63 protein-coding genes and 4 pseudogenes (1 of these 67 cut by a window edge) are annotated in these 53,236 nt (G+C 61.1%); 29 read left to right on the forward strand and 38 right to left on the reverse strand.

Annotation, left to right across the window (positions count from 1 at the left end):
- Positions 1 to 352 precede the first annotated feature (352 nt).
- The 4 genes from AAFG16_RS09330 to AAFG16_RS09345 all read left to right on the forward strand — a co-directional run bounded on the left by AAFG16_RS09330 (position 353) and on the right by AAFG16_RS09345 (position 3,732).
- On the forward strand, positions 353 to 1,069 hold the full coding sequence (locus AAFG16_RS09330; protein ID WP_342738914.1) for a hypothetical protein: 717 nt from the start codon (positions 353 to 355) through the stop codon (positions 1,067 to 1,069).
- 182 nt (positions 1,070 to 1,251) lie between these two features.
- Complete coding sequence (locus AAFG16_RS09335) at positions 1,252 to 1,485, forward strand: hypothetical protein (protein WP_342738915.1); 234 nt, start codon at positions 1,252 to 1,254, stop codon at positions 1,483 to 1,485.
- A 244-nt stretch (positions 1,486 to 1,729) separates the two neighbouring features.
- The gene (locus AAFG16_RS09340) at positions 1,730 to 2,758 is read left to right on the forward strand and encodes an IS110 family transposase (protein WP_342738916.1); all 1,029 of its coding nucleotides are present in this window, start codon (positions 1,730 to 1,732) and stop codon (positions 2,756 to 2,758) included.
- Between the two features lie 239 nt (positions 2,759 to 2,997).
- Positions 2,998 to 3,732, forward strand: a complete 735-nt coding sequence (locus tag AAFG16_RS09345; RefSeq protein WP_342740879.1) for an SOS response-associated peptidase family protein — start codon at positions 2,998 to 3,000, stop codon at positions 3,730 to 3,732.
- A 56-nt stretch (positions 3,733 to 3,788) separates the two neighbouring features.
- Here AAFG16_RS09345 and AAFG16_RS09350 read toward each other — a convergent pair whose 3' ends face one another.
- Together AAFG16_RS09350 and AAFG16_RS09355 are read right to left on the reverse strand one after the other, a co-directional pair.
- Positions 3,789 to 4,559, reverse strand: coding sequence for an isochorismatase family protein (locus AAFG16_RS09350; RefSeq protein WP_342738917.1), 771 nt, complete (start codon positions 4,557 to 4,559; stop codon positions 3,789 to 3,791).
- 203 nt (positions 4,560 to 4,762) lie between these two features.
- The gene (locus tag AAFG16_RS09355) at positions 4,763 to 5,671 is read right to left on the reverse strand and encodes a LysR family transcriptional regulator (protein WP_342738918.1); all 909 of its coding nucleotides are present in this window, start codon (positions 5,669 to 5,671) and stop codon (positions 4,763 to 4,765) included.
- Between the two features lie 378 nt (positions 5,672 to 6,049).
- On the opposite strand from AAFG16_RS09355, the gene AAFG16_RS09360 reads away from it, so the two are divergent.
- The 3 genes from AAFG16_RS09360 (at position 6,050) to AAFG16_RS09370 (ending at position 8,403) form a co-directional block, all read left to right on the forward strand.
- Positions 6,050 to 6,319 carry a hypothetical protein gene (locus AAFG16_RS09360; RefSeq protein ID WP_342738919.1) on the forward strand — a complete coding sequence of 90 codons (270 nt, stop codon included), beginning with the start codon at positions 6,050 to 6,052 and terminating at the stop codon, positions 6,317 to 6,319.
- Positions 6,320 to 6,806: 487 nt separating this feature from the next.
- Positions 6,807 to 7,226, forward strand: a complete 420-nt coding sequence (locus tag AAFG16_RS09365; RefSeq protein WP_342738920.1) for a CopG family transcriptional regulator — start codon at positions 6,807 to 6,809, stop codon at positions 7,224 to 7,226.
- Positions 7,227 to 7,230: 4 nt separating this feature from the next.
- Positions 7,231 to 8,403 (forward strand): PHB depolymerase family esterase, encoded by a 1,173-nt coding sequence (locus AAFG16_RS09370; protein WP_342738921.1) that lies wholly within the window; start codon positions 7,231 to 7,233, stop codon positions 8,401 to 8,403.
- 62 nt (positions 8,404 to 8,465) lie between these two features.
- Here AAFG16_RS09370 and AAFG16_RS09375 read toward each other — a convergent pair whose 3' ends face one another.
- The 5 genes and pseudogenes from AAFG16_RS09375 to AAFG16_RS09395 all read right to left on the reverse strand — a co-directional run bounded on the left by AAFG16_RS09375 (position 8,466) and on the right by AAFG16_RS09395 (position 10,155).
- Positions 8,466 to 8,663, reverse strand: a complete 198-nt coding sequence (locus AAFG16_RS09375; protein WP_342738922.1) for a hypothetical protein — start codon at positions 8,661 to 8,663, stop codon at positions 8,466 to 8,468.
- 158 nt (positions 8,664 to 8,821) lie between these two features.
- Positions 8,822 to 9,099: pseudogene (locus AAFG16_RS09380) on the reverse strand (Ku protein); the annotation flags it as partial.
- Between the two features lie 233 nt (positions 9,100 to 9,332).
- The gene (locus tag AAFG16_RS09385; protein WP_342738923.1) at positions 9,333 to 9,548 is read right to left on the reverse strand and encodes a hypothetical protein; all 216 of its coding nucleotides are present in this window, start codon (positions 9,546 to 9,548) and stop codon (positions 9,333 to 9,335) included.
- A 58-nt stretch (positions 9,549 to 9,606) separates the two neighbouring features.
- Complete coding sequence (locus tag AAFG16_RS09390) at positions 9,607 to 9,849, reverse strand: transcriptional regulator (protein WP_342738924.1); 243 nt, start codon at positions 9,847 to 9,849, stop codon at positions 9,607 to 9,609.
- 96 nt (positions 9,850 to 9,945) lie between these two features.
- Positions 9,946 to 10,155, reverse strand: a complete 210-nt coding sequence (locus AAFG16_RS09395) for a cold-shock protein (RefSeq protein WP_342738926.1) — start codon at positions 10,153 to 10,155, stop codon at positions 9,946 to 9,948.
- A gap of 391 nt (positions 10,156 to 10,546) precedes the next feature.
- Between AAFG16_RS09395 and rpsU the strand changes: the two genes are divergently transcribed.
- Positions 10,547 to 10,822 (forward strand): 30S ribosomal protein S21, encoded by a 276-nt coding sequence (rpsU, locus tag AAFG16_RS09400; RefSeq protein WP_342738927.1) that lies wholly within the window; start codon positions 10,547 to 10,549, stop codon positions 10,820 to 10,822.
- A gap of 121 nt (positions 10,823 to 10,943) precedes the next feature.
- On the opposite strand, the gene AAFG16_RS09405 is transcribed toward rpsU, so the two are convergent.
- Entirely contained in the window at positions 10,944 to 11,222 is a 279-nt protein-coding gene (locus AAFG16_RS09405; protein ID WP_342738928.1) for a DUF1488 domain-containing protein, read from the reverse strand.
- Between the two features lie 100 nt (positions 11,223 to 11,322).
- On the reverse strand, positions 11,323 to 11,619 hold the full coding sequence (locus AAFG16_RS09410; RefSeq protein WP_342738929.1) for a hypothetical protein: 297 nt from the start codon (positions 11,617 to 11,619) through the stop codon (positions 11,323 to 11,325).
- A gap of 596 nt (positions 11,620 to 12,215) precedes the next feature.
- Here AAFG16_RS09410 and AAFG16_RS09415 point away from each other — a divergent pair.
- Together AAFG16_RS09415 and AAFG16_RS09420 are read left to right on the forward strand one after the other, a co-directional pair.
- Positions 12,216 to 12,527, forward strand: coding sequence for a hypothetical protein (locus AAFG16_RS09415; RefSeq protein WP_342738930.1), 312 nt, complete (start codon positions 12,216 to 12,218; stop codon positions 12,525 to 12,527).
- 255 nt (positions 12,528 to 12,782) lie between these two features.
- Positions 12,783 to 13,025 (forward strand): hypothetical protein, encoded by a 243-nt coding sequence (locus AAFG16_RS09420; protein WP_342738931.1) that lies wholly within the window; start codon positions 12,783 to 12,785, stop codon positions 13,023 to 13,025.
- A 1,297-nt stretch (positions 13,026 to 14,322) separates the two neighbouring features.
- Here AAFG16_RS09420 and AAFG16_RS09425 read toward each other — a convergent pair.
- Positions 14,323 to 14,634, reverse strand: coding sequence for a response regulator (locus AAFG16_RS09425; protein WP_342738932.1), 312 nt, complete (start codon positions 14,632 to 14,634; stop codon positions 14,323 to 14,325).
- 52 nt (positions 14,635 to 14,686) lie between these two features.
- Positions 14,687 to 16,864 carry a PAS domain S-box protein gene (locus tag AAFG16_RS09430; RefSeq protein ID WP_342738933.1) on the reverse strand — a complete coding sequence of 726 codons (2,178 nt, stop codon included), beginning with the start codon at positions 16,862 to 16,864 and terminating at the stop codon, positions 14,687 to 14,689.
- A gap of 192 nt (positions 16,865 to 17,056) precedes the next feature.
- Between AAFG16_RS09430 and AAFG16_RS09435 the strand changes: the two genes are divergently transcribed.
- From AAFG16_RS09435 to AAFG16_RS09445, 3 genes are all read left to right on the forward strand, one after another.
- A complete protein-coding gene (locus AAFG16_RS09435; RefSeq protein WP_342741120.1) occupies positions 17,057 to 17,188 on the forward strand; it encodes a hypothetical protein in 132 nt (43 codons plus the stop codon).
- Between the two features lie 517 nt (positions 17,189 to 17,705).
- Positions 17,706 to 18,509 (forward strand): ATP-binding protein, encoded by an 804-nt coding sequence (locus AAFG16_RS09440; RefSeq protein ID WP_342738934.1) that lies wholly within the window; start codon positions 17,706 to 17,708, stop codon positions 18,507 to 18,509.
- Between the two features lie 123 nt (positions 18,510 to 18,632).
- The gene (locus tag AAFG16_RS09445) at positions 18,633 to 18,995 is read left to right on the forward strand and encodes a hypothetical protein (protein ID WP_342738935.1); all 363 of its coding nucleotides are present in this window, start codon (positions 18,633 to 18,635) and stop codon (positions 18,993 to 18,995) included.
- A gap of 99 nt (positions 18,996 to 19,094) precedes the next feature.
- Here the strand turns inward: AAFG16_RS09445 and AAFG16_RS09450 are convergent.
- From AAFG16_RS09450 to AAFG16_RS09470, 5 genes and pseudogenes are all read right to left on the reverse strand, one after another.
- Positions 19,095 to 19,407, reverse strand: a pseudogene (locus tag AAFG16_RS09450) (Ku protein); the annotation flags it as partial.
- 190 nt (positions 19,408 to 19,597) lie between these two features.
- The gene (locus AAFG16_RS09455; RefSeq protein WP_342740880.1) at positions 19,598 to 20,050 is read right to left on the reverse strand and encodes an Hsp20 family protein; all 453 of its coding nucleotides are present in this window, start codon (positions 20,048 to 20,050) and stop codon (positions 19,598 to 19,600) included.
- Positions 20,051 to 20,370: 320 nt separating this feature from the next.
- Entirely contained in the window at positions 20,371 to 21,252 is an 882-nt protein-coding gene (locus AAFG16_RS09460) for a sensor histidine kinase (protein ID WP_342738936.1), read from the reverse strand.
- A 115-nt stretch (positions 21,253 to 21,367) separates the two neighbouring features.
- A complete protein-coding gene (locus tag AAFG16_RS09465; protein WP_342738937.1) occupies positions 21,368 to 22,291 on the reverse strand; it encodes a Ku protein in 924 nt (307 codons plus the stop codon).
- Positions 22,292 to 22,726: 435 nt separating this feature from the next.
- A complete protein-coding gene (locus AAFG16_RS09470; protein WP_018321672.1) occupies positions 22,727 to 22,891 on the reverse strand; it encodes a hypothetical protein in 165 nt (54 codons plus the stop codon).
- 408 nt (positions 22,892 to 23,299) lie between these two features.
- On the opposite strand from AAFG16_RS09470, the gene AAFG16_RS09475 reads away from it, so the two are divergent.
- Together AAFG16_RS09475 and AAFG16_RS09480 are read left to right on the forward strand one after the other, a co-directional pair.
- On the forward strand, positions 23,300 to 23,497 hold the full coding sequence (locus tag AAFG16_RS09475) for a hypothetical protein (RefSeq protein WP_342738938.1): 198 nt from the start codon (positions 23,300 to 23,302) through the stop codon (positions 23,495 to 23,497).
- Between the two features lie 304 nt (positions 23,498 to 23,801).
- A complete protein-coding gene (locus AAFG16_RS09480) occupies positions 23,802 to 24,026 on the forward strand; it encodes a hypothetical protein (protein ID WP_342738939.1) in 225 nt (74 codons plus the stop codon).
- Positions 24,027 to 24,074: 48 nt separating this feature from the next.
- On the opposite strand, the gene AAFG16_RS09485 is transcribed toward AAFG16_RS09480, so the two are convergent.
- Both AAFG16_RS09485 and AAFG16_RS09490 read right to left on the reverse strand, forming a co-directional pair.
- A complete protein-coding gene (locus AAFG16_RS09485) occupies positions 24,075 to 24,461 on the reverse strand; it encodes a response regulator (protein ID WP_342738940.1) in 387 nt (128 codons plus the stop codon).
- 117 nt (positions 24,462 to 24,578) lie between these two features.
- Positions 24,579 to 24,944 carry a PRC-barrel domain-containing protein gene (locus AAFG16_RS09490; protein ID WP_342738941.1) on the reverse strand — a complete coding sequence of 122 codons (366 nt, stop codon included), beginning with the start codon at positions 24,942 to 24,944 and terminating at the stop codon, positions 24,579 to 24,581.
- A 157-nt stretch (positions 24,945 to 25,101) separates the two neighbouring features.
- On the opposite strand from AAFG16_RS09490, the gene AAFG16_RS09495 reads away from it, so the two are divergent.
- Entirely contained in the window at positions 25,102 to 25,293 is a 192-nt protein-coding gene (locus tag AAFG16_RS09495; protein WP_018643618.1) for a hypothetical protein, read from the forward strand.
- A 797-nt stretch (positions 25,294 to 26,090) separates the two neighbouring features.
- Here the strand turns inward: AAFG16_RS09495 and AAFG16_RS09500 are convergent.
- Positions 26,091 to 27,557, reverse strand: coding sequence for a DUF5939 domain-containing protein (locus AAFG16_RS09500; protein ID WP_342738942.1), 1,467 nt, complete (start codon positions 27,555 to 27,557; stop codon positions 26,091 to 26,093).
- A gap of 481 nt (positions 27,558 to 28,038) precedes the next feature.
- On the opposite strand from AAFG16_RS09500, the gene AAFG16_RS09505 reads away from it, so the two are divergent.
- The gene (locus AAFG16_RS09505; RefSeq protein ID WP_027565162.1) at positions 28,039 to 28,446 is read left to right on the forward strand and encodes a hypothetical protein; all 408 of its coding nucleotides are present in this window, start codon (positions 28,039 to 28,041) and stop codon (positions 28,444 to 28,446) included.
- Between the two features lie 195 nt (positions 28,447 to 28,641).
- Here the strand turns inward: AAFG16_RS09505 and AAFG16_RS09510 are convergent, their stop codons facing one another.
- The 4 genes from AAFG16_RS09510 to AAFG16_RS09525 form a co-directional block, all read right to left on the reverse strand.
- Positions 28,642 to 28,815, reverse strand: a complete 174-nt coding sequence (locus AAFG16_RS09510; protein WP_156950911.1) for a hypothetical protein — start codon at positions 28,813 to 28,815, stop codon at positions 28,642 to 28,644.
- A 56-nt stretch (positions 28,816 to 28,871) separates the two neighbouring features.
- A complete protein-coding gene (locus tag AAFG16_RS09515; protein WP_342738943.1) occupies positions 28,872 to 29,207 on the reverse strand; it encodes a hypothetical protein in 336 nt (111 codons plus the stop codon).
- Between the two features lie 139 nt (positions 29,208 to 29,346).
- Positions 29,347 to 29,532 carry a hypothetical protein gene (locus AAFG16_RS09520; RefSeq protein WP_342738944.1) on the reverse strand — a complete coding sequence of 62 codons (186 nt, stop codon included), beginning with the start codon at positions 29,530 to 29,532 and terminating at the stop codon, positions 29,347 to 29,349.
- Between the two features lie 427 nt (positions 29,533 to 29,959).
- Positions 29,960 to 30,415, reverse strand: coding sequence for a cupin domain-containing protein (locus tag AAFG16_RS09525; protein WP_342738945.1), 456 nt, complete (start codon positions 30,413 to 30,415; stop codon positions 29,960 to 29,962).
- A gap of 266 nt (positions 30,416 to 30,681) precedes the next feature.
- Between AAFG16_RS09525 and AAFG16_RS09530 the strand changes: the two genes are divergently transcribed.
- From AAFG16_RS09530 to AAFG16_RS09545, 4 genes are all read left to right on the forward strand, one after another.
- On the forward strand, positions 30,682 to 32,472 hold the full coding sequence (locus tag AAFG16_RS09530; protein ID WP_342740881.1) for an adenylate/guanylate cyclase domain-containing protein: 1,791 nt from the start codon (positions 30,682 to 30,684) through the stop codon (positions 32,470 to 32,472).
- A gap of 529 nt (positions 32,473 to 33,001) precedes the next feature.
- Positions 33,002 to 33,496 carry a DUF4142 domain-containing protein gene (locus AAFG16_RS09535; protein WP_342738947.1) on the forward strand — a complete coding sequence of 165 codons (495 nt, stop codon included), beginning with the start codon at positions 33,002 to 33,004 and terminating at the stop codon, positions 33,494 to 33,496.
- A 455-nt stretch (positions 33,497 to 33,951) separates the two neighbouring features.
- Positions 33,952 to 34,149, forward strand: coding sequence for a hypothetical protein (locus AAFG16_RS09540; RefSeq protein WP_342738948.1), 198 nt, complete (start codon positions 33,952 to 33,954; stop codon positions 34,147 to 34,149).
- Between the two features lie 634 nt (positions 34,150 to 34,783).
- Positions 34,784 to 35,110: a nuclear transport factor 2 family protein gene (locus tag AAFG16_RS09545; RefSeq protein ID WP_342740882.1), complete on the forward strand. Its 327-nt coding sequence runs from the start codon at positions 34,784 to 34,786 to the stop codon at positions 35,108 to 35,110.
- Positions 35,111 to 35,285: 175 nt separating this feature from the next.
- Here the strand turns inward: AAFG16_RS09545 and AAFG16_RS09550 are convergent, their stop codons facing one another.
- From AAFG16_RS09550 to AAFG16_RS09560, 3 genes are read right to left on the reverse strand one after another with little or no spacing between them, the layout of a single operon-like run.
- Positions 35,286 to 35,594 carry a DUF1330 domain-containing protein gene (locus AAFG16_RS09550; RefSeq protein ID WP_342738949.1) on the reverse strand — a complete coding sequence of 103 codons (309 nt, stop codon included), beginning with the start codon at positions 35,592 to 35,594 and terminating at the stop codon, positions 35,286 to 35,288.
- Between the two features lie 10 nt (positions 35,595 to 35,604).
- Entirely contained in the window at positions 35,605 to 35,772 is a 168-nt protein-coding gene (locus tag AAFG16_RS09555) for a hypothetical protein (protein WP_342738950.1), read from the reverse strand.
- A 35-nt stretch (positions 35,773 to 35,807) separates the two neighbouring features.
- The gene (locus AAFG16_RS09560; RefSeq protein ID WP_342738951.1) at positions 35,808 to 36,101 is read right to left on the reverse strand and encodes a hypothetical protein; all 294 of its coding nucleotides are present in this window, start codon (positions 36,099 to 36,101) and stop codon (positions 35,808 to 35,810) included.
- 2,798 nt (positions 36,102 to 38,899) lie between these two features.
- On the opposite strand from AAFG16_RS09560, the gene AAFG16_RS09565 reads away from it, so the two are divergent.
- Together AAFG16_RS09565 and AAFG16_RS09570 are read left to right on the forward strand one after the other, a co-directional pair.
- Positions 38,900 to 39,337: a nuclear transport factor 2 family protein gene (locus tag AAFG16_RS09565; protein WP_027564687.1), complete on the forward strand. Its 438-nt coding sequence runs from the start codon at positions 38,900 to 38,902 to the stop codon at positions 39,335 to 39,337.
- Between the two features lie 271 nt (positions 39,338 to 39,608).
- Positions 39,609 to 39,827, forward strand: a pseudogene (locus AAFG16_RS09570) (3'-5' exonuclease); the annotation flags it as partial.
- A 15-nt stretch (positions 39,828 to 39,842) separates the two neighbouring features.
- Here the strand turns inward: AAFG16_RS09570 and AAFG16_RS09575 are convergent.
- Complete coding sequence (locus AAFG16_RS09575; protein ID WP_212257770.1) at positions 39,843 to 40,028, reverse strand: DUF3606 domain-containing protein; 186 nt, start codon at positions 40,026 to 40,028, stop codon at positions 39,843 to 39,845.
- Between the two features lie 116 nt (positions 40,029 to 40,144).
- On the opposite strand from AAFG16_RS09575, the gene ligD reads away from it, so the two are divergent.
- Positions 40,145 to 41,065, forward strand: a complete 921-nt coding sequence (gene ligD / locus AAFG16_RS09580) for a non-homologous end-joining DNA ligase (RefSeq protein ID WP_342738952.1) — start codon at positions 40,145 to 40,147, stop codon at positions 41,063 to 41,065.
- Positions 41,066 to 41,138: 73 nt separating this feature from the next.
- Here ligD and AAFG16_RS09585 read toward each other — a convergent pair whose 3' ends face one another.
- The 4 genes from AAFG16_RS09585 to AAFG16_RS09600 form a co-directional block, all read right to left on the reverse strand.
- A complete protein-coding gene (locus AAFG16_RS09585; RefSeq protein WP_342738953.1) occupies positions 41,139 to 41,402 on the reverse strand; it encodes a GlsB/YeaQ/YmgE family stress response membrane protein in 264 nt (87 codons plus the stop codon).
- Positions 41,403 to 41,426: 24 nt separating this feature from the next.
- On the reverse strand, positions 41,427 to 41,888 hold the full coding sequence (locus tag AAFG16_RS09590; protein ID WP_342738954.1) for a YidB family protein: 462 nt from the start codon (positions 41,886 to 41,888) through the stop codon (positions 41,427 to 41,429).
- A 73-nt stretch (positions 41,889 to 41,961) separates the two neighbouring features.
- Complete coding sequence (locus AAFG16_RS09595) at positions 41,962 to 42,582, reverse strand: hypothetical protein (RefSeq protein WP_342738955.1); 621 nt, start codon at positions 42,580 to 42,582, stop codon at positions 41,962 to 41,964.
- 35 nt (positions 42,583 to 42,617) lie between these two features.
- Entirely contained in the window at positions 42,618 to 42,938 is a 321-nt protein-coding gene (locus tag AAFG16_RS09600; protein ID WP_342738956.1) for a hypothetical protein, read from the reverse strand.
- A 254-nt stretch (positions 42,939 to 43,192) separates the two neighbouring features.
- Between AAFG16_RS09600 and AAFG16_RS09605 the strand changes: the two genes are divergently transcribed.
- From AAFG16_RS09605 to AAFG16_RS09615, 3 genes are all read left to right on the forward strand, one after another.
- A complete protein-coding gene (locus AAFG16_RS09605) occupies positions 43,193 to 43,408 on the forward strand; it encodes a hypothetical protein (protein WP_342738957.1) in 216 nt (71 codons plus the stop codon).
- Complete coding sequence (locus tag AAFG16_RS09610; protein WP_342738958.1) at positions 43,409 to 45,085, forward strand: PHP domain-containing protein; 1,677 nt, start codon at positions 43,409 to 43,411, stop codon at positions 45,083 to 45,085.
- Positions 45,086 to 45,155: 70 nt separating this feature from the next.
- A complete protein-coding gene (locus tag AAFG16_RS09615) occupies positions 45,156 to 45,395 on the forward strand; it encodes a DUF2171 domain-containing protein (RefSeq protein WP_342738959.1) in 240 nt (79 codons plus the stop codon).
- A gap of 212 nt (positions 45,396 to 45,607) precedes the next feature.
- Here the strand turns inward: AAFG16_RS09615 and AAFG16_RS09620 are convergent, their stop codons facing one another.
- The 5 genes and pseudogenes from AAFG16_RS09620 to AAFG16_RS09640 all read right to left on the reverse strand — a co-directional run bounded on the left by AAFG16_RS09620 (position 45,608) and on the right by AAFG16_RS09640 (position 48,734).
- On the reverse strand, positions 45,608 to 45,760 hold the full coding sequence (locus tag AAFG16_RS09620) for a hypothetical protein (RefSeq protein ID WP_342738960.1): 153 nt from the start codon (positions 45,758 to 45,760) through the stop codon (positions 45,608 to 45,610).
- Between the two features lie 286 nt (positions 45,761 to 46,046).
- Complete coding sequence (locus AAFG16_RS09625) at positions 46,047 to 46,550, reverse strand: ferritin-like domain-containing protein (RefSeq protein WP_342738961.1); 504 nt, start codon at positions 46,548 to 46,550, stop codon at positions 46,047 to 46,049.
- 60 nt (positions 46,551 to 46,610) lie between these two features.
- A complete protein-coding gene (locus AAFG16_RS09630; RefSeq protein ID WP_342738962.1) occupies positions 46,611 to 46,925 on the reverse strand; it encodes a hypothetical protein in 315 nt (104 codons plus the stop codon).
- A gap of 26 nt (positions 46,926 to 46,951) precedes the next feature.
- Positions 46,952 to 48,093, reverse strand: a pseudogene (locus AAFG16_RS09635) (YihY/virulence factor BrkB family protein).
- An 86-nt stretch (positions 48,094 to 48,179) separates the two neighbouring features.
- Positions 48,180 to 48,734 carry a response regulator gene (locus AAFG16_RS09640; protein ID WP_342738963.1) on the reverse strand — a complete coding sequence of 185 codons (555 nt, stop codon included), beginning with the start codon at positions 48,732 to 48,734 and terminating at the stop codon, positions 48,180 to 48,182.
- Positions 48,735 to 49,063: 329 nt separating this feature from the next.
- Here AAFG16_RS09640 and AAFG16_RS09645 point away from each other — a divergent pair, with 329 nt between their 5' ends.
- Positions 49,064 to 51,061 (forward strand): AI-2E family transporter, encoded by a 1,998-nt coding sequence (locus tag AAFG16_RS09645; protein WP_342738964.1) that lies wholly within the window; start codon positions 49,064 to 49,066, stop codon positions 51,059 to 51,061.
- Between the two features lie 799 nt (positions 51,062 to 51,860).
- A complete protein-coding gene (locus AAFG16_RS09650) occupies positions 51,861 to 52,316 on the forward strand; it encodes a hypothetical protein (RefSeq protein WP_342738965.1) in 456 nt (151 codons plus the stop codon).
- A gap of 465 nt (positions 52,317 to 52,781) precedes the next feature.
- Here AAFG16_RS09650 and AAFG16_RS09655 read toward each other — a convergent pair whose 3' ends face one another.
- Positions 52,782 to 52,970, reverse strand: a complete 189-nt coding sequence (locus AAFG16_RS09655) for a hypothetical protein (RefSeq protein WP_342738966.1) — start codon at positions 52,968 to 52,970, stop codon at positions 52,782 to 52,784.
- A gap of 132 nt (positions 52,971 to 53,102) precedes the next feature.
- Positions 53,103 to 53,236, reverse strand: the 3' portion of a protein-coding gene (locus tag AAFG16_RS09660) for a hypothetical protein (RefSeq protein ID WP_342738967.1). It continues 595 nt past the right edge of the window; 134 of the gene's 729 nt are visible here — the last part of the coding sequence; the start codon falls outside the window, past its right edge — the gene reads right to left on this strand; its stop codon occupies positions 53,103 to 53,105.

Here is a 53,236-nt window from a genome sequence, read left to right on the forward strand (position 1 = left end):
AACGTACTCGCACCGCTCCGCCACATTCGCGACCGCTCGAACACTCTCCGATCGAGTTACCGTGTCCCACCCTCCGGCGCGGGCCTGCGAGACTCGCGCGGCAACCTCGTTCGCGGGTCATATGGGCGGTGACGCAGCTCGGAAGAAGGCCGCGTCCTTGACAAGCATCCGCAATTTTCCCTGGGGACAAATTCCTGAACGACGCATCTTGAGAGCTTAGCTTCCCACTGCGATTTGCCCGCCACTTTTGATCCGGTCATGCTGATGTGTCGGCCGCCGACCAGACTAACCCGGCGGTCCCGAAGCCGGATGTGCTCGCGGGCAAAGTGCTCGGCGAAGGAAGGGGCAAGCTATGATCCAGCGTGAGGAATTGCGGGAGCAGTCAGTCTTCAACAGCATCAAAGGGATCTTGATCGATCCCAAGATGAAATCGGTCGTCAGAATCGACATCAGCAAGCATGCGCGGCTGAGCGCCTATTTCGGAGAAAAGCCGAGGGTTGCCATGAAACTTCCGAAGGGCGATGTCTTGTTTGCGGGAGTCGAACAGCGTGCGGAGGCGTTCATCATCGGAGGATCTCGGCCGATCGCCGGACCTGGTCTGATCGTCGGCCGGCGCACCGGACCGGGAGAGCGGGGTCCGGCGCGCGTTCGCCTCGCCGATGTGGTCACGATGGTTCGGTGGACGACCGTCGATCTGCCTCCCAAGCCGCCCGTCACCGTACGAGCGATTGTGATCGATCCGGAGCATGGTCTCATCGAGGAAGTTGTGATCGTCCCAAACAAGCTTGCATTGGTGGGCCTGTTGGGCGGCGAGATCGGCTCGTACATGCGCGTTCCGGGGAACGACCATGTCCTTTCGCCTGCGATCGGCCCGGAAACGTCGTGGTGCTGGCGAAAGGACGATCTGACTTTCCGCTCCAGGAGCCTGATAGTCGGTCACGATTCAGAGACCGACTATTTTGCCGACGTGGTGACGTCCGTCGAGAACCTGCGGACCAGCGTCGAATTCCGGGCGCCCGACGAAAGTTGCTGGATGAGCTATGCCGACCGGAACGCCAGGCCAATCTGACGCCCGCAGCTTAGGCCGTGCGGCCGGACTCAAAGCACTCCGAACTTGGGGCCGTTGGCGATGTAAACACATGGTAACCAGGAAGACCGCGGCGCGCTGCATGCTGAGGTCGCCGCTTCGCAAGGCGGCCGACGAAGTGAGCGAGATGGCGGAGATGATTGCTGAGCTCAGAGGAGTGATAGATGGGTAAGCCGCGCACCTATTCGTGCTGGGACACATCAGTAAAGATCCAGGACGCTGGTCACGGGCTAGGCGTCTACGGGAACACCTACGAAGTCTTCCCGGGCGGCGGTTACAAGCGCACCGGCCACGCGATCATGATCCATATGACGCCGGGCGTTCGGTTCCTGATCAAAGAGGTCGATGCAGCGATTGCCGAGGCTGATCGCCGCGTGGCGAGCGGGTCTGACATGTAAATCGGCGCCGGACATTGGTCCCTCAAACTCGCCGGTAAGTAGAGCTCCCCACGCGGCGAGTGTCTCCGCTGCGGGACCAAAGACAACACCAGCTACCGGTCGCCGCCGCGGGATCAGACTGCTAAATCTCTAGCAACGCAGCCGCCACCCGGATCCGAAAACCCGATGTGCTGGTGTGGACGGCCTCTCATCCCCACGGTCCTATGGCGCTGTCAGCGTCACAGCTAGATGAGAGGAAAGTCTGATGAATCTTCCTGTTCGCATCGGTATGGACACTTCCAAGTCGGTTTTCCAGCTTCATGGTGTTGATGATAATGAGGTGGTGGTGGTCCGCCGCCAGTTCCGGCGAGCCGAGATGATCCGCTACTTCGAGCGGCTTCCACCGGTTCTCGTCGCCATCGAGTCCTGCGGCAGCTCGCATCATTGGGCGCGCCTGCTGCAGTCGTTCGGTCACGAGGTGAAGCTGATCCCCCCTCAGTACGTGAAGGCTTACGTGAAGCGCGGCAAGAACGACGCGGCCGATGCCGAAGCGCTGTGCGAGGCGGTCACCCGGCCGAGTATGCGGTTTGTACCGGTCAAATCGAAGGAACGGCAAGCGGCCTGCATGTTAATGACTGTGCGGGAACGCCTGGTCAGCGTGAAGTCGCAGCTTTCCAATGCCTTCAGGAGCTATGCGGCTGAATTTGGCATCGTCGGCCCCGCCGGTCGGCAGAATGTCGCGCAACTTATCAAACGGGTACTCGAGGATGACAGCTTGCCGGAAATGGCAAAGGATCTCTTCCGACTCCAAGCAGAGGAATATGCTGCGGTCGAAGCCCGCCTGGCAAAGATCGAAGCCAAGCTGATGAGGTGGCACCGCGACGATGATGTCAGCAGGCGGATCGCGACGATTCCCGGCGTCGGTCCGATTGGGTCGTCCATGCTAAGCATGAAAGCGCCGCCGCCCGAGACCTTCAGATCGGGTCGCGACTTTGCGGCGTGGCTCGGGCTGACACCTAAGGATCATTCAACTGGCGGCCGGCAAAGGCTCGGCGGCATTACAAAGGCTGGAGATTCTATACTGCGATCGACGTTGATCGTCGGTGCGACCGCACTGCTGAGGCATATTCGAAAGGGCCGTCATAGGCCCACACCATGGCTCGCTTCGCTGCTGGAGCGAAAGCCGCCAAAGTTGGTCGCGGTGGCCTTGGCCAACAAGTTTGCCCGCATCGCTTGGCGCTTGATGATATCGGGCGGCGTGTACAAGCAGCCGGTAGCCGTCATGCCGACTTGATCTGAAATCGGCCCGCGAGCAGGTTGCTAGGCGGATTGCCCACGAACTTGCAGGACACAGTAGATGGAAGGACCGATCGGTCGATACGCGCGAGCTTCCGAAGATTACACTGGCAACAAGAATGTCGCCCATGTGCTTGGAGCGCGCGTAGCGAACACCATCTCGGCCAGCGGGCTTTGTCCGCGCAAACAGGCCGGACATCTGATAGCAAGCGATCTGGCCAAAAGTCTGCTACAATCCTGACAAGTGGGGGCAACCTCTACAGCATCACGACCAACCAGGCCGCCATCAGCTCGCTTTTCCGCGTCGTCAACCGGTACGTGGGCAACCTCGCGCCGATGACCGGCCTCTTTCCCGACTACATGGCGCCGATCGTCCGGAACGGCGCCGACGGCCGCGAACTCGCGACCGCGCGCTGGGGCATGCCGTCCTCGAGCCAAGCCCTCCTCCAGGCAACCAAGAAGCGCGCCGAGAAACTGCAGGCGAAAGGCAAGACCGTCGATTTCAAGGAATTGCTCCGGATGGAGCCGGACGGAGGCACGACCAACATCCGCAACGTGAAGAGCAAACACTGGACGCGCTGGCTCGGCGTCGAGAATAGATGCTTGGTGCCGTTCAATTCATTCAGCGAGTTCAACAAGACCGAGGGCGGGGACATCTGGTTCGCCCTCGACGAAAGCCGTCCGCTCGCATGCTTCGCCGGCATCTGGGCCAACTGGACATCCGTCCGGAAGGTCAAGGAAGGCGAGACCACCAACGACCTCTACGCCTTCCTGACGACGGAGGCGAACGCCGAAGTCTTCCCCATCCATCCGAAGGCAATGCCGGTGATCCTCACGACGCCGGAAGAGGTCGAGACCTGGTTGACCGCGCCGGCCGACGAGGCGCTGCGGCTGCAGCGGCCGCTTCCGAACGGGACGTTGAAGATCGTCGCACGGGGCGTGAAAGAGGATCCGGACAGCCAGGCTGCTTGAAGCGGAAGCGCAGCCCGGCATCCGGACCAGAGACTGGATAACTGTGCGTCTCGGCTCTACTTCACCATCCCGAACGGGTCCGCGACCGCTTGGCCGCCAACGCGGTTCCAGAAGTTGTTCACCGCAAAACCGTACTCGGGCAGGTTTTTGACGAACGGTTCGAACATCGCCTGGCCGGATGGCAGCTTCCAATCCGCCTGGAGTTCACACGCGAGGGCGAACGTCGAACAAAGCTCCGCGCCGGCCGCGGCCATGCGAGCGCTCGCCGCGTCCACCTCGTACTTGCTCCAGGCCCCACAAGCATCGATGACGGGGTAGACGCTATACCCGTCGTTGAGCATCGAGAGCGTCGGCATGAGGCAGCACGTCCCGATCGTCACCGCAGCGATGATGACGTGACGGCGAGCAGTACGTTCCGAAATGGCCTCGATCGCCTTGCGGAAGGTGGGGTCCTCGTAGCAGTTGATGATGCCCGTGCGCCGGTAGATCGGATGATCCGGGAAGATCTCCTTCAGTTCGGGCAGGGTGTCCTCGTTCTGCCATTGGGCGTTCGAGGTCGTGAGGAGAGTGGGGATGCCCAAGGCCTTCGCTGTACGGGCGAGACCGATGACGTTGCCGACGAGTTGTCCCAACGATTGCGTGTCGCGCATGCCGAGCATCAGACCCATCTGGTGATCGACCAGCAGGACGATGCTGTTCTGGGGCGTCGGCTTGTCGTAGCCCCGCCTGCCGGCTGCTCTCGCGTCCTCAAACTTCACCTTAGTCGGCAACACCGCGTCCGTGGTCGGACTGAAGATGTCGGCTGGGCGGCGGATCGTGTCGGTCATCTTTCGGCTCCTCGTCTATTGAAGCATGCATCGCTGCAGGATTGCCGCGGCTCTCATGGCAGGAATTCATGACTTTTGAGGGCTTAGCGCAATCTGCGATTACGCAGCATCGTCGTGCGTTATCTCGGCGGTGCGTGCCGAACGGCCTTGTGCAAGCATTGCCTATCTTCAAGAGCGAGGGTGGATGGCCGTCGGAGCGATCGTCATCGTCGCCGCATCGGGGCCGGCATGAGTCTCGCCGAGCTTCCCTTCATTTCCTTGACCAGATGGTCGAGCACAAGACGGATCCGACGGACGTCTCGCGTGTCCCGATGCACGCCGAGCCAAAGTCCGCGCACCACTCTTCCGCCCGGAGCGCTCAATTCGACCAACTCGTCGCCTTCCATGGCGAGATAGCAAGGCAGGAAGGCGATCCCGTAGCCGGTTTGCACCGCGTGCACATGGACATCGCGACTGTTGCTTCGCAACGCCACCGCCGCGCGCGGAGCAACCTGCGCAAGTCGCTTGGCTTCGGGCATGAGCCCCAGATCCTGCTGTAGCGCGATCACTACGTGGCCGGCACAGCCATCCTTGAAATCCGGCATCCCATGCCTTTGCAGATAGCTTTTGCTTGCGTACAGGCCAAACGCCATGTCGGCGACATGCCTCACCACAACCTCGTGCTGCTCGAACTCGGCCAGCCTGATCGCTATGTCAGCCTCCCGCCTCGACAGTGAAAGTGATCTGTTATCGGCGATGAGTTCGATCTGAAGTTCGGGCTGGCGCTGGGCGAGCTTCTGCAGCATCGGGATGACCATCTTCGCACCGAAGGAGTCGACTGTCGTTATCCTGACCTCGCCGGCGATGCGCTCGTCTTCCCCCGTGATGGCCCGTTGCACCGACAGCGCCTCGATCTCGATGCGTTCGACACTCGCGAGCACCCGCTTCCCGGCTTGAGTCAGAACGAAGCCTTCGGGCGTTTTCTGAAGCAGACGCACACCGGCCTGCGCGTGCAAGGCTTCGATCCGCCTACCCATAGTCGTTTGTGTGACGCGGAGCGCGCGAGCGGCTGCCGATAGGTTGCCGTGGCGGGCAACCATGAGAAAGCTTTGCAGGTGATCCCAATCCAACATCAGGTTATGCTCCGCGGTATCCGATTTTCTTGGGCACGGTAAGCAGAACGGCCGTGCAACGGAAGTTCGCCCAAATGGTCGTCGTTGTCCGATGGCCTCCAGCCGGTATCAACGGTGGTCGGGGGGCCCTTGAGCAATCGGCGAACGAGTCACGCCCTACAAAGTCGCCGTGGGCCACTTCCAGACGGCGCCTCTTCGAATCGTCGCCCGCGGCGCAAAGGAAGACCCCGCGTCGACGACATAGTGTTCTGCACAGGCTCTGCGGAACAGGTGGACAAGCCGAAGCTCTGCCGATTGCGAATCCCTGACCCGTGCTAACCGCCCGGAACGAGCGAGAGGGCCGAAGGATTCGTCCCGGCAGGAGCGGTCGCGATATCGATGCTGATGACGAAGGAACGACGACCCGCGATCCGGACGCCGCGCGGCTGGGCCATCTCGGTCCTCAACGAGGCCGGCGCCATCCGCGAGTGCGAGGAGCACGGCTGGGCGCAGGACCGCGCCGACCCCCATGCCCGAGAGCGCGCATTCGAAATCGCCAGGCAGGATCCGCCGCCCGGGGTCTCTCCGGACGAAGCCGTCGCGGAGCTCCGCGGTTTACTGAATTCGATCGGCGATACCTGTCCGGAGTGTCAGGCCGAGACGGACTAAATCGCCTCTTCCGTCACCCGTACTCGCGGCGAGGCGGCACCGGCACGCGGGTGAGTTCGATCCACGCCAGTACGGCGTCGATCCATCTCTGCCGTTCGGCTCCATCGGCTTCGGCGGCGAGCTTCATGAGCCGCAAACGCCTCGCGCTCGGGATCGTACTCGACGTCCATGGCTGAAATATAATCGCGGATCGTAAAACGATCACGCAGCGAGGCGACCGTAGGGCTCCGGGGGCCGCCACGACCGCGATCGCGGGCCTAACCCTCCGGAGCGTCACGCCTCTGCTCCCCTAATCCGTCGATGAGCTGCTCCTGAGTCTCGGAATCAACCGCAACCGCTGGCTGCCGCTATTGCAGAAGCGATGCGGGTAGCGCTGGGCGCCCCCGCACGATCGCACTTTCGCAAACGCGGCAAGGGGGTGGTCTTGCGGGCGGACTAATTCCATCCATATACCATCTGTTCAGATGGCAATAGGATGGTAGTAACAATGGCCGGCAACGTGCACGAAATCCGACCCAAGCCCTCCGACTCGGAAAAAATCACGATCAATCTTGGTTTTGTCGATCTCGGTCAGGTCGACCTGATGGTCCAGGAAGGCTTCTACTCGAACCGGACCGATTTCATCCGGACCGCCATCCGCAACCAGCTCGAACGCCATGCCGACGTGGTCAAGCAGTCCACGGCGCGAAAAAGCCTAGACCTGGGCTTGCGAAACTACAGCCGCGAGGATCTCGAGGCGGCGCGGCTGGCGGGCGAGATGCTGCACATCAATGTTCTGGGTCTCGCCACCATCGCGCAGGACGTCACGCCCGAGCTGGCCCGCGCGACGATTGCATCGGTCTCTGTGCTGGGGGCCCTGCATGCCAGTCCGGCGGTCAAGTCCGCTCTCGCCGACAGAACGAGGTAAGGTCATGTTGAACCAGGACATCATTCGCGAAGCCACACGCCTCACACGCTCGGGCCAACTCGTTGAGGCCACCGCGCTGCTTCAGCGCATGCTTCGGGGCGAGAAAGAGCGCGGCGCTACCGCACCGACGGCCGACCACGCCGCCCTTGCGTCAGGACGAGAGCCGCCAACCATCGACGCCAAGGCGAACGCCGCCGAGACGAGGCGTCCGCGTCGGGCGGCCCAGCCGGCAGTGGATATCGCCAAAAACCTCCGCGGGCTCGGACTGGGAGGAGCCCTGAGGCGCGCTCCGCCCTCTCTGGCGGACATCGTGCCGCACGGCGCCAGGTTCATCGAAGGCACCTACGCAAACGCCGCGGGAAGCCGCTCCTACCGGCTCTTCATCCCCAGCGGGTATCACGGCCAGGCCATTCCGCTGGTGGTCATGCTCCACGGTTGCACGCAGTCGCCGGAGGATTTCGCCGCTGGCACGCGGATGAACTTCATCGCCGAAGAACAGACCTGCTTCGTTGTCTATCCCGCGCAGCGGGCGGAAGCGAACCAGGCGAAATGCTGGAATTGGTTTCGGCCGGCCGATCAGCACCGCGGTGGCGGCGAGCCCTCGCTCATCGCCGGCATCACCCGCCAGATCATGTGCGATTATTCGGTCGATTCGGAACGCGTTTACGTCGCCGGACTGTCCGCCGGGGCCGCGGCCGCGGCCGTCATGGGATCGACGTACGGCGATCTGTACGCGGCGATCGGCGTTCATTCCGGACTGGCCTGCGGAGCAGCCAGCGACCTTCCCTCCGCGCTGATGGCCATGAAGCAGGGTGGCGGACTTGAGGCAGCGCCGAGCGACGGCCCGCACGTGCCGACAATCGTCTTTCACGGTGATCGCGACACCACCGTGCATTCCAAAAACGGCGATCGGATCGTCCGACAGTCGATCGGCGGATCCCGCACGAAGGCCAAGGTGCATCGCGGGCGGGTACCTGGAGGACATGCGTACACTCGCACGGTCCACACCGACGCCGGCGGACGCGGAATCCTCGAGCATTGGGAAATCCACGGAGCCGGACACGCATGGTCGGGGGGCAGCCCCGCCGGCTCCTACACCGATCCGGACGGGCCGGATGCAACGAGGGAAATGCTGCGCTTCTTCCTCGAGCACTCGCTCCCGCAGGGGCGGAATTGAGGTGGCATCCGCTTTTCATCCCGGTGATGGGAAGCGGACGTCGCGTCTGACCTTTACGCCAATCAGGTCTTCGGCTTCTGTTCCGCTGCCGCCTCTCGAGCCATCCGCTCGGCCTTCAGACGCTCCCGGTTTGCATGGAATGCCTGCTGAACGCGTTCATGCTCGGAGACCGGCACCTTCGCGCTCGTGTCGCAAAACACCTTTCGGGCTTCCCGCTCGGCCGCGGTCGGCGTCCTCCGGTCTGATGTGCGATTGTTCATTGCTCCCTCCTAGGGGTGCAAACGGTCCTTGCGCTATGTTGCGCATTCGGACCGCCAACCTAGGGGGTAGGTTTTCCCCCGGCGGGGCTTTTGGGGCCGGGGGCATGGATTCGACTCTTCGCGACCCCATTCGTTCCAATCCCCTGGTGTCTCGAAGATTACGCCGACTTCCGCTCCGCCTTGGCTGGTCTTTTCGCCGCCGCTTCCTTCGCCGGCTCCTTGCCCTCGATCGACATCAGCATTTCCTTCTGGCCGGCTGCCGCCTTGCGCGGCTTCTTGGCCGGGTTGGCAGCCTTCGCCGGCGCGGCCTTCTTGCCGCCGGATCGGCCCAGCGCCTCCATCCGGTCGACGACGTTGGTCGCCGCGGGCTTCGACTGGGCGTGATCGGTTTGCCGACGCGCTTCTGGTTGATGAGGTCGATCAGCGCGGCGTCGTACCGGCTCGAAGCGGCCAAGTCAGAGTGGTCGAACTCCTATCTCAGGCGAATGTCGCTCGAACCATTTTGATTTCTGGGATGGCGGTTAGCTCGCTGTAGACGAAGAAGCCCTGGAGATGGGCCGCTTCGCGAGCTTCGACAGCCAAGCTATCGATGCTCGCGAAGTTTCAAGCCCTTTAGCGATATGCGCAAGAGGCAGCACCGCTCATGCAAGCTTGGGTCCGGTCCGACCACTAGAGCATCGAAAGCACAACAACTCCATGTTCGAGCTCGCCTGAAGCAAGGCGTGCGCGTGCCATACGTTCGAACTCCGTTCGATGCTTGTGTAAATAGCTGAACGCCTGCTTCTCAGTACTGAATGTCGTCGCAAGCCGGCACATCTGCCGATCTGCGCCGAACGCGAGAAAGAAGGTGATCGTCCCGCCGCGCTCCGATCTAGCTCTACGCAAGACGCCCGGCCTGTCGCATGATCGGCTCCCTAGATTTCGGCGTTTGCCTTACAGGCCACTAAACCCGCGGCTTTCTCGGGCGCTTCTTCGGCGGAGGCGCTGGCAACGGCGCCTGAAGGACTGCGTCAGCTGCTTCCTTGGCCTCACGAACTTCTCGAAGCCGCGCCATGTTCTTACGAACATCGATGGCCTGCTTTTCGACATCGGCCAATGCCCGCGCTCCCTCTTCAGCAGCCAAGCGCTTGCGATCGGAACGCGCGATGGCTTCAGATGATGGCTCTGCCGGCTTCTTGGCGGTCATCGCTCGCCTGGCTCCACAATGACAAAACCCGCTCAATCCAACGATTGAGCGGGCAGAGGGGCCGTTCCAGTACATCCGTGAAACGGCGCCACGATATCAAGCCAGCGAGAGGTTCTCAGCGCTGACTTTGCCTCGCATCTTGTCGGTCTTGGCCTCGAAGTTGACCTTTTGGCCCTCTCCGAGCCCGGAAAGACCAGCTCGTTCAACAGCGCTGATATGAACGAATACATCGTTGCCGCCGTCGTTCGGCTGAATGAAACCGAAGCCCTTTTGGCCGTTGAACCACTTAACAGTACCTGTCGTCATTTTCTTCTCCAAAGCGCAAAAGCGCATACCGCGCGATGATCGCGCAGTTATCTTCAACTTCGTCGATGTCTTTGGAAAAGGAGCCCGCGGGCGCATTCAACAAGGCACAGCGGCTAATCGAACAACGCTAATATACGTCAGTTTTCGGATTTTGCAAGGAGGGAACCAATTAGTGTCGTCCTGTCACTTCTGTCGAGATGTGAGAAAGAGTTTATCGATTGACAGTCGTCAACGCGAATGATCACGTTGATGCACCAAGCTGCATTGCTGTTGCAGGCAGACTAGCACTTCGCGAACATCGCCGCCGTTGCCCTGAAGACCGAAATGAAGCTCCTGCGCATTTGGCTGCCTGCAGGACGTATCGCGTTTGCAGCCCAGCGAGGAGACTCAATTGCAGGTACTTGTCAGAGACAACAATGTTGAGCAGGCGCTCCGTGTTCTCAAGAAGAAGATGCAACGAGAGGGCGTCTTCCGGGAAATGAAGCAGCGCCGCTCCTACGAAAAGCCCTCGGAGAGAAAGACCCGCGAGAAATCCGAAGCTATCCGACGAGCCCGGAAGCTTGCCCGCAAGCAGGCGATCAGGGAGGGATTGCTGCCCGCGCCGCCAAAAAAGAAGCCGTTTGAGCGGAAGCCGCCTTTGCCGGAGGTCAAAGCACGAGCGGAGTAGAAGGAGGCCCGCGTTCCGGAGAACGCCGCACGTCAACTGACGTTGCTTGTCGGACCTCGTGCTATCAGGGCTACGTCACCTGTGAAGCAGCGAAGATTCAGCCGTGGCGGTCCCATCATCCCTATTGCCTGAAATCGATGCCTCGCAGCACAATGCCTGGCGGCGTGCCTTCGAACTCGGTCGCGCGATACTTGCTTGCCGCACGGGCTTCGATGCGATCCCGCAGCCGCGTGAATTGGGCTTCCCGCTGCTCGGGTCTGACTTGCGGCCCACCCTCGATGGCGTCCATCGCAGAGGTCGAGATCGCGCAAGGAATCTCTCTGGCGCCGTCATGCATCGAGAACCGCACGATCATCCGGTCGTATTCGTGGGCGATAAAACGGCCGCTGGTCAATGTCATAGGTTACTCCGTTGCGTCATCGCGAGTTGGAAGGATCCGCCTCCCAAGGCATATCGTTCGCTGCCTTCCGCTTCGCGGCCGCAACGAGCATGACACCGCCTCAGCCTTCCCCCGACAGCCGGGCGAACTCATCGAACAGCGCAGCCACCAAGGCGCGGTGGCGCGTGTCCTCGGCAGGGAGGCTTGCAGCATAGAGATTGAGCAGATGCCGTGCCTTCACCGCCGCCTCCGACCAGGAGCCAGCAGGCACCGTCATCATGCGATTTTCCAGATCAGCTTCACGCTCCCGCAATTCGCGCAGATTAGTCTCGACCTCGGCCAGCGCCCGGCGCAAGTCCGTCGCCTTCTGCGCGGCCATCCCGCGGTGCTTGTCAAGGTCGACCGGCTGATCCGTCATGGACTGATGCTCGCGTCTACGGCTCGCGCATGCGCAAGTTTAACCGAGCCGGCCGACAGCAACTCCGTGGGTTTGCACGAGCCCTCGACGGGCACGGTGATCGTCCTGGCAGTGTGGCGACAGGCTGAGAAGCTCGGACTCTCGATCGCCTCCTCGTCCGTGAGGACCTTATAGGCCCCAGCCGGTAAGACACGCTCGCTCCCGCCGATGCGGAAAGCGACGGCTTCTCGCCGCGAGCGGATGGTCATGCATGCCTGCCTTTCGCAAGTGACGCCCCAACCGACGCTGGCGATCACGACCATGCTCCCGTTGCGTGGTAATAGCCAGCACTATCGTCACCAGGGCGAACGAACGTCGCGGCGCGACCGTCGCCTGCAATGCACATATCGCTCGCTACTGGCTCGTCGCGGGCGTAGGATCGCTGCCATCACCGCACTTCTCAACGGCTTCGACCGGTGACTGAGGGTCACGTGTGCTCCCGCCGAAGGCTTCGCAGGAGCATTCGATGCCGCGTTTTCGCATTTCGGAATGGATAGTGCCGCCGGTGATCGTTCCGTTGTTTCTTCTGCTTCTCGTGTGCGGAGCCGCCTTCCTCAATGGCTAGGGCAACACGTGTGCCGTATCTCGTCAGCGGGACCAACGAATACGGCAGCTCCAATCTCGGCCGCGGCACTGCGACAGTCGCGCTGCGCCTCGCACGGAAACTGCTGCGTGAAGGCAACATGGACGTCAGGGTCTGTACCCCGCGTGGACGCGTGCTGCAGTCGGACGAACTCGACGAACTCAAGCCGCCAAAGGAGAGCGACATGGCGAAGGGCCAGCAACGCGGCAATCGCGAAGCCAAGAAACCGAAGAAGGAAAAAGCCAAGGTGATCGCCGCGGCCCCGAGCCGCAAAGAGGCAGCCTGACAGCCGGACTTCGGACCTACAAAGAAGAAGTAGCGAAGAGCGGATGGCGAGCGGCGGTGCTAGGGCCTCACCGACGGCTCCGGCGTGATCCATCGGACGGCTGGCCGTCGGCCTATTGCCAAAGCGGTCTGGGTCGAAGTGTCTTGGACCAGTAGCGGCTGCCGGCCGGCACTGTCGACAATCGGGTTTGAAACCAACCCCCATTGGGCGCATTTAGCCCCAGCGCGAGGCATCTCGCCACGAGCGAGCGATTGAATGGCACGATCCTTCGAGACACGCGTCTATCTCGTCCGCGTCCTGACCGACGACCGGACGAGCAGGCTTTGGGTTGCCGCAGGATCATCTTCCGAGGACGCGGTGCACCTGGTTCTAAACGCCATTCCTGAGGGCTGGTCCGCCTCGCTGGCGCAGGAACAATTGACCTCCGCCGAAATGGAACGGCTCAATTTGAAACAGGGCGAAGTCCACGAGATCACACGCACCATCCGCATGTGTTGAAGGCTAATTTGAGTTGGCTGAGAAGTGCGGCGCCCGACAAAAAGAGGACTAGCGGTCCGGCGAATAAGAGCGCATGCTACCACACATCACCGGCCGAGGCACTGTCCGTAGGCGTCGGTGGCTGAGAGACCGATTGTGCTCCCGCCTGCAAGGCAGAGGAGCACGCGATGTCAATCTATTCGTATGATCACGCAATACTCGCACGTTCCCGCGAAGTGATTCGCCAGTCTCTCGAACTACTCAGATGGAGCGAGACCTGTGTTCGGCAGCATTGGAACAATCACATAGGTGAAGGCGCTGAGCCGCAGAATGCCACATTCTTGGCCGATGCAGCGAACGACCGACGATCTTTTGACTAGAGCGGAAGCGGCCATCGCGGAGGCGAGAGCTCTTCGTCATGAGCGCGAACGTCTCCTGGCCACGGCTCGAAAGTGGACCTGCGCCCCTCAGATCGCCGTGCGACAAATCCAAACCGGGCTCTATGAAGGTGACGGCTTTATGATCGGTCCGACCACCAGACGGTAGTTTGGGACCCAAGCGCTGTTCCAGCTTTCCAGCGTGTCCCCGCAATAAATGCATTCGAAGCTATTTACTTCCCGCGCTGGAGCCGTTGCTTCGGTGCGGTGATAGACGGCTCCGCATTTGCAGTTTCGATGCTGCTCTTTCATGCAGCAGGCGTACGCCGATTCGGGCCCAGCGGCCATCTGGACGATGGTAGATGTGGCCACAACTCGGGCCCTGTCGCGAGCAATTTCCAGAGCGACATCGCGCGCGGAGTCATTTCGGTTGTGCGTAAGCCCGTCCCTCGGGCCCGCCCGACCCGCGCGCGCTAAGGAGGTCGGCTTTGGGACGAAGAGCTCATCAAGTGGTTTGTGCCCGGGACTTTCAAGAAGTGAAAGCGATAATCTTCTGACGGGCGATGCAGCGTAACATGACGCCCCTGGCCGAAAATAACGACGTCGCCTTTTTTTTGATCACGCAATTCGGACGCCTCGCAAGAATAGGAGCGCACTGGATGTTACGCTCCTTGCTCACGTTCACGAGCTCTGCTTGCAATGTACAGTTGGTCATAAGCAGGAATGACGTCGAGTGAAGCGTGCGTTCGACAATCTGACTTACGTCACAGTGTGATTTTTGAGCCCGCAGGGTGAGCCGACCGCAGTTTTAAGAGTAAGTGAGTTGAGCGGCCACTCTCCTCCTTCCGGAAGCTGCAGACCTGCGTAGTCTCTTCTAAAAGCGCTGGTGATCCGGCCGCCAACAATCCGGCCTGTGTCCAGCTTCGGTCCACGCCCGCCTGTCAGAGCTTGGGGTGACGCAGAAGTGTCCCCAATTTCTCGCTCAATTGCTCGATCGAGAACGGCTTACCGAGCGCGGGCGCATCCCGGAACTCCTCCTCCAGCGGCGGTCCGCCATAGCCCGTGCTGAACAGGAACGGAATTTTTCGATCGCGCAAGATGCGAGCTACAGGAAAAACCAGCTCTCCAGCGAGATTCACGTCAAGGAGCGCCAGATCGAAGGATGTCTTTGTCGCGAGTTCGCAGGCCTTTGATACGTGCGCCGCTGACGCGACCACCTTCAATCCCAGTTCCTCGAGCATGTCTTCGATCATGAGGGCAACCAAGCCTTCGTCCTCAACGAGGAGAACTCTGGTACCGGAGATCTCAGCCATTGGATGCCGGGAGCATAATGGGAAACACCATGCGGCAGCGTGCGCCCTCTGGCTCGAATTCCAGATCGAACTCGCCTGCCAGGTCATGCTCTATGCAACGCTCCATCAGCCGCGTGCCAAATCCACGCCGCTTGGGAGGCGTAACCGGTGGTCCCCCACGTTCGCGCCATTCGCACTCGACCGTGCTTTGGTTGTCTCTGCCCACCCGCCAAGTGAGTGACACTGATCCATCCGGCAGGGAGAGCGCGCCGTATTTCACCGCGTTGGTCAGAAGCTCGTTGAAGACCATCGTGACGCTCAGCGCCGTGCGCGCGTCCAGATCCACGTGCGGCCCCTCTGTCATCACCCGTCCCCCTGACACCGGAGCGACGATATCGCCAACCAACTTTTCGAAAGGAGCATCCTGCCAGTTTCGCTGAGTAAGCAGGTCGTGCGCTCTGGCAAACGCAAGGAGGCGTCCCGTGAAAGTCGGCAGAAACTCCTCTAGATCGGCGGCATGGCGAGCCGTCTGACTCGCGAGCGACTGCACCGTCGCCAAAGTGTTTTTCACACGGTGGTTCAACTCATCGATGAGGACCTTCTGAGCGTTCTCAGCGCGCTTGCGCTCGCTGATGTCGACCAGCATGTTGATAGCCCCGACCAGGTTGCCTGCGGCATCTCGAAGCGGCGTCGGATAAGGAATGAAGGGCACGCGTCCGCCATCCGGGCGCTCGGCCACCGCCTCCGCACCGCGAACCGGCCGGTTTTCACGCAACGCTACCGCCATCGGGCATTCATTGTGCGGCAGCGGCGAGCCGTCAGGCCAATAGAGTTTCCAGGTCACGCACCACTCATCGCCCGGCAGCGGCGTTCTCCCAGCCATCTCCACCGCGGCGCGATTATAGAAGTTGATCCGGCCGTTTGCGTCGGTCGTGTAGATGGCTGCCGGCAGCGCCTCGAGGAGATCGCGCATGCGCTGCTCGCCTTCACGCAATCGGTCCTCCAGCTGCTTGGTGGCGGTGACATCCTGGGCAACCCGCACGCCGTAGAGAAAGCGGCCCTCCGTGTCGCGCACCGATGAACTGAAGATGTCGAGATGCCGCACCGACCCGTCAGGCCGGAGTGCGCGCTTGCGAATGGTGTAGTTCGCGATGTCGCCGCGCACCTGCCGCGCGTACAGCTCGGCATCCTCGGCATGGTCATCGGGATGGGTATAGCCGAAGAAGGTCATTCCGAGCAGCTCGTCGCGGGAGCGTCCCGTGATGCGGCAAAGGGAGTCATTCACCCGCAAGAAGTGGCCGTTCTCGTCGATCTCGGAAATGCCTACGCTCGCCGCCTCATAAGTTGCAGCAAGCCGGGTTTCACTGGCTTGTCGCGCTTCCTCAGAAGCATGCAATTTGGTCACGTCAATGGTGAAGCAACGCGTGTTGACGAACTTGCCCTCCACGAAGCGGCTGTTCGATGTAATCAGCACATGCTTGACCGAGCCGTCACGCGCCCGTAGCCGGGCCGGATAGCGATCGAGCCGCTCGCCGCATGAGAGGCGCTGAAGGATATCGCCGATGGTCGGAGCGTCGGCATGAAACTCCGCCACATGGCGCCCGATGTACTCCTCGGGTCTGTACCCCAGCATGTCCAGTTCGGCTTTGTTGGCACGAAGGATGATGCCTTCGCTGCTGACGATATGCAGCCCCACGGCACCGTTCTCGAAGAAGTCCTCCAGATCCTGCGTTGTCTGGCGGACTTCCTCCTCAACCCGCTTGCGTCCGGTGATGTCTTGGAAGCAATTGATGGCGCCTTGGATTCGGCCAGAGTGGTCGCGCAAGGCGCGGATATTGACCAGGGCTGTCAAGCAAGAGCCGTCCGGCCGCGCCATGATGACTTCGGCATTGCGCGTGGGAGTACCGAGGCGAAGAGCGGTGGCCATCGGACAGTCGGCATGTGCAAGCGGCGTTCCATCGAGCAGATAAAGTTGATGGGAGCCGCAGAAACGCTCCTTCTTGGCGATATCAGGTGTTCGGCCCCACAATTGGACGGCCTCGGCATTGTAGGCGATGAGGGCTCCCTCGGCGTCACAGAGGTACGCCGCACCGGGAAGGGCATCAAGAGCGGCGCCACCGGCAGCGACCAGCGCCTCGAACTCCGTCGGCTGACGACGAAGGGAGAGCGGAAATTCTTCGACATTCGACATTGGAAACTGCTCTCGGGGCGAGAGACGGAGGGCCCGGTCCGAACCCGCTGTTCGAAAAAGGACATGGGCAGACGCCCCCGTTGGCCCGCCGAACCTTTCCCAACGTCCTCGGGGCGCAACTGTTCCTGAATGCCTCGTTTATTCTTGTTATGTTCTACTGCGCCCCAGAGCGACCGACCCGCAAGCTGGCGCATGCCGACAACGAAACTGATTGAGAAATGGGCCAAGGTGCGGATCGCCGGCCGCCGCTCCTTCGCCATCAGCATCGGGATCGCTCCAGCCGGGACGAATCCTTCGGCCCGCCTGCTCGGTCCGGGCGGTTAGCTCGAAGCAGGGATTCGTGATCGGCGATCCCCCGCCTGGGATCTCTCCGGACGATGCCGCCGCCGAAGTGAGCGATGTCCTGGAGTCAATCGGGGACACATGCCCAGAATGCCCGCCCGAGTCCGCGAGGTAGCGTCATCCCCTTGCGCGGCTCCTGCATCCTCCGATAGCACCGGTCTCCAACAAACATTCGGGCGAACCGTCTGCGCCGGCCCGCGCTGCGATCGGCGCCGGGGGGCGACATGGCCAAGCAGCGGAACCTGTCCGACGACGAGATCGACATCGTGAAGGCGATGCTTCGGAAGGGCTGGCGAAACGACGTCATCCATTACTACTTCAACAAGCCGGACCGCCTGATCAGCTCGGGTCGCATCACGCAGATCAAGAACGGCAAGTACGGGGCTTCTGTGGAGGAGGCGCAGCCGGAAGTGCTCGAGGCCTTTCTGGCCGCCTGGCAGGACCCGAAAGCCAAGGCGCCTCCGGCGCCTTCTTCGGTGGACATGCGCATACTTCGTTCATGTTCGTCCGCGAAACCGGCACGTGGCGGCTGGCGGGCGGCGAGACGGACCGCATCGAGTGCAAGGCGGGCTTCCGGCTTCAGCGGGAGGATCGGTTCTCGAAGGCACTTCGCGCGATCGCGGGCCTGGCCAACAACAAGGGCGGCTACCTCCTGTTCGGCGTCACAGACGCGACCTACCAAGCGGATGGACTTTCCGACGACGTCTTCACGAAATCGGACATCTCGCTCCTCAACCGAATCCTGGCGGGTGCCCTCGATCCCGTTCCTCACGTCACGAAGGGCCTTATCGAGCTCGGCGGCAAGCAGGTGGGCGTGCTGTATGTGGAAAAGCACGATCATGGTCCAGTCATCGCCATCAAGAACGTCGGCCAGGACGTGAAGGAAGGAGGCATCTATTTCCGGTACGTCGGGGAGACCCGTCTTATCAAGCCGGGAGAGCTCAGGCAGATCATCGCCGCGCGCGAGCAGCGGGCGGTCGCCGAATTCAGCGCGCGCTTGAACCGCGTTGCGATAGGCAAGGAAGCGACGATCGATCTGGACTCAGGCGAAGTCGCCGGCACCAGCGGCAAATTCCTCATCGACAAATCCTTGCTTCCGAGCATCCAGTTCGTGCGCGAGGGCGAATTTGATGAAAAGAAGGGCGCGCCGGCGCTCAGGCTGATCGGCGACGTCGAACCGGTTTCGGAGGTCGACAGGGAGCGAACGAGGATCATCCGCGAGAACGTGACCCCCGACGCGGTCGTCCGCAACTTCCTACGGAACGAGAAGGTCGCGGAGCCGATGCAGTACATCCACTTCTAGGCTCACGCCCAACGGAAGTGGTTCCCCGCATGGTTCTACATCGACCAGACCCAGTCGCCCGCGGCCGAGGTCCCGGAGGATCTGCGCAAACAGGTCGCCACCTAACCGTCGTCGCGCGACGCATTGGTCGACCGACTCGCGGGGAAAGACTCGGCCTTCCGCCGATCCACCGGGAAGGCCGAAGCGCTGCGCGCGAAATTAGCGCGGGAAGAGATCAAGGCGCCGACCGACGTCGACGGAGACGTTGTTTTCGCCGGCGCGGTACAAGCCCTGCCGACGACGGTGAAGTCGAAGGATCTTGAGCGCATGAGAACGATCCTTCTCGACTGCCTCGGCGCCTTCGCGCTCGTGTCGCGAAACATCTTTCGCGCTTCCCGTTCGGCCGGGGTCGGTGTCCTTCGGTCCGATGTGCGGTTGCTCATTGCTCCCTCCTTCGGGCGCAAACGGTCCTTGCGCTATGTTTGCGCATTCGGACCGCCAACCTAGGGGGTAGGTTTTCCCCCGGCGGGGCTTTTGGGGGGGGCGGGGGCATGGACTAGACTCTTCGCGACCCCATTCGTTCCAACCCGCTTGGTGTCGCGACGATTACGCAGACTTCCGCTGCGCCTTGGCCGGCTTCTTCGCCGATTCCTTCGCCGGCTTCTTGCCTCGATCGACATCAGCATTTCCTTCTGGCCCGCCGCCGCCTTTCGCGGCTTCTTGGCCGGCTTGGCAGCCTTCGCCGGCGTGGACTCCTGCCCGGCGGACCGGCGCAGCGCCTCCATGAGATCGACGACGTTGCCCGCGGCGGGCTTGGACTTCGGCGTGATCGGCTTCCGGCACGCTACTGGTTGATGAGGTCGATCAGCGCAGTCTCGTAATGGTCCTCGAACTTCTCGGGATCGAAGCGCCCCGCCTTGACGCGATGGCCGAGGCGTCGGACGCCCATGACGCCAGGATGGCGCGCTTCTCGGAAAGGCTGAGATCCGGATCAGACACCGCGTCGCACGGGTGCTCGAAGACGGTGCCGGGGTGAAGTTTCTGAGACGAGCTGAAGGTTGCCGCGCGGGTTTTCCCGCGCGGCTCGATCAGACCTGGCCGCTGTCCGGTCAGGCGGCCTTGGATTCGATCTGGGTCACGTTGCTCCGGGCGGAGCCGTTGATCTCGATCCGGCGCGGCTTCATCGCCTCGGGGATCTCCCGCTGCAGGTCGATGAGCAGCAGCCCGTTCTCGAAGCGCGCGCCCTTGACCTCCACGTAGTCGGCCAGGGTGAACTGACGCTTGAAGTTGCGATTCGAGATGCCGCGATGCAGGAAGGTCTTGTCTTGCTTCTCCATCTTCCGGCCTTCGAGCGTCAGCACGTTGTGCTCGGCGGTCAGCGCGACTTCGTCCGGCGAGAAGCCGGCGAGCGCGACCGAAATCCGGAAGCTGTTCTCGTCGAGACGTTCGATGTTGTAGGGCGGATAGGTTTCCTCGGCGGTCCGCTGGACCTCATCGAGGGCGTCGAAAAGGTGGTCGAATCCGATGCTCGACCTCCAGAGGGGAGTCCAGTCATACCTCATATCCAAATCCTCCTTGGAGCAAGATGGGTACGAGCAGGCTCCGGACACCGTCCGGGCGCCCGTCTCAGTCGCGCGACCCCGAAGGCATCCCGCGACGTCGGAAAAATTTGGAATCCGGCAAAAAGTTTCAAGGGGCTCGGCGCGATTTTTTGTCGCCGACGTCGGGATGGTTAATGCTTGGATGCCACTTGGTCCGGCGGGCGTCGTGCGCGACACTCCCCGAGCTGGTCGTCGAGGATGAGTACCTCATCGCAATGGAGCTGGATGCTACGAGCGGCCGGATATATGTCTCGGAAGCCAGGTTTGGGAGGCACCCTCCTTCAACTCTCCATAGGCGCGGTGAGATGTACTCTCAAACCTGTCGGCTCATACTTCAGCTCCAAGGTGCCGCGTAGGCCCTGCACCGCGCTGATATCGATCAGCCGCGAGCCGAAGCCGGTGCGAGTAGGCGGGGTCACAGGCGGCCCGTTTTCTTCGTGCCAGTCCAGGTGAAGAACTGTCTTGTCCTCCTGCCCCGCAAGATTCCAGGAGACATGCACGAGGCCGCCTGACCGCGAGTAGGCTCCATACTTCCAGACGTTGGTCATCAGTTCATGCAGAATGAGGCTCATCGGCACAATCTGGCGCGGACTGAGGGTGACGACGGCCCCGGGAGCGATGCGGCACCGATCGGCCGCAGGCCTCAAGGCTTGCTCGACTAGGGCGCGCAGATCGGCTGGAGCTCCGCCGGCGAGCGCCAGGCTCTCGGCTTCGGCGACTGCTTGGAAACGTCCCAGAAAGGCATCCCGGTAGTCCTTGGCCGACCGGCCTTCAACGTCCGTCTGACTGGCAAGGGATCGCACTATCGCGAGAAGGTTCTTCATCCGATGGCGCGTTTCGGCGAGGAGAACGTCTTTTTGAGCATCACCGACCCGCCTGTCGGTGACGTCCTCGAAGACGAACAGAATGCTCGTGCTGTTGTTGTCGGGGTGCACCAGGCGACGCGCACTTACCAGCATCGTGCGTCGGCCGATGGCTGGGAAGTCGGCGGTCACTTCGTATCCGACAATGGCAGCAGACCTGGGAATGATCTCGCCGACCAGGCCGGCGCCCGAGTTCGGCGCGCTCGGTGCGGCCGAGACATCCGGCTTGGTGGTCTGAGCGAATGCGGCCGGAGCGGAGATCGCCAGAGCGAACACAAGAGCACTCGCGATGGGCCTCATGTTGAATCCTCCACTGAACGTTTCGGAAGCGCGGATTGCGACTGCCTTGAGCCCGAACGTCCGGTTGCCTCAAGCGTTCCTAGTCGTGGCGCGCTGATGCGATCACACGGCCCGCTTACGCAGACCTCCGCTGCGACCTGGCCGCAGGCTTCTTTGCCGATGCCTCCTTCGCCTTCTTGCCCTCGATCGGCATCAGCATTTCCTTCTGGCCGGCCGCCGCCTTTCGCGGCTTCTTGGTGGGCTTTGCGGCCTTCGCCGGCGCGGCCTCGTTGCCGACGGACCGCCGCAGCGCCTCCATCAGATCGACGACGTTGGTCGATGCTGGGCGCTCCTTCGGCGTGATCGGCTTGCCGGCGCGCTTCTTGTTAATGAGGTCGATCAGCGCGGTCTCATAGTGGTCCGCGAACTTCTCCGGCTCGAACCGTCCGGCCTTCTGGTTCACGATGTGCTTGGCGAGATCCAGCATGTCCTTCGTGACCTTCACGTCCTGAATCTCGTCGAAATACTCCTGCTCGCTACGGACTTCGTAGGGGTAGCGCAGCAGCGTACCGACGAGCCCCTTGTCCATTGCCTCGAGGGCGACGATGTGCTCGCGGTTGGTCAGCACCACGCGGCCGATGGCGACCTTGTCCATCTCGCGAATTGTCTCGCGGATCACCGCGAAAGCGTCGTGGCCGACCTTGCCGTCCGGGCGGACGTAGTACGGGCGGATCAGGTAGCGCGGATCGATGTCGGCCTTGTCAACGAACTCGTCGATCTCGATGGTGCGAGTGGACTCCAGAGCGATCTCCTCGAGCTCCTCTTTCGAGACCTCGATGTACTGGCCCTTGTCGAGTTCATAGCCTTTGACGATGTCCTCGTTAGGCACCTCGTCGCCAGTGTCGGCATCAACCTTCAGGTACTTGATGCGATGTCCGGTCTGCCGGTTGAGCTGGTTGAAGCTGATCTTCTCGGACTCGGAGGTGGCCGGATACAGCGCGACCGGACAGGTCACTAGGGACAGACGCAGGAAGCCTTTCCAGTTGGCACGCGGGGCCATGTACGCAGAACTCCGTTGGGGCGGGCCTGGATTCAAGACGAACGAGGCGGTCCGGTTCCGACATGGCCGACGGGCGGCGGGAGCATTTCACCCTGCGAGGGGTATCGCCCGGCCCCGGCGTCAGCGCACAGCGGCGTGCTCGAGCTCGAAGCGAAGGCCCACCCGGAGAACGGGGCCTGCGTCATCCCGAACTTCGATCGCCAAGTTGCGAACCTCGGACCTTGGCAGTACGTCCTTGGCGAAGTCCGCCATGGCCCGGGACGCCTCCCGCTTCACGCCCCTCGAACGAGGCGATCTCCACCCCGACGTCGTCGAAGACGAAGTTCTCGTTATCGGAGGTATCGAAGTAATAGCGCGGCATTCACGAAAACCGGGTGCGACGGCTGCCGTTCCTAGGCGCCACGCTTTCGGCGCGCCGCGACCGGCGCGGCCAGATCATTCCTCGCGCGGGGCGGCATTTCCCGATTCGAGCAAGTTCAGCGCGGTCTCGATCTGCGCGAGCAGACGCTCGATTTCCTCGCGCTCGTTCGGTCCGGCACCGTTCTCCAGTCGCTCCATGAGCGCCTGCTTTCGCGCGAGCAGGTTTGCGACAGTCGACACTTCGCACCTCCCATGTTCGGTAACAATAATGGAGTTGGTGCGTCTATGAGGAACTTGCCAGTCCCAGCGTCTTCCAGGCCGTCAGACCAGACCGCCCTTCCGGACCCCTATTTCGCCGGCGGCCGCAGCGGGCCGTCCACCCACTTCCGGGCGGCGGGATCGTGCAGCGGGTCGTCGTCGCACTCGGGACAGACGTAGCGCTCGCCGCCTCTGCCGGCCGCGTCGCGAACAAGCTTCATCGGCCGCCCACAGTGCGGGCACGGCTTCCGGATAGGTTGCAGCATCGACATTTGGCTTCCCCCGCCGCAGTTAGCCTATACCCGACCGCGGCGCGGACACAAGCGAGCTCTTGACGCGAACCGCGTCGCCCAATCAAATCCAGCTTCGGTGATGTTGTGGGGTGGCGTCATGGAAGAGTTCTACAGCTGCTTCGCGCAGCAGGCGCGAGATCTTGCGGAGAAGGCGGACCCGTTCACACGAAGACGGCTGCTCGACCTGGCCAAGAGGTACGAAGCAAAGAGCAAACCCGGCGGGAGCGCCTGGCCCCTGCCGCCGCCGCGCACCACGCCGCCGGCGACACTCTTCGCCGGTCCGGGCGAGGCATGAGGAAAGGCGACTCCGCCGAGGTCAGGTGCGACGCCTGCAATGGCGCTGGGTACCAGCCAGCGCGCGAGACCGAGCCTGGTCGCAGGATCTTTCCGGGCTGTCGAAGTGCGGCAGCAAGGGGCGGATACGGGAGCCGGAGTGACCGCGCCGGAATCAGCGGCCGACCGCCCTCGGCCGCCGCGGTCGGAACGATCGCCGGGCAGCCCTCGGGTCGATTCGGACCAATCTGTTCGTGAACTAACGATCGCTCTTGCCGTTGTGCCGCATCCGGACCGCCTTCGACTGCGCGCGCGGAAGGGACAACATGAGGACCGATTCCTGCCAGCAATGGGATTCAGGCAGCAGCACCGAGGATCGAACCTATCTCGAGTCGCTGATCAAGGAGGATTTCGAGCGATGCCATCCCGATGACACGTTCGAGGATCTCAAGCGGCGGGCGTCGTTTTCCAAAGAGGACAAGGGACTGTTGCGGGATTGGATGGCGGTCGCAGCGGCTCGCGCCGCGGCCGCGTCTACGGCCAAAGCATAGCCACGTTGCGGGCTCGCCCGAAGGATTGGAAGCTCACAACGATCCGGTTCAAACCGGCGAGGTCCCGCTATCGAGTAGCTGCGAGACCGCGGCAGCCAATTGCGCCGGCGCAAAGGGCTTCTGAATCAGGACGCTGCCGTCGACGCCCTGCGATTGCCAGTCAGGCGAGCTCGCGCTCGTCATGTAGACCACAGGAAAGCCAGGCGTGATTTCCCTGATCTGCCGCGCCAGCTCCCAGCCGCTGATGCCGTCACCCAGGTTGACGTCCGTCAGCAGGACTCGACATCCCTCGCGGCCATCGCAAAAGGTGCACATGGCCTCTTCCCCCGAATGGACCGAGCAGGTCTCGAAACCGCCGTCGGACAAGGCGTCCTCGACGAAGCTTGCGATGAGAGCTTCATCCTCCACGACCAGAACACGAACGGCATCACTCACTTTCAAATCTCCTCGGCGACCGAGCCGGATCGTCTCGCGTGCGGCAGTGCGCTGGTCCGCAGTCCGGCGGAAGAGCAACCTCCGCCGTCAGCCAGCCAAGCACCGTAATGCGCCGTGTCAAGCCACCGGCACACCGTAATAGGCGTTCACCGAGCGCGCCGTCGCCGGGTCGCTCCAATTCCAACTGCTCTCGTCGGCGTATTTCGGGGCGCCGCGGAGCTGGTCCTGGGAAATGCCGGTGACTACATAGCCGCCGAGGTTGGTGTCGTATTTCAGCGTCTGCCATGGCAGCGGATAGTGATCGTCGCCGATGCCGAGCAGGCCGCCGAAGCTGAGCACCGCGTACGACACCTTGCCGCTGATCTTGTCAATCATGACGCGCTCGATGTAGCCGACCTTTTCGCCCTTCGCGTCGTACGCGTTCGTGCCCTCGACCTTGTCGCTGCCGATCAGGCTGAACGTCTCGCGATCTTCCGTGGTCATGTTGACCTCCTGGGTGTTGTCTTCGGGAATCAACGGGGCCACGATGCCTCTGTTCCTGGCACAATCCGGGGCGAAAAGTTGATTTCCCAGGGATGAAGCGGCCGGATCGGATGACGCGCCCAATGTGCCGGACGAAGTCGGCGAGCGGAGTTAGAGCATGGAGCTGACCGATCTGGAGCGGGATTTTCTGAGGAAGCTCCTCGGCGAATCCTGGGTCAGCCCGCCGACGTTCGACCATGAAATCGTGGCGCGGCTCGTGGAGCTCGGTCTCGTGGAAACCGAACCGCTTCCATCCGGAGATATCGAGTATCGCATCACCGAGGCCGGACGGGCGGCGGCTACCGCGTGAACCACAGATCGGCGAGCCGCCGGCAGATCGGAGGAACGATAGCCTTGCCGCCCTATTGAACTGCAGGGACCGTCGCCCGCCGTTGAACTACGGCGCCTGTCGCGGATAGCCAAAGGTCTCACGACCCGCTATTCAGAACTAGCGCTCGCGAGGATAGCCAAAGGCGGCGGCCTCTTGGACTTCCGTGTTCTCGAAGCCACGGGCATAGGCACCCGCGCAGCCGCGCGAGGTCCACCCGCACCCGCCTTATCTGCCCCTCAGCGAGAGACTGATGCGCGTTACAATGTGGTCCCACTCCCGCTCTTCGCTCGCCGGGTAGTTGATCAGGACGCAGTGAATCAATCCGCTCGAGAAGTTGCACCGGTTGTACCAGACCTTGAACGCCAAGCCGACGGATCACTCAAATTAAGGCTGCAGACATTCAACTAAAGCGATTGAGGCTCAATCTCTCCGGTGAGGCGGCGGCCTTACCGGACACCCAAAACGGCTACTTGCCACTGGTGAAGGATATGTCCTGATTGGGTCAAAATGCGAAGAACTCAGGTTGAGCAAATCTGGTCGGCTCTGCCGCGATGAGCGGACCGCCGTCAGACCCGGCGCAACTTCGCAATGGGCCATTTCCGGACGTTCACGCCGCGGGGCGGCGGTCATCCTTGAGCGAGTTCACTCATCGCCCGTTCCTTAACATTCTGACGCGTGTTCAGGCTTGGCTGGTGATTCCCCAGTAGACGTCCACGAAATTCCTGAAGCACCGTTTGATCGAAACGGTTCTTTGAGCGGATTTGCGAATCTCGCCTCTACGATCGACCAGTAACGCGATAGACTCGTGCGCTCCCCTCGACACCGCGCAGGGGCGCGTCGAACCCCTCGACATCCCGGGCCATCAACAGCTCACGAACGCCGGGCGCTGTGAAGAGTGCCTCCGTCAGGCAGATTTCGCCCGCATCCGCGAATGATTGCACTCGCGCGGCTATGTTCACGGTCTGGCCGAAGTAGTCGAGATTCTCGTTGAGGGTCACGGCAATGGACGGCCCGCAATGTGCGCCCATCTTGAGAATGATCGCTGGCTGGCCGTGCTCGCGGTTGAAGCTGCCGATTTCCTGCAACATGTGAAGCGCGGCCGCAACGGCGTCGACCGGCCGGGAGAACGCCGCCATTACAGCGTCACCGATGGTCTTCACGATTGCACCGGCATGCTTGTGGGCAACTGCATCGAGCAGGGCGAAGTGTTCCCGCACCAGCGCGTATGCATTAAGATCCCCGAGATGCTCGTAGAGAGCGGTCGAGCCTTTCAAGTCGGTGAACAGGAGGGTGACCTGCCGGACACCGAGGCCTTCCTCCTCGTCGACACGCTCGGAGCGGAAGAGCTTGCGGAAGGTCTGCCGCGTTAATAGCATGCCGCCGGATACGTAGGGGTCGAACTCGAGCGTCGGTTTCTCTGGCATGGTCACTATGTCTGGCGGCCAGTTGATCAGAAGTAGCGAGCCGCGCTTGGGGCCGGTGTTGCTGACCTCGAAGACCGCAGGCCCCAACGGCAGGGCCGAAAGAGCGGACGTGAAACGCTGCCCATCGTAAGTGACGCGTACAGTCGTCGGCGCATTGGGCGCCGACTCGGTAGCCGCAGATGAGTCCACGATCGGTAGCATGAAGCCAGCCTGCGTCTGGACGTTGACGCCCGAGAGAGCGCCGGGTCCAATCTCGGCATGCAGGATCGTCGTTACGCTGGGTGGCAGATATGTCATGCCTCGCACGAGGGTACGCAGGACATCAACAAATCGGGTTTGGCCGCCTGGCAGCCGCCCACTGTCCGCGAATTTCAATTTCCAGTGCAGGTCTTCAATCGAGAGGTTGTCAACGTCATGCAACGCGAGGCGCCGGACTTGCGGCGAGACGGAGAAAGAAGCCTCGATAAAGTCGTCAAGTTCCGTCTGACCGTCGATATCGCACAGGCCGCAGACGAAATGGCTTCGGAGCGCGCGGAGCTTGCCGAAGCTTTCCAGCACCAGGCCAGAGTGGGGGCACAAAATGTCCCAATGCAGGTCGACCAACCCGGCGCGAGCGGCGTGGAGGAACAGATCGATCGACTCAGGCTCGGCAACGCCGCGATCACGCGCAAAGGCCAGGGGATTGGCGCGGTAGACACTGACTTCGTCGCCGCTGCGGATCAGCGTTTCGAATTTGGAGATGACGCGGGGACTCCAGGCACGGGCCTGCTCAATCTGGATCATCTTGGCTTCAAGAAGCCGTTCGTCAATGGATGTCATCGCCAGCTCCCGACGGTAACAATCTATCAGCTTCGCCGACCGTTCGGGCTATCAGTCGCCGGGTCAGCTTACAATTATAACACAGTGGCAGAGGTCCCGCTGACCATCCGGCCATGTCGCATATGGGTCAAAGGCTGCCGCGGCTGCCTTGCATGACCCTCTTCGGGTCACCGCTAGGAAGCAGACCTCGCGGCGCTCGGCGCCAGGTGGCGGCCACGGTCAATTCCGGACTTTCCTAACCGGCCGCGTAATCTTCGAACGACGCCATCTATTTCCCGGCTGCGTCAGGTGGCGTAGAATGTTACTGCCCCTTGAAGCGGGACGTGCCGAAAATCACCGCCCGGGCAAACGAGCAGTATTGGTGCTATCGGCAGGCACGCTCTCTGGAGACCGTTCTTTTTCGGTTTCGCACCACCGGTTCTCAACGAACTTTGCGTGTCGCATCTACGGCCGCAGGTTCAGTAATGTCGGGAGAAAAGCCATGAGCAGGGTCGATCGAAGGTCCGCACTGGGTATCGGATTGGCAGTGGCTTCGGCTGCCATGATCAAGCCAGCCGCCGCACAGGCCACAAGCTACAAGGATACGACGCCTTGGCCAGGCGTCGTGGTGCGTGAATATGAAGGCGAGACACCATCCCTAATCCCAGGTTTTAAGACGGTCTCCATGCGCGATGTCATTATGCAGCCGGGGTCGAAGACCATGGGTCCCCCTATGATGAATGCTATGGTCTGCCATATCACCGAAGGGGAGCTTCGGCTTGACCAGGAGGGAAAGACCTTCACGGGCAAGAAGAATTTTGTCTGGACCTGCAACAAGGAGACAAAAGAACAGGCGTTCAACGATGGGAGTGTGGTCGCGATTATGCGAATTACGGACCTAAAGGCTTAACACTGGTTTTCGCAAGAGATCGATTGTAGAGCGGATGGCGCACGCGACGACGCGCCATCCGCGTGCAGGTACGGTTTGGGTCAAAGTTCGAATAACTCAGGTTGAGCCCGCTGCGCCGCAATGAGCGGACTCCGTCAGACCCCGCTTCGCAGATGGGCAGCAGCCGACCAGAACCGCTGACGCAGCCGCTGGGTTCTATTTGGCTCTCAGGCTTTGAGCCATGTCGTCCTGCCCCTGCGCGAGCTTGTCATAGGCATCTGCCATCCGGCTGTATTGAGCCTTCGTTTCCGAATCTCGCATCAGATCACTCTTGGCACGACATTCTTCGGCTTGGTTGCGGTAACGCTTTGCGTTCGCCGAATGATCCATCTATTCACGATTATCCCGATGCGCCTTGCTTTCGGTGCGATACATCGCGCTCTCCATCACGGTGAGACGAAGGGCGCCGCGATATGCAGTTGTTCGGCTTGCAAGGCGAGCTTTTCCTTTTGAAGAGCTTTGCTCTCTTCAATGGCAAGCTGGGCGCGAGCAAGAAGGGGATCAATCATCCGGCGATCATGGACGCGGAGAAGCTTCGTTCCTATGCCTATGTTAACTTTCGGGTTTTCTTTCGGAAACGGCTCGTAGGTCTGACGACCGAGAAAGGTATCGGGCCGGGGCAGCCTGAGTACCTCCAGGGCTTCTCGAATGGTTTGCCGCAACATTTCGACGTGTGCGGCATCTTTTGGTGAGAGTTGATGAAAGTGACGGATGACCGGCATGGCCGCGCTCCCTGTTGTGCAGGCGGGAGCACGGCAGTGTCTCTCAGCCATCGACGCCTACGGCAGAGCCTCGGCCGATGATGTAAGAACAATAACGCCGCGAAGCGGAGGTTCCTAGGGGAGTTACGGCCGTGAGCGATCACCTCAGCGGGCTTTGCTGCTCGGCTCTCGTAAGCGCGTTCAGCCGATCCAATTGACCTGCCAAACCGGTGAAGTTCCGCGCGATGTTCTTCATGAGGGAAGCGCGGTCGATGGACGTGCCCGATACTTGAGAAAGACCTTTGAAATGAGTTGCGAGTTCAACGCATTTTGCCGCCGTAATCATGTTCGGCTCCAGAATGAGAAATCGGTGACGTGCACCCGCTAAGTCTGAAACTGAAGTGTTGTTCCACCAGCAACAATGCTCCGGGCCGTTGGCAAACGTCTTCACCGGGTCATGAGCGCCGTTTGGAAGATCGGCCGGTTGCTTCCGGTCTACCTCGATAAGCCGACAACTGAGGGCGCCCGAACTTGGCATTCAGGCCATGAACAGACATTCGCTCACGGCCGCTTCATTTCGATTCCCATTGCAGCTTGAGGACGGCAGCGAGCAGAATATCAGGTCTCGATAATCGTGGCAGCAGGGCATGTCGCCGCGTTGCAAACGCGGGGCGAGGCGCGTGCCTCCTGGGATGGTCCGGTCGTGCTCCGAGTGCAAGCCACGACCGGACCATACATTCGGTCAAAAGCGCCAGCGAGCTGAGTGGCTACGACTACTTCTTGCGCGGATCGTCGGCTGGGTTGATGTAATCGATGCCTCCAGGACCGACAAACTGAACTTGGAGAACGGCCTCCTCATTTCCGGTCCAGGCGTAGTGAGGGTGCTTTGCCGGATATACCCACAATGAGCCTGGCTTTAACAACTCGCCTTTCTTTTCAAACGTTTCGCCGTGACTAGTCCCGATATAGCCACTTATGATGGTCACGACCTCGGAATAGGGATGAGTATGCGGCGGCATCTGAAAATTTGGAGGGAATTTGATGCGCAAGACAACCACATCCCCTGCTTTTGTTGCGTCTCCCACCAGCGTTGCGAGCTGGACACCTTTGGGAAAGGCCGGGTTCTCCTTCCACGCAAGTGCATCAGGGGTGACCCGCGTCAGCGTGTTTTGCGCTGTCGCCGGGAATGAGAACACCACCAAGCACGCAATCACCAAGAGCTTCTTCATGTGAGTGCCTCCCACGGTAATGTGGAACAAGACACATATTAGAGCTCCTTGGAGCTAACCGAGTCCAGTGGTTGTGACGCTCGACAATGACCGCTCGGGGTCAAAACTGGCTGTATCTGCCGGCTTGCCCTGCGTTCGGTCTACTCCGTAGAGCTGACGCAGCGACGAGTGCGCGGATGGGCGGCTACGGGCCATTAGGCGACATTAGCGGTATGGCCCGGTCACTCGATCCGTCGTACAATATCTCGTCGGTTGGGTTGAGAGCCATGGTGCAGGAGCGGCCGGTCCGATTCGAGCGCAGGTTAGCCGCAATATTGGCCGCTGACGTGGCTGGTTACTCGCGGCTGATGCACAGCGACGAAGAGGCTACGCACGCCAAACTGAAAGCGCTCCTCGCGGGCAGTGTCGAACCCGCGATTGCGGAGCACGGCGGCCGCATCGTCAAGAACACCGGCGACGGGTTCTTGGCGGAGTTTCCGAGCGCGGTCGAAGCAGTTCGGGCTGCTATGCAGTTCCAGACCCGCATTCTTGAACTGACAATCGCCGACGTGGAGGACACGCGTATTGCTTTCCGCGTGGGCATCAATATCGGCGACGTAATTGTAGAACCGCACGATATCTTTGGGGACGGCGTGAATATTGCCGCTCGTCTTGAGAGCATTACAGAACCGGGCGGAATCTGCATCTCGTCTGCCGTCTATGATCATGTCCGCGGCAAGGTCGCAATTGAATTTGCTGATCTTGGTGAGCAGAATCTCAAAAATATCGCTCGCCCGGTCCGGGCTTACGCAGTCATCCGGGATGGGCCAAGCTCGGCGATAGAGACCACGCGCGCGGTGCCAGGCCCCATTTCACCGCCTCATCTTTCCATCGTTGTGCTGCCGTTCGCCAACCTCGGCGGCGATCCCGAGCAAGATTACTTCGTGGATGGTGTAACCGAAAGCTTGACCACTGACTTGTCCCGCATCAGCGGCTCATTCGTCATCGCCCGCAACACCGCGTTCACTTTTAAGGGCAAGGCCGTCGATGTGAAGCAGGTTGGGCGGGAGTTAAACGTCCGCTATGTGCTCGAAGGCTCTGTGCAGCGAGGTGGCAAGCGATTGAGGGTGAACGTGGAGCTGATCGATGTTCGAACCGGCAATCACTTATGGGCGGAGCGGTTCGACAAGCCGGTCGCCGACCTCTTCGATATGCAGGACGAAATCGTATCAAGGATTGCTAACATGCTTAGAGCCCAGCTCGTTGCGGCTGAGGCAACACGCGCGGAGCGCACCTTACATCCTGATGCAATGGACTTGGTGTTCCTGGGCAGGGCTTACCTTTACAAGGGGGTCGCCGCCGAACACTTGACGCAAGCACGAGGGTTTTTCGAGCGTGCCTTGGAGCTCGATCCCCGCAACGTCGAGGCATTGGTCGGCGTGGCGAGTGTCGATGCCACGATCGGAGCACTATCTATGACCGACGACGGGACCGCGCGGTTTGCGGCAGCCGAGTCGGCCTCGATCAAAGCACTTTCCCTCGCGCCGAACCACGCTTTGGCCCATCTGACCTTGGGCTGCGTGCAAATGTTTACGAAACGAGCTGATCAAGGCATCCGTGAGTTTGAGCTGACGTTGGCGCTGGATCGAAATTTTGCCAACGCCCATGCGCTCATCGGTTTTGCCAAGTATTTTCTCGGCCGTGGCGAGGAAACCGAAATACACGTTCAAGAGGCATTCCGCCTTTCTCCTCGCGATACCTTGGGATCCCGATGGATGGCTTGGGTCGGCTTCGCCAAGATGCAGCTCAACCTTGATGCCGAAGCTGTCGTCTGGCTGCGCCGGTGCCTCGACGCAAACCGGAACTACGCCGTCGTGCATTTCTGTCTTGCGGCTGCTTTGGCGCGTCTCGGCGCGCTAGACCAAGCGCGGGCTGCCGTACAAGCAGGACTTACGCTTGATCCGAACTTCAACATCCGCCGCTTCCGTGCCTTCGGCGTAAGTGACCATCCGGTATACCTCGCCGGGCGCGCGCGCGTCTATGAGGGCATGCGCGTGGCCGGGGTGCCGGAGGGGTAAGCGACCGGCGATACGGTCATGTCTGTTTCGGGTAAAAGGCCGCCCTCTGAGCGACCAACCACTCAGAAGTGGAGCAGTCCAAGCATCTAGCTAACCACAAAGGAGATCGTAAGCGCAATCCGGAGAATTTCCGTCAGTAGTGGTGACAGAGATCCCGACGGCTTCTGTTTGTCATGCGAGACGGATCGAGGATCATCTCGCTCAGCGATCAGCTCAATGCTGCGCTCAAGGAGGCGAGCATACTAATAAGCAGCTCTATAGAGAAGTACACCATCTACAGCTTACGCGACATCTATGCAGTGCAAGAATTGCGAATGCGCGGACGTCTTCGAGGTTGCCCGCAGCAGGAGTACGACGGCAAGCAGGCAACGCCAGCCGTGTTTGCAACGCGGATGGCAACTAAACAGGCTGCGGGGGCCGTATTTGCGACGAGGCTGGGTGAGGAATCCTTGCCTCAAGGGCGGCAGGCTCAATTGGAACCTCTTCGGCTAAGATGTGTTCATCGACAAACAATTCGTAGGAGGACGCCTTGAACAGGAGTCTTTTGTCGCTCGGGTCAGCAGTCTTGATGGCGATCTCAATTGCCAGCGCATCTGCGAAAGACAAGCCGAATGAAACGTTCCTCAAGAAAGCGATCGAGGGCAATTTCGCTGAAGTGAGCATGGGAGACCTTGCGCAAAAAAATGGGGAGAGCGAGAAGGTTAAGTCGTATGGCAGAATGCTTTCTACAGACCACGCTGCCGCCAATCAGAAGGCTCTGGATGCTGCCAACAGCCTAGGAATGAACCCTCCTAAGGGGCCTAATGCGAAGCAAAAAGCCGATTATAACAAAATGTCAAAAATGTCTGGGGCGGGTTTCGATAAAATGTTCGCAATACACATGGTCGCAGACCATCAAAAGGATATCGCCGAGTACAAGAAGGCATCCAAGAATAAGGACGTTGCAGGGGAATATGCCTCGGGTCAGATCGATACGCTGCAAAAGCATCTCGATGCTGCAGAATCGTTGAAAGGGGGAAAGTGATTTGTCGCAAAAAACCTCTTCGGCAATAAAACGGCTACTCAATACATTCGGCAGAACCCCGGGTAGAGGATCTCTTAGCAGCTTGTCTCCTGATGTCAGTTTGTGAGACGGGGTGGGTATTTGACAGTTTCGTTGGAGTGGCCTGTACGGCAAGCAGGCCGCAGTCACGGCGTCTGCCCCGGGGCAGCCGCGCGACACACGACCATCAAGCTGACCAAAGCTGACCGGCCTCAATTCGTGGCGCGTCGAAGAGACGTTCGTCGGCTGTCCGCATCATCAGCACCCTCTTTCTCGGGGTTTATCGGTACTTCGGCGATGGGCCGCCGCCCGCTGTTCGAAACCATGATCTTCGGAGGCTCGCTCGATCACTTCCAGAACCGCTGCTCTACCTGGGACGAGGCCGAAACGATGCATGCCGAAGCGGTCGATCAGGTTTGCCGGGGCCATCTGCGGAAGTGACCGACGAGAGCGTGCTTCATCTGCTCTATCGCTACGGGCTGGCGATCAACATGATTGCGATAGCCAACTCGATGTTCGGGCGCGACGTACGGAGGACCGCGCTGTTGACCCTGCTGCGCGGCAAGTTGAGGACGCCGCCGAAAGCGATGCCGGTCGCTTTGAAGCTTTGGCGGATGTGGTCGGCTACGACCTGATCGCCCACCGAAAAAGCGGCCCCAACTCGGGGTCGTGAGTTGGGACCGATACTACGCAGGGCCAGCCCAATGGGGATTTTGCTGGTCCCAATGACCTAACGCGCACCGGGCTTGGGCGTTCTAGCGATATGGCATCCGATGTACGGGGTGGCGCGGCTTACGTCGGAAAGGAACTGGCGTTCCAAACAAACCGCGCCGCTCCCAAAAGGCGGCCCCAACTCGCTGGGTGGGCAAAGTTGGGGCCGAGAAAGCTGTTCGAAGGGCATGATGCTGGCCCAGCCCCCAGCATCAAGCTGCCCAGCTCCCAACATGCATCCGGCTCGCAGTCTGGCGATATGGCAATCTATGTATGGGGGTGGCGCGACCCCTCCCGTCCTGCCCACTGCGGCCGCCATGCTTGTTAGCCCGCGTCACAGCCGGCGGACAGGTTCCGCCCTAAGGCAATCGGCATATGGGCTTAGCCGCGGAGAACATCAAAATTGAGGATCGATTCGCGAAGAGACTTAGCTGGGTACCCCGGCCAAATCTCTGTTGCTGGTGGCATGGAGGTGCTTATATGTCGTTCGATCCGATGGCCGCTGCCGTCGATTGGCTCGATGCCTACCGTGCGGGCGATATCGATGCGATACTCGAAATGTACGCCGACGACGCCGTGGTATACTGCGATTGTGACGAAGTAGCTATCACCGGCAGAGAAGGCCTTCGAGCCTACTGGGCTGCTCGTCTGCGGAAGCGCCCCGCCACCGAGCTGGACGATCTTCAGCCCTCGCACGGTGGGATATTGATCTCGTACATCAGCGGGGCAGCCGTAGTGAACGCGGTTTTGTCGTTTAACGCTGCCGGAAAAATCAAGACTCTGTGCTGCGGTCCGTCACAGCATCCAGCTCCTACCGCAGTGCGTTGCGGCTCGGAGACGCGCCGTCGAACTAGGCGCGTCCTAAGTCTTACACGACTCTGCTGAGGGTCAAAATGCGAAGAACTCGGGTTGAGCAAATGTGGTCCGGTCTGCCGCGACGAGCGGACCTCCGTGAGACCCAGCGCCACTTCGCAGATGTCACAGAAGGAGACTTTCGGCCGTGCGAACGACCTACGAGGCAAAATATCGGGCTGCGTGGTGCGCGCCGCCAAAGCGGGGTTCAATCCGTGGGCTGCGGGCCGTCGTACCCATCGATCACGATGATATCGATGTCCACGGCGCCCGCGCGCAGTTTCCTCGCCTTGGTGTATTCAGGTGAGCGGTAGCAGGCGAGCGCGGTTTCGTAGTCCTTGAACTCGATCACGATGTTGCGCTCGCGCGCCTTGCCCTCCACCGCCTCGAAGGTGCCGCCGCGCACCCGGAATTTCGCGTCGTATTTGCGGAGCACCGCCGTGAGGGCGGGGCCGTAGGCTTTGGTGTATTCGGGTTTGATCACATCGATGCGCCCGATCCAATACCCGTTCGGCATGTTGTCCTCCTCATCGTTGCTTTCTCAAATCAAAAGGGCCACTGGCGGTTGAATTGCTCTGCGTGCCGATGGTTCCGTTGACGACACCGTCGGGCTGAGCGTAGTGCCGCGGCGGGACAGGCTCATCGACCGTCGAGGTCAGTTCAGGGTCAAGCTGCGAAAAGGTCAGGTTGAGCAAATCTGGTCCGCTCTGCGGCGATGAGCGGACCTCCGTCAGACGCGACGCAGCTTCGCAGATGGCTCGATTCCGTTGAAAAAGGCCGGCAGTGTTTCATTGTAATCCGTCGCGACGCGGCCGAACTGCTCTAGCGACCCGATGCGAGCCTCGGGGTTGGCATCGGGATCAGCTTCGCCATCTTTCGAACGTTCTGGAGAAGCTGAGGCCGATACGTGGCTCTCTGCCGCTGGGGTGCGCCGCGCGGCAAGCAGTCGATGATCGGCACATCCTGATCTTTGGTCATCAGCATCTGCGAACAGCCCGGCACCGAGCAGTGCTAGAGCGGGCATTCCAAATTGGAAAAACAGCCCGAGGAATTCGAGGATGTGAGCGGTCGCGGTTGACGGCCCGAAGACGGCGAGGGGATCATGACAGCGACAACCCCACTGCGATTGCGGTGAACGTCGGAAGCCGGGACCACGCCGCTGGGCAGGATGGTTTGCCGCTGATGCGGGACGAATTCACGACGCCGGCTTCGGCGTCGAGGCGCTCGCCAAACCAAATGCTGGCGCCGTGAATGTTGAGGAGATGCAGGGCCGGCGATCATCATCGCAGCGCCTCCCGCGCCGGCGCCAGGACGTTACGAAGCTCTCCTCCAATTTGCGGTTGGAAATGACGCGGAACAGCGCGATCGAGATACGGCCGCGTTCCGTGACGAACTGGATGGACGGCGACCGGCCTTAAGGGCGAGTCCGTGCTGGAGCAGGGGGCGGACCGGCGAGCGGGTGCTGTCCTAATTCGGACACCTGAAGTTTGAATAGGCCACTCACGATTCACATATGTGCTGGGTAACTCCGACTGGCCCCAGCCCCAGTTCCAATGCCCCCATCGCACCCGCAGAGGGGAAGTAGGACACCTCTAATCCCCGCCTACGAATGACCTCCGAAACCAGACGATCGAATTCAGTCCGCGCTTCATCAACTTGGGGGATAGTGTCCTGGGTTGATGTATCCGCGCAGGCTCCCGATGGCCACTTGGTTACCCTCAGCGCCGATCGCTGGCCTGACGACCTGAGGCTGTCCGACGTCGAGCCGCGGTTTGTCTGCAGGCGCGCGGCAGACGCGGTGCCGACATCCGGCCGGACTTCAATTGGGATAAGCTGCCTGCGCCATCGATGGGTTATCGCAACAAGGACATGAGGCGGCCTTTCGACGATCCGATAGATCTAGGCGGACGCTGCCGGATGACAGTTCGTGATGCCGTACATTTCAGGTGCGAAACCATCGACCCCCACGGCTCTCGGCTTCCTGTGCGAGCTTAAGCCACTCGGCGGCCAAGCGCTGCCACTCTTCCTTGTCTAGCGCGCTAGTCGCCTTCTCCGCCAGGTGGAGGCAATCCTCGGCTTCCCTACGGAAGAGTTTCGCGTCTGTCAGGGCCATGGCGTAAGGGTAACGCACAAAACAGGGCGAAGTTGGAGGCCCGCACCTGAGGTTCACGTATAGTCTCCTGCCGTACAGGTGATGGCGAAGAAGTTCTTCGGCATTGCTCAGCCTTCCTCGTCAGCAAGCCCAAGGAGCGCAGCCAGCAGGCGTGACAGCGCCTGCATTTCAGCCGGTCATCCCTTGCCGTTCAAGGGCGCCGCCGTCCCGACCGGCCCAACTGGCTCAGGCTGGTGGCCTGACCGAAACGCCCCCCAACGCACAGCCCCGGCCTCACCGCCGGGGCTTTTTTGGGTTGATAGCCTCTACCCGGGATGCCACGGGCTTTCTGCGCTGCGGGAATTAGTTCAAACTGCCGCTGCTCACAATGGGAGGTGCAGCTTCAAAGGAACCTATGCAGCGCAACTCGACCACGATCATCATCCGCATCAATGTCGCGGCCAGCCTCTTCGGCATCGCCGCGATTATTAAAGCGATGATGTAGCAAAGCCAAACCCCGGCTTCCGGTCGGGGTTTTTGCGTCAGCGCGCCGTCGAAGGACCGGCATTGATAAAGACGGCCCCGGTGCGACCGACGGGGAGCCGGAGCCGTCTGCCAACCCTTCAGGCCAGCCCGCCGTGGAGGACTGACGAGCCTGAAATGCTCAACGCCTCGCCTCGTTCCCTCCTACTTTGGTTGGTCGCGACGGGGAGCAGCCAATATCGTCCGCAGAGGGATGCCGCAAGGCCATGAACTCATAAAACGCTGCCCGGATCAGCTCGTCGATGTCTGCTCTACGCTCAATAGCGGAATAGCTGACATCCCTCAACCGAGAACCGTACTCAGCGACGATATTAGTAGAAAACTAGCCGGCGCCGGGCTGAGAGCAGCGGCTTTTCTTTACGCACTCCCATGGCCGCGACTATCGCCGCATGCATGGGGAAGAAACAGTCAGCGGTAGCGCCAGTTTTCGACGCCATCAATTAGAACACTCTTGGTTACGCAATTCATCAACTAGACGTGCGAGGTAGGGCGGCAGCGGCCAGACTTCGAGAGCTAAGTCTTGTTGCAACCTATCATCTACCTCGTCACAGATCGACCGGGCAGTCTTATGGTCGATGTGGTCGGATATTCGGTTGGTGGTGGCCATTTCGCGATATCCCGATTAGGTCCCACGATTATCTCAAGCAACAGGGCTGGAAATTGTTTCGCGTTTCTTTTGAAGGATCCGATGGTTCCGTCTATTGGAGAGTGATCACGGCGCTAATCGCCACTCGGTCGTTGCCGCTGCTCTCATCCCTCATTTCGTGCGCCCTGAAATCAGAAGAGGCCGTCCATTCGGGGTCAAAATCGGAAGTCGGGGTTCACCGCGGTCTCGGTCCGCTCCTTGGTTTGAAGCGAGCCATTGCCCCTTCTGGGTTGACAGTCAGCACAGGGCAAAAAAGCGAATTATTCTGCGCAGCGCCGAGAATTCCGGCCTAGGCAATGCGTGTACCGTCGCTCCCATTTGTCAATGTGGTTGACGGTAATCGCTCGGAATTGCTGTTCCGCGAACTATTGGATGAAGTCCAGGACGATCATGTTGCCTTGTAGAATTGGTCGTGGTGGTTGAAGTTCGGCCCATATGTCACCGGCTGCAATAGCGGTGTCATGACGTGCTGGCGGAGCGTAGCCGCGGCGGGCGACTGATGATGAATCGAGAAAAGCGTTATCCAGTAGAGGAGTATCCTATGAAGTTGGCTCAAACATCAGCACTGGTCATTTGTCTGCTCTGCGCGCCGGGAATTTCGTTGGCCGCAGACGTCAAGGGGGATGTGGAGAAGGCTTACGCAGCGTGGGATGCCGCATTCAACAAGCACGACGAGAAGGCCATCGGCGCCTCCTATGTCGCGACGGCAAAATTGATGCCGCCGACACATCAGGTCGCTTCGGGTCCGGCCGAGATCGAGAAGTTCTTTGCCGGACTCTTCGCGAGCGGTGTGACTGATCACAAGTTGGAGATGATCGACGCCGGCGGAGACGACAAGGTTGTCTTCGGTACAGCCAAGTGGAGCGCCACGGGTAAGGACAAGGAGGGCAAGCCGTCTCCCTTCAGTGGTTTGGCGACGCACGTCTTCGAACGGCAAGCCGACGGATCACTCAAATTAAGGCTGCAAACATTCAACTAAAGCGATTGAGGCTCAATCTGTCCGGTGAGGCGGCGGCCTTACCGGACACCCAAAACGGCTACTTGCCACTGGTGAAGGATATGTCCGGATTGGGTCTTGGCCGTGTAAAAACGTCCTAACAGCGCCGTAGGTTGCGAAGTCATGCTGGGCGCGGGCCGGTCCTTTGCAGATGCCAGTGATGTATTGTCGGACCTCAGCGGGCAAATTGTCTATATGACGAGGATCCCAAGGATGCTCCCTATTTACGGCATTACCTTTGGAAACAGCGGGCAGTCAGCAGACCGCTTTCGAACTCAAGGACTCGCTGAAGCGGCGGGGCTATCGCAGGAACGACGGCAGCGACGGGAGACCTAAGAGCTGGTTCATCGATGTCGACGAGACCGCCCTCGACGACGAGATCGCGTTCCTGCGGACCCAGATCTACATGCGGGACGTCGAGCCCAGCGTGCAAAGGCCAACCGCCTTCACCCGTTTCTCCGGCCGCATCTAAGGCGGCGCTGCTGACTTACCGGGCGAGACGCTTCTCGACGCGCTTGCGGCTGTTGCCGACCTTCTTGACGGCCTTCTTCACGGCCGATGCCGAGCGGCCGGTCTTCTTCGCTTCGTAGCGGACTTCGTAGTCCTGACCTTTGGCGACGCGTGCCCGGTCCTGCTTGCGTCCACGCGCAGTCTTCTTCTTCGCTGCCGCCATCGGCTCCTCCTCTTGCGAACTGATGACGAGGCAACGCCGCAAGGATTCGCGGGTTCCGGAAACGAATCCTGCCGTCCGGGCTTGAGTCCACCGATTGTTACGTTGGAGTTCGTTGCGTGGTGTTTCAGCGACGTAAACCGGCGGCGGTCGGCGTGAAGGCGCCGTTTCCCGGCTTCGTAGAACCGGCCTTGGCATCATCGATCGAGAAGGTGCCGTCCGGAGCGCGATGGATTCACGAAATCAAGTTCGACGGCTACCGCGTCCAGGTCCATCTGGCGAACCAAGCCGTGAAGGTCTTCACCCGCCGCGGTCACGACTGGACCAACCGGTTCAAGAAGGTTGCCGACGACGCCTGGCACATCAAGGCAGGATCGGCGATCGTGGACGGCGAAGTCGTGGTCCCCGCCGCGGACGGTACGACGGACTTCTCAGTCCTTCAGAACGACCTGAAAGGCAGGTCGACCAGCATCGTACTGGTCGCCTTCGATCTCCTGTACCTGAACGGCCGCGACCTCCGGAAGCTGCCGCTTTTCCAACGCAAGACCGAACTAAAGAAGATCGTCGACGGCACCGAGATCCAGTTCAGCGAAAGCTTCGAGATTGAAGGCCGCGAGATGTTCGCGCATGCCTGTAAGATCGGACTGGAGGGCGTTGTCTCGAAGGTGCGCGACAGCGCGTACGGCAGCGGCCGCGGCAACAACTGGGTCAAGAAGACCTGCGCGCAGCGCGAGACCCTGACGATCGCCGGTTTCGCTCTCGACGCAGGCAAGTGGGATGGCATCTATCTCGGTCGGCGCGATGGGGACGACTTGGTCTACGCCGGCAAGGTCGACCACGGCTTCGATAAGGTCTCCACAGTCGACCTGCAAAGGCGACTGAAGCCGCTAATCCGGAAGACGCAGCCGTACGCGAGGCGGATCGCCCACAAGGGCATCTGGGTGGAGCCGAAGCTGCTCGCCGAGGTCGAGTACCGCGCGAAATCGGCGGACGGCAAGGTGCGCCATCCGTTCTTCAAGGGACTGCGGGAAGATCTTTGATTTGGGTGTCGGGAAGAGAATTAGCTCGTCCCGCTGCGCTTCGATCCGCCGCGGCTCCTGCTGCTTGGTCAGTCTAGACAGCCCGGCGGCTTCTGCCTGCCACCAGCCCATAGACGAACAGTACGATGATCGCGCCGACCACGGCGCCGACCAGCCCCGCTCCTTCGCCGGGCCGATACCAACCGAGCGCCTGACCGAGATAGGTCGCCACGAACGCTCCCACGATTCCAAGGATCGTGGTCAGAATGAAACCCGTCGGCTCGTTGTCGCCGGGCATGATGAATTTCGCGATGACTCCTGCGACGAAACCGATGATGATCGTCCAGATGATGCCCATGTTTTCCTCCAAGTGCGCGTTGCGTTAGCCAGCCGACGGAGAAGGAAGGCGTCCGTCGGGCGTGTATCTGTCCACTGCAGTCGGCAGCTCGCGGGACAAGCGGTCGAGTATCTCCTGCTGCGACAGTCCGGTTTGCTGTTCCAGCTTTTGAAGCACGTCAGGACCGATCGCCTGCTTGAGCTCGGGCGGGGTGACCTCCCGGTTCGGCCCGTGATCGACCCAGGACCGCGCGGCGTCACCCTGGCCGTTCTGCTTGAAATGCTCGAGAAGTTCACCTATCCCGCCGTTGAGCAGCGAACCCACGCCACCGCCGCCGACCAGGCCGCCCAAATTGCCGAGCACGCCGCTCAGCGAGTCCTTGTTGCCTTCCGCCGGCTGGCCCGAGGTGGCGTTGCGAAACATCTCCGCCAGCTTGTCCCGATTCTGGTAACCGGCGAGAGCGAGCATGCCCAAGAGGGCGGTCATCGATGGCATTCCGCGGCTCATTTTCCGCTCCTGTATTCGATTGTTGTCGCGTGCAAAAAAGGCGGCCCGCCTGGGAGGCGGGCCGCCGACCGACTTACCGCATGCCTGTGCCGTAGAGTTGGCGCTCGCGGCGGACCTCGTCCGGCCCGTACGGTTGCGCCGCTGGATCGTAGCTCTTCCAACCCGACTTTTGCCAAGCCGCGCTGCGGTCGCGCAGATTCACGGCGGATTGGTCGAGGATCGCTTCGTACCGCGCACGATCGCCGTCAGGAACGCGGGCCGAAACCATCGTGCCGCCGCGCCTTACGCCTTCGGCATAGAGAGGTGCTTCTTCCTCGGAAACGCCGGCTTGCGTCAGCGCACCGACGACTCCGCCCGTGGCGCCGCCCGCGACCGCGCCTAGCGCCGTCGAGGCGAGCCATCCGGCCGCGACCACCGGACCCAAGCCCGGAATGGCCAGCAGTCCAAGGCCCGCGAGCAGACCGGCTGCGCCGCCGAGACCCGCGCCGACGCCGGCCCCCGTAGCAGCACCTTCGGCACGATCGTCGACACCGTCGCGGTCGCGATCGACTTTCTTGTCGGTGCTGTACCAGTTGTCGGAATTGTTCGCGACGATGCTCAAGTCCGAATGCGGCAGACCTGCCGCTTCGAGGCTCGTCACCGCGCGCTGCGCGTCCGAATAGTTGTCGTAGAGACGTGAAATGGTAACGGTCATTTTGAATCCTTGTCTGCGTTCGCTACTGCGCTGGGTTACTTGGCCGCGTTGATGTTGCCCTGAAAATCCAGGCTGACGTCCGTCGATGTGCCGCCCTTACTGGCCTTGCCGCGCCACACGCCGTTGTCGTCCTTCTTCAGACCCGTGACGTCGGTGTAACCGGCCTGCTCGATCTTCGATTTGGCCTGGCCTTCGGTAAAACTGTTGGCGCCGGAGACTGGATTGTTGGAATTGTTCTGGCCGGAACTGTTGACCGCGCTGTTGTTCGGACGGTCGGTCGCCGGGGGATTTTGCGCGAACGACGGACCCGTCAGAAGCGAAGCGGCCGTCAGCAACAGAAGAAGTTTCTTGTTCATGTCGTCCTCCAGTGTGGGCCGGGCACAACATATGCTGAGCTCAGAGGTTCCAAGTTTTCCAGGTTCGGATTGACGCAGCAGGGGTCGGGATGCAGGCGACGTCAGCGCCCGCGTCGCTGAACGGCTTCGCAGAATGAGACGCCCATCGCTGCCGATCGAACCATGAGAGGTAGCCGGCGTTTACTGACATCATGTCAGACGCATTCGATTACTTCCGCGCCTACGCCGTCAGAGCTCTCTGCAAAGCGAGATCCATGCCGCGGGGCAAGATGAAGCATCTGCAACTGGTGGCCGGCCGGATCTACAATCTCCTCAAGAAGGAGGCTGCCTACGGCCCCAATGTCCAGCATCTTGAGGACTTTCGCGCCGCCCAGAAGCTCGAGGCCTCTCTTGATCGCCGGCCAGGTGAGCGCTCCGGCGGTCGCCTAGCTCCGGCGGCGCCGCAAAGCTCGGATAGGAAGGCTGGCTGAATGCCTTCGCTCGACGCGCGCGGTGTGGCAAGTCTTCTGCGAGAGTACGCGCAGCGCACCGCCCTGCGGGGCGCCAATCCCTACCGGGCGAAAGCCTACGCTAGGGCCGCCGACAGCCTGGCGGCCCTAGCCGTTCCTCTGGATGTGCTCGTCGCCGAAGATCGACTTACTGAGATCCCGGGCGTCGGCGATGCTATTGCCGACATCATCACCAAGGTTCACAAGACGGGCAGTCATCCCAGCCTCGAAAAGCTGCGGAAGGAGATTCCCGCGAGCGTTCTCGAAATGCTCGCTATACCCGGCCTTCGTCCGGAGAAGGTGCTCCGCCTATACAAGGATCTCGGCATCGGCTCGCTCTCGGAGTTGGAGGCCGCCGCCAACGATGACCGCATCAAGAAGGCGAAAGGACTCGGCGCCGCGCTGCAGACCAAGATCCTGCAGAACCTCGCGATCGCCAAAAGCGGAGAAGGCCGCCTCCACCTGCACCGCGCTGCCGCGCTGCTCGCGCATGCGAAGGACTCGATCCGCAAGTCCCGCCCCGAATTCAAGCGTGTGACGATCGCCGGCGATTTCCGCCGCGGCTGCGAACTCGTTGGCGATCTCGCGATCGTTGCGGAGGCTGCCGAGCCGGGCAAGACATCGACGCCACCGGCCGACGGGCTGCAAATCCGAGTATCTGACCGCAAGCACTTCGGCGCTGCTCTCCTCTTCGCGACAGGCTCCGCCGCTCACGTCCAGCAGCTCCAAGCCTTGGCTGCCGAGAAGGGAATGCGCTTGGAAGCCGACGGTTTGCATGACGGGCGGACCCTGATCGCCGACGACGAGGCCGAGATTTATCGCGCTCTCGGGCTTCCCTTCATCGATCCGGAGCTCCGGGAGGGTCGCGGCGAGGTCGAACTGGGCCTGAAGGGCAAGCTGCCGAAGCTCGTCACCGACAAGGACCTGCGGGGAATCCTTCACTGCCACACCGATGCTTCCGACGGCACCGAGACCCTGGCGACGATGGCGAAGGCGACCCGCCAGCGCGGGCTCGAATATTTCGGGGTCGCCGACCACTCCAAGTCTGCGCACTATGCCGGAGGTCTGTCGGTGGAGGAGATCGCGCAGCAGCACCTGGAAGCCGACCGCCTGAACAAGCGCTTCGGCAATTTTCGAATTCTCAAAGGTATCGAGTCCGACATTATGGCGGACGGGTCGCTCGACTACGACGACGAGGTGCTTGAACGTTTCGACTTCGTGGTCGCCAGCATTCACGGCCGTTTCAAGCTGGACCGCAAGGCACAGACGCAGCGCCTGCTTCGGGCAATTTCCGATCGTCACACCACGATCATCGGCCACATGACCGGACGGCAGCTTCAGCGGCGGCCGGGCTACGAAATTGACGTCGAGAAGGTGCTGCGGGCCTGCGCCAAGCACGATGTCGTCGTCGAGATCAACGCCCACCCATGGCGGCTCGACCTGGACTGGCGTTGGCACCAGGCTGCCCTCGAATTTGGCTGCATGATGAGCATCAATCCGGATGCGCACTCGATCCCCGAGCTCGACCACATGCACTGGGGCATTGTGATGGCCCGCAAGGGCGGTGTCCCTGCCGATCGGATCCTAAACGCGATGACGCTTGCTGAGATCACGCGCTATCTGCGCCAGAAGCGGCGCTCGCTCGCTCGCGCCGCCTGATGGGCGGTGTGTCGATCGTTGGAGGGAAATGTCTAGCTTACCAGTCTACCATTATGAACGAGAGATACCGATGACCGACGCTTCCAAGATCAAGGAACACATGGACGTGATTTCATCCGACAGGAAGATGGTCGGGAAAGTCGATCATCTAGATGGGGCCGGCAAGCTCAAGCTGACGAAGCAGAGTTCGCCCGACGGTCAGCATCATCACTTCATTCCGCTCTCCTGGGTCGATCACGTTGATCAGCACGTGCACCTCAATAGAACCGGCGCCGATATCACCGCGCACTGGCAGCACGCTCAAAGCTGACGTAAACTCGGTTCGACTCCTGCATCACTGCGGCAAAAGCGTCCAAACCAGGAGGACAACTTATGGTTCTCGCGCAATTCGATGGTTGAAAAAAGACGGCGCGTGGCGCATACGCCGCGATGGCAAAACGGAGCACGGATACGCCACGAAGGAAGCTGCGTTCGAGGCCGCAATTGCGGCGGCTTCGATCGCGCTGCGCGAGGGCCATGATATCACAATGACGGCCGCTTGATCTCTTCCGCGAGACGCTCGCGCGAATTCGCGTCCAGTTTTTTTGAATCGTCGATCCCAGATATGCGCATGTCGCGATTGAATATTACTGCGGCGGCTGCGACCGGCCCCGCAAGTGGGCTCATTCCGCTCATCTATACCCGCGATAGCTTCATACCCATCTTGCCAGAGAAGTGTTTCGAAGCGGAGCATCTTACGAAGCCGCTGCCCTTCGGCCCGATTTTCAAAGCGCCGCTTTTCAATCGAGCAAGGATTAAACGCGCTCCCGCGCGGCTGTCGGCGCGCAGCTCAAGGTCAGTCTCAGAGGACGGCCCTCGATGACGTAGCGCTGACGTAATTTTTCCAAGCAGTAGCGGGTCACGGCCAATCTCAAGGCCGCCCGCTCGGGGCTGGCGGCCTCCACTTTCGGCGTGGATTGGACTACGCGGCCTTCTCGTTCACGCTTCGCAGAGCAAGCGTATTGAGCTTCTCGTCCGTCGCCTTCTCTTCGTCGAGATTCTGCTGCAGGATCGATGCGCAGTCGTCGCGGCCGAGCTTCTTGGCCCATGCGATCAAGGTGCCGTAGCGCGTAATCTCGTAGTGCTCGACCGCCTGCGCCGCGGCGATCAGGGCGGCGTCCAGAACCTGCTTGTCGTCGACGTCGCCGGCGACGTCGCTCGCCTCCTGAAGGATTCCGTCGATCGCAGGGCAATCGACGCCCTGAACTTCCACGCCGTGCATCTGGAAGACCTTTTCGAGGCGCGTGATCTGGCCCTTGGTCTCGGACAGGTGCGTCTGGAAGCCGTTCTTGAGTCCCGGGTCCGTCGCCTTTTCGATCATGTCGGGCAGGTTCTTCGCGATCTGCTGCTCGGCGTAGTAGATGTCCTTGAGCGTGTGCACGAAGAGGTCGTTCAAGGTCTTGATTTCTGCGGTGAAGAATCCCATGGCGTCCTCCTGGATTGACAGACCAGAAAACTTCCGGTCTGAGACGACGTTCCAAAGGATTCAGAGTGTAATGATCTCCTGCGCGCGGATGACGATCTCGTCCTGCGACAGCTCTCGTTCGAGCCGGTCGCGTAAGGATTCCCAGAACTCGGGCGCGAGCTTCGGAGCCATCACTTCCACAACCGCGACCTCGTCGCGCTCGGTCGTGCCTCCGCTGCGCCAAAGGCCTTGACCGGGGGAGCGGACGAAGCTGGTTGCGCCCCCGAACTTGTCGGTCAGCTCCTGGAGGAAATCGTCGAACCATTCCTTGGAAACAGGTTCCCCCTTGCCGGTCTCCTTCGGCACGAGGATCTGCAGGAGATAGGAGCGGTTCATGTCTCAGCCCCCCATCGTACTGCGGTTCAAGATCTCACCGCTCCGATGGTGTCCGCCATCTTGGCGCCACGCACGCCGAGCGGCTTGGGCCTGCCGGTCGTGGTGTCGCGGGCGGTCTGATGCTCTATCTCGGCGTTGAGCTCCGCGCCCAGCAGGATCACGATCGCGGAGAGCCAAAGCCAGGTCATAAAGCCGATGACGGCACCCAAGGATCCGTAGGTTTGGTTGAAAGTGCCGAAATTCGCGGCGTAGAACGAGAACAGGCCCGATGCCGCGAGCCACAGGAACGTGGCGGCTGCGCTGCCCCAGGTGATCCACCTCCACCGCGGCGCTTCGCGGCTGGGCCCGAAGCGGTAGATGCAGGAGAGCGCGAGAGCGAGCGCGACGAAGAGTGCGGGCCAGCGTCCGATCCGGATCAGCAGGTCGGCAGCATTGGAAAGGCCGACGTATTGCAGCACCACCGGAACGACGACGACCCCGCCGAGAGCGACGAGGACGAAGACGATCGCACCAATGGTGAAACCTAGCGACATCGCGTTCAGCTTGAAGAAGCCTCGCTTCTCCTGCTCGCCGTAGACGATGTTCAGCGTGTCGAACAGCGACTTCATGGCCGCGTTGGCGCTCCACAGCGAGATCACCAATCCGCTCGCGAACGCAAAGCCGAGGGTCTTGTTGCCCTTCGTCGCGACGCGGGTGAGCTGTTCGCGGGCGACGTCGACCGCGCCGCCGGGGATGAAGCCGGCGACGTCGTCGAGATGCTTCGCGATGGTGCTGGGATCCGCGAACAGATCGCAACGAGCGCCGCGATCGCGGGGAAGATCGCGAGCAGGCTGTAGTAGGTCATGCCGGCGGCGAGAGCGAGGATGCGATGGTCGCCGATGTTGCCGTAGACGCGCCATAGGATGTCCTTCCATCCTCTGGCGGGGATGTCGGCGGGCGAAGTCGCCTGGCGTCCGCGATGACCGTCCTCGGCCGCCATTTCCGCAGGCGAGGCGTCTCGCTCGGCCTCTCTGTCCTCCGGGAACTTGTAGTCCCTTTCGGTCCGGGCGACATGCTCGGGCGCAACGATGCGGTCCCACACGAACGCGACGGCCATCAGCCCAAGCGCCGCGGCGAGACTCCATTTGCCATCCTCGGATCGAGGAGCGTGTTTTCGGGTTGCGGCCATTAAGCCCTCCGGAGACATCAATCTCAGCCTGACGAGGCGGCCAAGGCGTACTTGTTCTGGAACTCCACACTCAAATCCGAACAGCCCTAAGCGGATTGTCGTCCGCGTCCCAGTTCTCGCACGGCCTGGACGATCTCGTCCGGATGATACGGCTTCTGAAGAATTCGGCTGCCGGGGACCGGTCGCGGAGTGACGGGCGAGAATCCAGTCGCATAAATCACTGGGAGGTCGGGATCGCGCTCGCGGCAGAGCTCCGCGATTTGCCAGCCGTCAACCGTGCCCGGAAGCTTGACGTCGGCGATCAGGACGTCAGCAGCCTTCCACCAATGCAAGGCCTGCTCGCCGTTGGAGGCGTGGATCACTTCGAAGCCTTCGTCGCGCGGTGCCTCGACCACGAACTCACGGACGAGCGGATCGTCTTCGACGACAAGAATTCGCACCCATTCCTCCACAAAAATATTGTGATCTTCTGGTCGAACCGCCGAACCTGAGTACGGTTCCTGAGATGTCGTTGGTTGTTGGTGCCGGGACGCCTTGCGGCCGCCTTCATTACCGAGGCGCTGCCGCACCTCGGCCGAAAAACTTTGCGCCGTCGCCGCAGCATCCGGTCTGACGGAGTTCTCTCCTGCGCGTTTGATCAACCGCCGTCAGAGATAGGAACCGGTCATCTGACGTTTGCTTGGAATCGCACACCTAGCATAGGAGCCTTCTATGGCAGACGAGCAGAACCCCAACAAGCAGCAGCAACCCGGTCAGTAGCAGGGTAATCAGGGCGGCGGTCAGCAGGGCCAGAACCCGAGCCAGAAGCCCGGCCAGCAGAATCAGGATCCGGGGCAGAACAAGCAAGGCGACCAGCAGCAGGGCGGTCAGAAGCCCTAAGGCGAAAAGCCCGGCTCCGGCCGGGGCTTGCTTTTTTGTGCTAGGTTTGGACGGCGCTTCCCAACCTAGTCGCGGTCCCAAAGGTGCGCACATGATCCCCAAGTCGATGAGGATGCAATCGCCGGAAGAGGTCGCCTCACTGGTCGCCGCTGTTGCGCTCGCAGTACTTGCCGCGATCATCGTGACCGTTCTGTACATGGGACGAGAGGTCTTCGTGCCCGTGGCGCTTGCGATCCTGCTGAGCTTCGTGCTGGCGCCTCCCGTGAACTCTCTGCAACGCGTGCACGTGCCCCGCGCTATAGCGGTGGTGGGGGTGGTGCTTTTTGCGTTCGCCATCATTTTCGGACTGGGCAGCCTGATTGCCACCCAAATCAACCGGCTCGCGGGCGACCTGCCTCGCTATCAAGCGACCATGGAGAAGAAAATCCAGTCGGTGCGAGGTGTCGCCGGCGGTAGTTCGACGCTGGAGCGAGCGGCCGGCATGCTGCAAGACCTCAGCAAAGAACTGGACCGGCCCAAGACCGGGGCGACGGCAGAAGCGCCGAGTCTATCTGCCGGTGCGAACTCGAAATCGATCACTCCCGTCCCCGTTGAAGTGCGCCAGCCGGATCCGAGCGCTCTGGAAAGCTTGAGATCCCTGATTGCACCGTTGATCTCGCCGCTCGCGACGACCGGGATCATCGTGATTTTCGTGATCTTTATTTTGCTGCAGCGGGAGGACCTCAGAAATCGACTGATACGCTTGGCCGGGTCGCACGATCTTCAAAGAACGACCGCGGCTCTCGACGACGCGGCGGCGAGGCTCAGCCGGCTGTTTCTGAACCAACTCTTAATCAACACCGCTTTTGGAGTTCTTGTCGGAACTGGCTTGTGGCTGATCGGTATTCCCAGCGCGGTCCTCTGGGGCATCCTGGCGACCGTGTTGCGGTTCGTCCCCTATATCGGCTCGATCATAGCAGCAGCGTTTCCGCTGGCTCTTGCGGTTGCGGTCGACCCAGGGTGGTCAATGCTGATGTGGACAGCGGCGCTGTTCTTCGTCGCGGAGCCGGTCGTTGGCCAGGTCGTCGAACCGATGGTCTACGGTCGCAGCACCGGTCTGTCGCCGGTGGCCGTCGTCGTCTCGGCGACGTTCTGGACCGCTCTCTGGGGACCGATCGGCCTGGTCCTTGCGACGCCCCTGACCATTTGCCTCGTCGTGCTAGGGCGTCACGTCGAGCGCCTGGCCTTCCTCGATGTGATGTTCGGCGACCGCCCGGCGCTGTCACCGGAAGAAGTGTTCTACCAGCGTATGCTGGCGGGCGATCCAACGGAGGCCGCCGAGATGGCGGAGGAGTTTTTGAAGGAGCGATCGCTCTCGTCCTATTATGATGACGTCGCGCGCAAGGGCTTGCTGCTCGCCCAAGCCGATCTCGATCGCGAGGCATTGGATCAGGCTCGATTGCTGAAAATTCGCGATACCGCGTTTGAACTTGTCGATGATCTCTCCGAGCAGCCGGACAGCGTGCCGATGGAGCGTCCTTCGACCGAAGATGCGGAAGCCGTCGATGCGATTGAGAAGGCTGGCGCCGAGCCAAAGCGCTCTGATCTTCCCGCGCTGCTGAAGAGCGACTTGCATCCGGCTTGGCAGGGGGAGCAACCGGTACTCTGCATTGGAGGGCGCACCCTTCTGGATGAAGCGGCCGCGTTCATGTCGGCACATCTCTTCACCGTGCATGGGCTCGCCGCGCGTACCGAAGGACCGGACGCACTTGCGACAGCGAACGTATTTCGCCTGCGGACCGAGGGCGTTGTCCTGGTCTGTCTGTCATACCTCGACATGACGAGCGTTGCTCACGTCCGCTATGCGGTCCGGCGGGTCCGGCGGAAATTGCCCCATGCGGTGATCCTGGTCGGCTGCTGGTCCCTTGACCAAAACGATGTTCGCCTGAACGCGCTTCGAGAAAGTGCCAAGGCAGATCTGTTCTGCACCAGTTTTTCGGAGGCGGCGGAACTTTGCATCAAGGCCGCGAGGCCTGAGGAGCAGGTTCGCATCTCATCAGAGGCGGAGGAAACTACCGTGGCGGCCCGAACTCCTCGCGGGTTGGGGTAGAGCTCTGAGGATTGTTACTTTGCCTGCTGCAATTCAGTTGCTTTTCGTCGGGTGGCTCGGCGCAGGCATCGTGGGATTCAAACAAGGAAATTACCAGTCCTAATGCGCGCCCACCCGCGGGAACGGATCGTGTGGCAAGTGGGGTGGGTGACGCTTCTGGCCAGGGCCGCCTGACCGCCTATGGTCCCGCAGGCCGATCGCACTACAAAGCAGCTCCCTCTATGGCGCTGCGGATCCCGCGGCAAATCTGCACGTCCTCATCGCGTCACGGAGGAAGCGAGACCTCCTGGCGTTTGCTCTCCTTGACCGCGCGCATGATCTCCCTTGAAGGGTTCGTCGAATCGCACGGGAAAATCGGAGGCCCACCCTGGCGCGCGAGAGTTGGCGCCTAGCCATAGGAACGTGCCGCGCCGCTCGACGTTGCTGCCGTCACAAGCCGCTAACAAAGTTACATTTTGGAGCTCAACTGTCCGGTGGCGGATCCTTGCCCGCCGAGGGACTGACCTGAGCCTCGCCGAGACCGGATATGGGTTCCCTCCCATGCTCTGGTCGAGAGACTACCTGATCAGCTGGCGAACGCCGGCCCGAAACCAAAGATGGCTAAGCAAGCCGCAATGAGGAATTAGAGCCATGTCAGGAGTCAAGAAACCTCTCAAACCCGATGATTTTCCCGTCCACACGGAAGGCCAGAAGGTCAAGAAGCAGGATGGTGGCCCCTTGCAGAAGCGGATGACGCGACTGTCGCGAAGGACTTGGCCGAGCGCCTCAATGAGGACGAGGCGAGACGCGAAGAGGACAAGTGGTCGGCGTGATCGTACGCCGGGATGTCTTCCTTCGCCGGCACACTCTTGATAAGCGTCTCGTGAGCTTCAGTCCGGCCGCTTGGAGGGGCGCTTCCGGCCCCGGCAAGGTCGAAACCATGCTGCCCCCAACACGCAACGATCGTTACACCGGCATCCGGCATCATTTGAGGGTACATTCATTTCGCGCCTTGACGGTCCTTCTGGCGTGGGGGCTCATCGTCGCCGCGTTCTACGAAAAGCCTGAACTGTTGACCGGCATCCAGCGCCTGATACAGCGTGGCATCGAAAACCTTGGCGACAACATTCCCCCGCCTTGGGGACCTCGAATTGAATTCGTCTTTCGAGAGATCGGCGGATTCATCTGGCTGCAGATCACCTTGATTGTTGTCGCGCTTCGGATGGTATTGTTTGGGGCCGCCAGCATGTGGCGGATGCTACGTGGCCCTCGCTGACTTTGCGACCTCCGACACCGCGGCCTTGTTCGGCGGCACTTGAATGTTCCGGCGCCTTTCGCGTCTCCGGGTGCCGTTGCGCTCGGCTCCTCAAGAGGCCCTCCTGCAACGCTGCGAGTTGGCAGCGGGCACGCAGCACCACCAGTCTGCGCGCGATCGAAAGCCTCGCTGCGCTGGGCATGACCAAAGTCCATCCACCTGAACGGGGGCGAAATCTAATTCCTCAGTAAGCGCTTTGAGTCATCGGCGAGAAGTTGTCCAGTAACATTCTGGGTGAGGCAATGCGCCCCTAAGCCGGGGGATCGGCGTTGAACGCCGATTGACAGCAATCATCGAGTTGACCGGCCTCCGTACGCCCTGCCCTCCAATCAAATGCGGGGTGCTGGGCCACTTCGCGGGTAAAGGCCTCCAGTCATTGTGGAGGCCTCTTGTCAGGAGGTCGTGACGAGGGGTCGCTGCTTGGATTTAGCCTTTTTGTTTCTCTTCTGCGGTTTTTCCATCCGAGCTTTTAGAGCGTTCTTCGAAACGATCAGCGCCCTTAGCTAGATCGTGCCCCATCTTGCTCTCGTTTTTCGCTTCTTCCTTGGAAGTTGCTTCGCGCAAGCCATCAGCGGCCCGTTCCCCCGCTTTTGATGATTTTCGTTCCTCACCCATTTGCGGCTCCTTCCTCTAAAGATATTCCCAGGAAACTTCCTGGCCATCCCAGCTTGCGGTCATCGATGGCATTCCGCGGCTCACGTTCAACGAGCAGTAGCGCGTGAGAGGGAGGCCGCACCGCCCCGTCCCTCACAACTGCCTGGCCCTATCCTTGGCGGCGTGAGCGGCATCAATTCCCGCCTGCTTCATGCGATCGACCGCTTCGGCTCCGATGTCACTCGCTTCAGCTGCAATCGTATCAGCAGCTTCGCGCAGCGTTTTCG

This window comes from Bradyrhizobium sp. B117 (genome assembly GCF_038969555.1).
Classification (GTDB): Bacteria; Pseudomonadota; Alphaproteobacteria; order Rhizobiales; family Xanthobacteraceae; genus Bradyrhizobium.

What these genes read in the sequence shown, in the direction of transcription:
- AAFG16_RS09425 (WP_342738932.1), bottom strand. Translation starts at nt 14,634, where the DNA reads ATGATCGAAGACATGCTCGAGGAACTGGGATTGAAGGTGGTCGCGTCA.
- AAFG16_RS09610 (WP_342738958.1), top strand. Translation starts at nt 43,409, where the DNA reads ATGCCTTCGCTCGACGCGCGCGGTGTGGCAAGTCTTCTGCGAGAGTAC.
- AAFG16_RS09410 (WP_342738929.1), bottom strand. Translation starts at nt 11,619, where the DNA reads ATGACGGATCAGCCGGTCGACCTTGACAAGCACCGCGGGATGGCCGCG.
- AAFG16_RS09585 (WP_342738953.1), bottom strand. Translation starts at nt 41,402, where the DNA reads ATGGGCATCATCTGGACGATCATCATCGGTTTCGTCGCAGGAGTCATC.
- AAFG16_RS09645 (WP_342738964.1), top strand. Translation starts at nt 49,064, where the DNA reads ATGATCCCCAAGTCGATGAGGATGCAATCGCCGGAAGAGGTCGCCTCA.
- AAFG16_RS09370 (WP_342738921.1), top strand. Translation starts at nt 7,231, where the DNA reads ATGTTGAACCAGGACATCATTCGCGAAGCCACACGCCTCACACGCTCG.
- AAFG16_RS09560 (WP_342738951.1), bottom strand. Translation starts at nt 36,101, where the DNA reads ATGCCCGCTCTAGCACTGCTCGGTGCCGGGCTGTTCGCAGATGCTGAT.
- AAFG16_RS09615 (WP_342738959.1), top strand. Translation starts at nt 45,156, where the DNA reads ATGACCGACGCTTCCAAGATCAAGGAACACATGGACGTGATTTCATCC.
- AAFG16_RS09420 (WP_342738931.1), top strand. Translation starts at nt 12,783, where the DNA reads ATGGCACGATCCTTCGAGACACGCGTCTATCTCGTCCGCGTCCTGACC.
- AAFG16_RS09605 (WP_342738957.1), top strand. Translation starts at nt 43,193, where the DNA reads ATGCCGCGGGGCAAGATGAAGCATCTGCAACTGGTGGCCGGCCGGATC.
- AAFG16_RS09565 (WP_027564687.1), top strand. Translation starts at nt 38,900, where the DNA reads ATGAAGTTGGCTCAAACATCAGCACTGGTCATTTGTCTGCTCTGCGCG.
- AAFG16_RS09600 (WP_342738956.1), bottom strand. Translation starts at nt 42,938, where the DNA reads ATGAACAAGAAACTTCTTCTGTTGCTGACGGCCGCTTCGCTTCTGACG.
- AAFG16_RS09500 (WP_342738942.1), bottom strand. Translation starts at nt 27,557, where the DNA reads ATGACATCCATTGACGAACGGCTTCTTGAAGCCAAGATGATCCAGATT.
- AAFG16_RS09365 (WP_342738920.1), top strand. Translation starts at nt 6,807, where the DNA reads ATGGCCGGCAACGTGCACGAAATCCGACCCAAGCCCTCCGACTCGGAA.
- AAFG16_RS09460 (WP_342738936.1), bottom strand. Translation starts at nt 21,252, where the DNA reads ATGAGGCCCATCGCGAGTGCTCTTGTGTTCGCTCTGGCGATCTCCGCT.
- AAFG16_RS09360 (WP_342738919.1), top strand. Translation starts at nt 6,050, where the DNA reads ATGCTGATGACGAAGGAACGACGACCCGCGATCCGGACGCCGCGCGGC.
- AAFG16_RS09480 (WP_342738939.1), top strand. Translation starts at nt 23,802, where the DNA reads ATGAGGACCGATTCCTGCCAGCAATGGGATTCAGGCAGCAGCACCGAG.
- AAFG16_RS09340 (WP_342738916.1), top strand. Translation starts at nt 1,730, where the DNA reads ATGAATCTTCCTGTTCGCATCGGTATGGACACTTCCAAGTCGGTTTTC.
- AAFG16_RS09630 (WP_342738962.1), bottom strand. Translation starts at nt 46,925, where the DNA reads ATGAACCGCTCCTATCTCCTGCAGATCCTCGTGCCGAAGGAGACCGGC.
- AAFG16_RS09465 (WP_342738937.1), bottom strand. Translation starts at nt 22,291, where the DNA reads ATGGCCCCGCGTGCCAACTGGAAAGGCTTCCTGCGTCTGTCCCTAGTG.
- AAFG16_RS09395 (WP_342738926.1), bottom strand. Translation starts at nt 10,155, where the DNA reads ATGACGACAGGTACTGTTAAGTGGTTCAACGGCCAAAAGGGCTTCGGT.
- AAFG16_RS09625 (WP_342738961.1), bottom strand. Translation starts at nt 46,550, where the DNA reads ATGGGATTCTTCACCGCAGAAATCAAGACCTTGAACGACCTCTTCGTG.
- AAFG16_RS09355 (WP_342738918.1), bottom strand. Translation starts at nt 5,671, where the DNA reads ATGTTGGATTGGGATCACCTGCAAAGCTTTCTCATGGTTGCCCGCCAC.
- AAFG16_RS09430 (WP_342738933.1), bottom strand. Translation starts at nt 16,864, where the DNA reads ATGTCGAATGTCGAAGAATTTCCGCTCTCCCTTCGTCGTCAGCCGACG.
- AAFG16_RS09490 (WP_342738941.1), bottom strand. Translation starts at nt 24,944, where the DNA reads ATGACCACGGAAGATCGCGAGACGTTCAGCCTGATCGGCAGCGACAAG.
- AAFG16_RS09620 (WP_342738960.1), bottom strand. Translation starts at nt 45,760, where the DNA reads ATGAGCGGAATGAGCCCACTTGCGGGGCCGGTCGCAGCCGCCGCAGTA.
- AAFG16_RS09495 (WP_018643618.1), top strand. Translation starts at nt 25,102, where the DNA reads ATGGAGCTGACCGATCTGGAGCGGGATTTTCTGAGGAAGCTCCTCGGC.
- AAFG16_RS09520 (WP_342738944.1), bottom strand. Translation starts at nt 29,532, where the DNA reads ATGATTACGGCGGCAAAATGCGTTGAACTCGCAACTCATTTCAAAGGT.
- AAFG16_RS09530 (WP_342740881.1), top strand. Translation starts at nt 30,682, where the DNA reads ATGGTGCAGGAGCGGCCGGTCCGATTCGAGCGCAGGTTAGCCGCAATA.
- AAFG16_RS09375 (WP_342738922.1), bottom strand. Translation starts at nt 8,663, where the DNA reads ATGAACAATCGCACATCAGACCGGAGGACGCCGACCGCGGCCGAGCGG.
- AAFG16_RS09330 (WP_342738914.1), top strand. Translation starts at nt 353, where the DNA reads ATGATCCAGCGTGAGGAATTGCGGGAGCAGTCAGTCTTCAACAGCATC.
- AAFG16_RS09595 (WP_342738955.1), bottom strand. Translation starts at nt 42,582, where the DNA reads ATGACCGTTACCATTTCACGTCTCTACGACAACTATTCGGACGCGCAG.
- AAFG16_RS09590 (WP_342738954.1), bottom strand. Translation starts at nt 41,888, where the DNA reads ATGAGCCGCGGAATGCCATCGATGACCGCCCTCTTGGGCATGCTCGCT.
- AAFG16_RS09550 (WP_342738949.1), bottom strand. Translation starts at nt 35,594, where the DNA reads ATGCCGAACGGGTATTGGATCGGGCGCATCGATGTGATCAAACCCGAA.
- AAFG16_RS09575 (WP_212257770.1), bottom strand. Translation starts at nt 40,028, where the DNA reads ATGGCGGCAGCGAAGAAGAAGACTGCGCGTGGACGCAAGCAGGACCGG.
- AAFG16_RS09435 (WP_342741120.1), top strand. Translation starts at nt 17,057, where the DNA reads ATGCCGACAACGAAACTGATTGAGAAATGGGCCAAGGTGCGGATCGCC.
- AAFG16_RS09655 (WP_342738966.1), bottom strand. Translation starts at nt 52,970, where the DNA reads ATGGGTGAGGAACGAAAATCATCAAAAGCGGGGGAACGGGCCGCTGAT.
- AAFG16_RS09510 (WP_156950911.1), bottom strand. Translation starts at nt 28,815, where the DNA reads ATGGATCATTCGGCGAACGCAAAGCGTTACCGCAACCAAGCCGAAGAA.
- AAFG16_RS09455 (WP_342740880.1), bottom strand. Translation starts at nt 20,050, where the DNA reads ATGAGGTATGACTGGACTCCCCTCTGGAGGTCGAGCATCGGATTCGAC.
- AAFG16_RS09405 (WP_342738928.1), bottom strand. Translation starts at nt 11,222, where the DNA reads ATGACATTGACCAGCGGCCGTTTTATCGCCCACGAATACGACCGGATG.
- AAFG16_RS09350 (WP_342738917.1), bottom strand. Translation starts at nt 4,559, where the DNA reads ATGACCGACACGATCCGCCGCCCAGCCGACATCTTCAGTCCGACCACG.
- AAFG16_RS09390 (WP_342738924.1), bottom strand. Translation starts at nt 9,849, where the DNA reads ATGACCGCCAAGAAGCCGGCAGAGCCATCATCTGAAGCCATCGCGCGT.
- AAFG16_RS09440 (WP_342738934.1), top strand. Translation starts at nt 17,706, where the DNA reads ATGTTCGTCCGCGAAACCGGCACGTGGCGGCTGGCGGGCGGCGAGACG.
- AAFG16_RS09415 (WP_342738930.1), top strand. Translation starts at nt 12,216, where the DNA reads ATGGCTAGGGCAACACGTGTGCCGTATCTCGTCAGCGGGACCAACGAA.
- AAFG16_RS09525 (WP_342738945.1), bottom strand. Translation starts at nt 30,415, where the DNA reads ATGAAGAAGCTCTTGGTGATTGCGTGCTTGGTGGTGTTCTCATTCCCG.
- AAFG16_RS09505 (WP_027565162.1), top strand. Translation starts at nt 28,039, where the DNA reads ATGAGCAGGGTCGATCGAAGGTCCGCACTGGGTATCGGATTGGCAGTG.
- AAFG16_RS09545 (WP_342740882.1), top strand. Translation starts at nt 34,784, where the DNA reads ATGTACGCCGACGACGCCGTGGTATACTGCGATTGTGACGAAGTAGCT.
- AAFG16_RS09475 (WP_342738938.1), top strand. Translation starts at nt 23,300, where the DNA reads ATGGAAGAGTTCTACAGCTGCTTCGCGCAGCAGGCGCGAGATCTTGCG.
- AAFG16_RS09515 (WP_342738943.1), bottom strand. Translation starts at nt 29,207, where the DNA reads ATGCCGGTCATCCGTCACTTTCATCAACTCTCACCAAAAGATGCCGCA.
- AAFG16_RS09335 (WP_342738915.1), top strand. Translation starts at nt 1,252, where the DNA reads ATGGGTAAGCCGCGCACCTATTCGTGCTGGGACACATCAGTAAAGATC.